This is a genomic window from Dyadobacter tibetensis Y620-1 (assembly GCF_000566685.1).
Lineage (GTDB): Bacteria > Bacteroidota > Bacteroidia > Cytophagales > Spirosomataceae > Dyadobacter > Dyadobacter tibetensis.
This window is the reverse complement of sequence record NZ_AZQN01000003.1, coordinates 1,095,756-1,153,426: the sequence shown is the minus strand read 5'-3', so window position 1 is coordinate 1,153,426 and position 57,671 is coordinate 1,095,756. Positions and strand designations below refer to the sequence as shown.

Below are 57,671 nucleotides of genomic sequence, written 5' to 3'. Positions count from 1 at the left end.
ATGTGAAGCCATGACCATGGTTGCGGCTCAGGTAATGGGTAATGATGTAGCAATCACCGTAGGCGGTTCCAATGGCCATTTTGAGTTAAACGTATTCAAGCCCATGATGGCCTATAATTTTCTGCATTCGGCACGACTGATAGGAGATGTATGCGTGGCCTTTAACGATAAATGTGCGGTAGGAATAGAACCCTTACACGACAATATCAAGAAACATGTTAACAACTCCCTGATGTTGGTAACAGCCCTTAATACGAAAATTGGATATTATAAAGCCGCCGAGATCGCTCAGACAGCTCATAAAAATGGTTCGACCTTAAAAGAAACAGCCGTAGCTTTAGGATACCTAACTCCCGAAGAGTTTGATGCATGGGTACGACCAGAAGATATGGTAGGGAAAAACGATTTCTAATATTTAATCGTCAAAACGGCCTCTGCGAGAACATCGCAGGGGCCGTTTATTTTTTTATACATAAAAATAATGGAAACCAGATTCTACTGAATGGATATCGAATCTACACTACTGTCCCAGCACCAACAATCTAAGCCTGTGGCCATAGCAGTAGCCCAATATGCCGTTGGGGATGAAGCGCATTTTGCAGAACTAATGAGTTGTTTTTTGTCTCCTGATTATCGACTCTGCCAGCGTGCCGCCTATAGCCTTGGATTTGCCTGTCAATTCGCTCCTACGCTGATCATCCCCTACCTTTCTCAAATGATAAAACAACTGGAACGCAGTGACAATCCTCCCTCTGCCATCGTCCGCAATACAGTAAAGATCTTCGCTGAAATAGATATCCCAGATCATCTCCACGGTTCGCTGATGACGCACTGTTTTCAATACATCTGCTCCGGTGAGGCACCTAAAGCCGTGAAAGCCTATTCCTTAACGATACTTCATAAACTCTCCAAGCTATATCCTGATATTCGCTCCGAACTCGAACTTACTATACGAGAGCGTATGGATTTTGAATCGGCCGCCTTTCGCTCTCGTGGCAAACGTATTCTTCAGTGGCTGGTCAAAAATAGAAATCCCTAACTGATTTTTATTTCGACAGGGAAAATGGAAAGGCACCAGGATCACTTGCCCAGGTCTTATTAGGCTTGTTTCCCATTTCGAGCTCCAATGTCCCCCCTCTCGTCATCTCTTCATGAGTCAGAAAACTGCGATTGAATTTTTTACCATTGAGCTTAGCAGATTGAATGTACAGGGCTTTGTCAGAAACAGCTTTCGCTTTTATCGTAAAATGTTTTCCATTTTCAAGCCTGATTTCTGTCTGCTCCAGTACCGGGCTACCCAGGACATATTCTCCCGTTCCCGGGGCTACAGGATAAAGTCCTGCCATACTGAATACCAGCCAAGCCGACATCTGCCCTCCATCTTCATTGCCACTGAGCCCTCCGGCACTTGTATCATACTCTTCCCGAATAATCTTGCGTATCCATTGCTGCGATTTCCACGACTGCCCGGCAAATGCATATAAATAGGCTATCTGATGATTAGGCTCATTGCCATGCCAGTAATGCCCCTGCTCAAAAAGGGTATCCAGCTTGCTTACAAAAGCCTGACGCCCCCCCATGATTTTTTGGAGCCCTGCCATATCTTGGGGAACATACCAAGTGTACTGAGCCGGTGAGCCTTCGGTGATAAAACTCACACGTTTAGCGAAGGGGTCGAACTTCGAAACCCAGCTGCCATTGGCATAACGTCCTCGGGCATACCCCGTTGAAGGATCAATAACATTTTGATAATTCATAGCTCTTTTCCGTAGAGCCGCAGCATCCTCCGCATGGCCCAATCCCTGAGCAAGCACTGATAAGCAATAGTCGTCGTAAGCATACTCCAGGGTACGCGACACCTGCTCGCGTTTATGAAAAGCTTGCCAGACGCTATCCTCAAGAGGCACATAACCGTATTGCAGATAGGATGCCAAGGCTCTTCGCCCCATCCCAGCTTCGTAACTTTTCGGATCTGTATTGATTTGAAATGCATTTTTGCGTAAATATTTATACGCACTGGATAAGTCGAAGTTTCGGATATTTTTAATATAAGCATCGGCCATAACCGACATGACATGGTCACCCACCATGGCAGCGGTATAATGATTCCAGCAAGGAAATATGGGCATCCAGGTTCCTTGTTCAGCCTTTTTTACCAATGACTGCATCATATCTCCGGCCATCTTGGGCTCCAGAAGAGTCTGAAGAGGGAGAGAGGCCCTGTAGGTATCCCACATGCTAAAATCGCAATAATAATCGAAGCCCTTCGCCGTTTCAGTAGGAGTTCCCCCGGCAAAAGCCGGATAGGAGCCATCTACATCCGAAAACAGTCTTGGTGATAGCTTTGTACGGTATAATGCACTATAAAATAACACTTTATCAGATTCGGTTCCCTTTATAGACATTTTACCTAACGACTGATCCCATGCAGCCTGAGCTGCCTTACGCACCTGATCAAAAGTCTTTTGTCCTAACTCCTGATCCATATTACGGCGTGCGGCGTCAAGGCTTGTAAAGGAAGTTCCGACCCGTACAGTTACAGTCTTTTTTCCCTCTCCAAAACCCAGATAGGCTCCCATACTTTCCCGGCGTCCCTTCCCTTGGGCCATTTTCCGGATAGGTGCGATGGCATCGTCGATCCAAGTGCCAAACTGGGTAATGGGCTGATCGAATTTTAGTACAAAATAACCGCTAAATCCTGCATGCTGCCCGGAACCTTGATAGATTCTATGTACGGGGTTATATCCTACTACCTCTCCTCTATCAGGAAAAATCTCCACAAATCCTTCCCCCTCATCACTATTTGGTTCGATTAGGATAAACGATTCATCGTCCTTTCCAAATTCGAAGGTCATAATGCCTGCCCTGGCAGTAGCTGTTACGGAGGCCTGAATCTGATACCTTTCCAGAAATACACTGTAGAAATCTGGAGCTGCTACCTCCCTGGCATGATCGTATTTTGACGCCCTTTTTTGAGGCTCGGTGATGAGCTCACCAGAAAGTGGCATTACGGTAAGCGTACCATAATCCTGTACGCAGGATCCGTTAAGCCAGTGCGTTCCCCTAAATCCCTGAAATATTTCATCATTATAATAATAGGGTACAATACATTTCGTTTCGGTCGCCCTACTTTGTGGAGTCCATTGCGTCATCCCGTTGGGCACACCCACGGCAGGCATGGTCTGCCCTTTTAGTTCACTGCCGGCCTCACTATGCGATTTGGCACTTTCTGTTTGAGAAGGGGCAGTTCCTATTAAGGTATTGACATATTGATATGGAGTCTTTTGAGCATTAAGCTCCAATTGAAAAAAAAATGAGACCAAAAATATTAAAATAGGTCGCAAGCGAATAATGAGCATATATTTTTTTGAATAATGATCTGGAAAAAACGTTTTAGTAATCAATTATCTGGAACCTAAGGTCCGAAAATAAAAAAAGTGTCAAAACTTACACAAAATAATCCTAAGTTAGAGGTTCATGAATAGTAAGACGAGCATTTTTTCGATATCCCCTTTATGAAAATCAATATAATCGATACCGGTTTCTTCAAATTAGACGGAGGAGCCATGTTTGGAGTAGTCCCCAAGGTTTTATGGAATAAACATAATCCTGCCGATGAGAAGAATCTATGTAGCTGGGCCATGCGGTGTTTACTTATTGAAGAAGGAGACAGGCTTGTTTTGATCGATACTGGGATGGGCGATAAGCAAGACAGCAAGTTCTTCGGATTTTATGATCTACACGGAGATGCTACCCTCCTTTCATCGATTCGGAAAGCAGGTTATGCGGCAGAAGACATCACTGATGTAGTGCTGACGCATCTCCACTTTGACCATGTAGGGGGGGCTATCAGCAAGTCAAAAAATGGAGAAAGGCTAGCACCGACCTTCTCCAATGCCACCTATTGGTCCAACGAGTCGCATTGGAACTGGGCTATCCATCCAAATCCCAGAGAGAAGGCCTCATTTTTAAAAGAGAATATACTCCCCATCCAGGAGTCCGGTCAACTTAAATTTATCGGCCCACAGCAGAGTCCTTTCCAGTTCATGGATTTTATCAATGTTAACGGACATACAGAACAGATGATGTTACCGGTTATACATTATAAAAATAAAAAGATTATCTATGCAGCCGATCTCATTCCCTCATCCTATCATATGGCCCTGCCCTGGGTGATGAGTTATGATGTCAGGCCGTTGATCACGATGAAGGAAAAGGAAGATCTTTTAACACTTGCCTTAAAAGAAAGTGCGATTTTACTTTTTGAACATGATCCCGTATATGAAGCCGCTACCGTGGAGCAAACAGAAAAAGGGATTAGAATCAAAGAGCGTGGTAACCTGAGTATTTTTCTATCATGACCAAAGTAGGCTTGGTATTATCGGGCGGGGGAGCCAGGGGTATAGCCCATATAGGGGTAATCAAAGCCTTATATGAGTCGGGTATAAAACCAGATCTGATCAGTGGCACCAGTGCGGGAGCCTTCGTGGGCGCATTTATGGCCGCTGGTTACTCACCAGACGATCTCCTTGAAATTCTCATTAAAACCCGCTTACTACGCTATCTTTCCCCTGCCTGGAATCTGAAAGGCCTATTTAAAATAGAGGGGGCCGAGAAATTAATGCTTCAATATTTACCTGAAAATAGATTTGAAAGTCTAAAAACCCCATTGATAGTAAGTGCTACCGACCTGTTTGCGGCTGAAGCAGTAGAATATTCAACTGGAAATCTTATTTCCCCGGTTCTGGGATCGTGCTGTCTTCCAGGGATTTTCGCTCCCCTGGAGTTTGAAGGCAGGCACTTGATGGATGGAGCCATATTCGACAATTTACCAGTGGGCCCTATTGCTCCGTCAGTCGATTGGCTCATTGGGGTTAATAGCAACCCGGTGGCCAAAGATCAGACTCCCAGGCATCTGCCACAGATCGTATACCGAAGTTTTCGATTGGCCATGCGGGGCAAAAACATGCCGAGCATGAACCGTTGCGATTTACTCCTAGAGCCCCCAGGCCTTGCCAAGACCCCACCCTTCGACTTTCGCCACCCGCAGGAATTATATAAGATAGGCTATGAGTATGCCCGTGGAGTCTTAAAAGAAAAAGTACTACCTCTATAAGGAGTAACCTTAAATATTAGCTTTCCGGAGTCTTTCTATGACCCACTGTCCGACTTTAGTGCCTTGGTCTACACCAACATCTATAGCATCCATATAATGAATTCCACCATAAAAACGTGAAATAGCGGCCTCCTGAGATGCTTGTCGGAAGGAGGTAAAATCTCTGGCAGGAAGTCCGAAACGCTCCTCGACCGTGTCGGTATAGGCAAAGTTATCGCCAAAAAAATGAGTAAGAATCACCGCTTCTGCCGCCGAAACGACCGAATGGCCACTCAGATACTCCGGAAATGGAGGAGTCTGCAAGAAAGGCGTCCAGGTAGGATCGATATATTTACGGATAGCTGTTTCCGGACGAATGCGATCGCTACGATATTTCTCGTCCCAACAGGCTACGAAAGCATCCATCATGCCCACTGATACCGTCATGGTAATCTGCATGGCCCGGAAAAAATCGACATTGGCTTGCTGACAAGCGATGTCAGTAATCCCTATCCAATGCGCTCCAGGGGATATTTTTTTCATCCCCACCATTAAATGCCCATTATTAGCTAAAGCAAAAGGGTTGCAATCCCAAAAGGCAGCGATCAACTTCTTCTCTTCGTTCAGCTTATCCTGGTAATTCACTAACATCATTTTATAAAAATCCGACTTTTTATCTTCCGAAAAAGCTACAGGAGGGATGGGCTTAAACTGAGCCGCCGAATCCAATACAAAGGTTCGAATGGTATTAAAGTACGGCTCCACGGGAGGGAAATAACCAGGAGGTGTAGGATACCAGCTCCCTTTCGCTCCCTTAGGGGCATATCGCGGGTAGTTACTGATCTGGTTGTACCGGTCGTCTTTGGCGTAGGCTAATATTTGCTTACTGATCGAAGCAGCATAGTCTACTGACCCATCGAGAATAGCCTGACTAAACCCTTCCGTTTTTAAGGAATCGAGTAAGGAATTCTGAAAGTCTAATAGCTTAGCCCCTGATGGTTGCATCTTGGCTGCGGTTTGTAACATGGCCAAGGCAGCTGAAAGGGACACCGAATAGTTAGCCTCGGGATGTGGCGGAACAATCTGGGGGAAATCGTTGAGCAATCCGTACATCGAGTGATAGGCGGTATCGTTGAGGGCCACCACTTCATAGCCCGCCAGAGCGGCATAGGCAAAAAAACGCCCTGCCAAAGGCGGATTAGTGACATCTTGAATCATCAGATCTGTCATCGCCCTTGTAACCTTTCCAATATCGCTAGCTGCTAATGTTTTGGAGTCAGTTTCCGATTGCTGACATCCATACAAAACCATCAACAACAGCAAGCTTATATATTTTTTGATGTTCATTCCTTTTCCATTTTATAGGCCATAAGAGCCTTCTGATTTCTGCCAATTAGCAAGAGGTTATCCCATTTGAGTACACTTCTGACATCGCCCCTGATCTGAAATCCAGATTTGGATTGGGGAACATAACGGTATCCCCCTTTTCCATCACCAGCTAACAATACTCCATAATTGGCATCATACTTGCCAAAACGTAGACGGGCCCTTTCAGAATTACCACAAAGCAGCAAATCTAGATGACCATCCTGATTGTAATCCAGACTCGTAAGGGTATAAACCGGAGAAGTCTGGGCTTGAATTGGCAGGTCCTGGATGGCAAACTTACCCTTTTCACGACCCAGGAACAGAGTGGTCTGAAGTCGGTTAGCTTCCAATGTCTTAGCTCCTTCTAATTCGTCCTCTGTAAATATATCGGAGATTCCTGCTTCGGCATACCCCTTATAGTCTTGAAAGCGCGTACGCATTATACTGAGCTGGTCTAGCAACTCGTCTCTGGTTACATATGGATAGGATTTATCCTGAATGTAAAAGCTTAAGATGGGATCTACAGAGCCGTTATCATCAAAATCTTTATATAACATACTGACAGGCTGCTCATTACTGGCCTTACATTGCGTGTTAAGCCCCATATTTCCAACCAGCAGATCGGCCTTTCCGTCTGCATTCACATCTTGGACCAAGAGTTTATTCCACCATCCCTTATAAGGAATATCAAAATATTCCTTTGTTTTATTCACGAGCTTCCCATTGTCAATGGACATTACTGTTACTGGCATCCATTCTCCTACCAGCACCAACTCTGCCGTATTGTCGCCATTAAGATCGGCCACTGCTGCGTCTGTAACCATACCGATACGCTCCAGCCCTGGGGCTAAACTTCTTGTCCGATCCGAAAACTTTCCATTTCCATCATTAATCAAGATAAAGCTCCTAGGAGATTCCGGATACCGGCCCGGCACTACTCGCCCACCCAAAAACAGATCTGATTTGCCGTCCAGGTTGACGTCCAATACCCGAACACAGCTGATACTGGTGCGCATGACAGGAAGACCATCAACTTTTTTAGTTAGATTTCCCTTGCCATCATTCAGATACAATCGACTTTGCAAAAGAGGATCCTCTGGTAAGAAGTTTCCATAACCTCCACTGGTGACCAATAGATCATTATGTCCATCTCCATTGGCATCGAAAAATACCGCATCCGTATCCTGACTTTTCTGGTCGGCCAAAAAAGCTGGTACTGACTTGGCTGCCAATCCCCCCTTAATACCCATAAAAAGCTGGGCGGCTGTTCCTGCAGCTCCACCGACGAAAAGGTCATCGATACCGTCCCCATTCAGATCTCCTTTAACCATACATGGCCCGGAGAATGAAATGGGGTTCACCATCAAAGGCTGACGTTTAAAGTCATTCCCAACTGGGGTAGCATCCTTGTATTGGATAGGGGCTTTCACCTCAGAAAAATAGCTAGGAGAAGCTAATTTTGGTAGGACGGAGTTCAAAGCGTCCTTTTCCATCAATTCGATTCTCTGATTGATTTTGGGTGACTTCACAATTTGTCGCTTTCCAGAAAGCCAGGTCACCACCACAGAATCTATCGTTGTGAATGTACCTAAGCCAAAATGTAATATAGGTGAAACGCTAGACTGGTATCCCCGGGTAGGCATTTGTTCCAGGTATTGCTGTTTATTTCCCTGAAACAGCTGGACCTTAGCACCTAAACCTGCCGTATTTTTCCCAGCCCCTATTAGTTTAACGCTTAAATAATTTGCCGTACCACTCCGATCTGAATCATTTCGAAACACAAAGGCCGGAGCATTGATATTATTCACCACCAAATCCAGATCACCATCATTATCTAAATCGGCATAGGCAGCCCCTCCACTGGTAGAAGCCTGTCCCATGCCCCATTGACCTACTACATTCTTAAATGTAAGGTCACCCTGATTTCGATACAGATAGTTGTTTATATTGGAGGAGGGCATTTGGTACACTAGCTTCAAAACATCTTCCCTGTTAACCTTACCGGCCTTTTGATTCAGATTATCCCCCATGTATTTTAAGAAATCCATATTGGTGTAATCGCGGAGATAGCCATTGGTAACGAATAGGTCTTTATAGCCATCGTTGTCATAATCGGCAAAAAGAGGAGCCCATGACCAATCGGTATTAGAGATCCCAGAAAGTTGACCTATTTCCGAAAATACAGGCAGACCTTTTTTGTCCCAGCCCTGATTCAGCTGCAGCATGTTTCGCATGGTCTGATGGCGAAAACCAATATTGACGTTGAAGTCATAGAGCTCATAATTATCCAGGCCTGACAAAAGTTTTTGGCGACGGTTATCTTCCGGAAGCATATCAAGCGTAAAGATATCGGCGAGGCCGTCATTATTTATATCGGCAATATCATTGCCCATCGATGAATGGGAGGTATGACCAATTGCTCTATCTGTCTGATCGGTAAAGGTTCCGTTTCCGTTATTGATGTATAGAAAATCGGGAACTGCATAATCGTTGGATATATACATATCCTGCCATCCATCCTGATTGATGTCTGCAATTCCAATTCCGAGGCCATAGGTAAGCGCTGAGCTGCTAATACCTGCCTTCTGAGTAATATCCAGGAATTGCGGTAGGCCATTAACCATATCCTGACGATAGAGACGGACTCCGGCAGAGGTGTCTTCATTCTTTAATAATTCTTCCGTACTTGCTTCATCAAGAATAGGCAAAGCCTTAGGATTATGGTTTAGGACCACCAAATCGAGGTCGCCATCCCGATCATAATCGAAAAATGCTGCCTGGGTTGTCGTGTTGGGTCGATCCAAACCATAAGCAGCCGCCTTGTCAATAAAGGTAGGTATGCCGTCAGGTGTATTACCTTGATTGATAAAAAGTTGATTTTTAAGACTTTCCTGAGAAACAGTACCCGAATAGCACACGAATATGTCGAGCTTGCCATCTCCGTTAACATCTGCCATGGTCACACCAGTTTTCCAAGGTTTGTCCCGACCGCTGGCACCAGATTGAGCTGTGATGTCTTCGAAGCGTAACTGCCCTTTATTGAGATATAATTTATTAGCAACCATATTGGCTGTGAAATAAATATCTTCCAGCCCGTCCCCATTTAGATCGCCAATTGCTACACCTCCGCCATTATAAAAATATTCGTACATCAATACATTTGTATTGACCCCTTCGGTAAGGGTATTGGCAAAATTGATGTTCGTTTCCTGAGCGCTTAGTAGATGAAAAATGGCAGGGCCATCCCCATGAGAGGTTTTATCATCTTCTGAAGGCCCTCCGCAGCCATATAGGAAGGCGAAACAACAAAGAAGGCAAATTTTGAAGTAAAGTGTTTTCATAGAGAATCCAAAAAAAGAAAAGGAACTATGCTTTCGGTTGAAAGCATAGTTCCTACAAACTTAATCAATAAGCTAATATCAATTATTGATCGTAGCCTGGGTTTTGTTTTAAGCTTGCATTGCGATTAATTTCATCCCGGCTAAAGGGGCGGAAATACATTTTATCGACCCACGTACGATTCTCATGAGCCTTTTCGGTTACCGGAACATAACTGTAGTCATAAACGGTCTTATCATAATGGTAAGGCTCTTTCATGGATTTCCCGGATTTGAATTTACCTGTAACAGATATATAGGTAAGGCTGCGTCCCAGGGTTGATGGAGCGATCATCCAGCGTCGTGCATCGTGGTAGCGCTGCTCCTCGTAAGCCATTTCAATACGCTTTTCCTGGCGATAGGCCTCACGAAGCGCCTGTCCCGTAGCTTTGATGGCAGGCATACCCGCTCTAAAGCGGATTTTATTCAGCCACGCCAAAGCCTCGGCATCTTGTCCTAACTCGATATAGGCCTCAATAGCATTGAATACTACCTCAGTATAGCGAATAAAGGGCCAAGGGATATCCTGACGATCCTTGTTCTCAACGATATCTGGATTAGGATCAATAAATTTGCGTTGATAATATCCAGTACGACTACCATTCCAATCTTCAATTGAGCTCTGACGTGTATCCAAACCTTTGCGGTTAATCAACTTTCCATCTCCATCCAGCAGATCATAGGCCCCGGTCTGAATCTGATTCGCAGGATCCACATTACCTGATATCTTATCCCTAGGCTTCCAATCGGCAGCATCGTACAAGATAGAAGCATAAAAACGTGGGTCACGGTTCACATAAGGGGCTGCTGCGTGTACCGGATTAGTCCAACTAAACTTGGTTCCGTCCATCATTTCGTAATCGTCCACCAAAAGTCCCAGCGGAGTATTACCTGCCCAGTTGTGATAACCGTTCGGTCCGTTATCGAGACCATGTCGGCGACCATTATCGCTGGTCAGGTTCGGAGAGAAGTATTTACCGAAAATTATTTCACTAGCTGCCGAAGCATCTACATCCTTATCTTTGCTACCTCCACCCATGGAAATAGAAATATAGTTTTTCTTCCCCTCGGCCGCAGACACAGGTGCTGTCAAGTTAAGCATATAACCCCCATTTCCAGCGGTAAGTGCCGCTTTAGAAGCATCCAATGCAGCCTGCCAGCGTGCCTTACGATCCCCTGAAAGATAGCCTAAAAACTCAGGATTTCCATAGCCTGAAATCAAAGCAGATTTTGTTTTTGCCGTAGGGATATCATGTAAATCACTGGCCGCATAAAGCAATACACGGGACTTGAGGGCTAGAGCAGCAACCTTGTTCGTTCTGCCTTTTGGAAGGGTTTTTCCCTCCAGAAGTGTAGCCGCCTCATCCAGATCCTTTATAATGAACTTAATACATTCATCATAGGTATTACGCGTTACCGAATAATCTTCGTTCAACTCGTATACTTTCGAGATCAGTGGAACAGCACCGTAATAGCGCACCAATTGCTGGTAATAGTATGCTCGGAGAAAAAGAGCTTCTCCCATCAGACGATCTTTCAAACCTTGATCGGTAAATGTTGCCTTAGGTAGGTTGTTAATGGCAATGTTAGTAGCACGGATATACTGATACATCTGGCTCCAGCCATAGGTGGCATCTACCCATCCTAAGTTGGAAGGGCTCAAGCTACCTTCATTTACCGTGTTGATGTTACGACCGGTATGGGTAAAAACGGCTTCGTCGGAAAGAGAAGCAAGCATTTGCTCACTAAATCCACCTTGTTGAAGTCCGGCGTAGATTCCGGTTACAAAGCCCTCAGACAACGCTCCATCACCCCAAACTTCCGAGCTCGGAATTTCTGTCGGCGGTGTTACGTCCAGAAAATCGGTACTACAGGCAGTAATTCCAATACTAGACACCACCACGACGGCCAGCATTTTACTTATTTTTTTATAATTCAATTTCATATGCTAATTCTTTAAAATGCGACACGTATACCTGCATTGATCACCCTGGATTGTGGGTAAAATACTCCGTTATTAGAGGTGGACTCTGGATCCCAAACCTTGATTTTATCAAAGGTTAGCAAGTTCAGCCCGTTCACATAAATACGGAAGTTGCTCATACCCATTTTGCTTCCTATATCCGTTGGCAGGTTGTAACCAAGCTCTATATTTTTCAAACGTAGATAATCGTTCTTCTTCAACCAGTAGTTGTTAATACCAGCCTGATTCATATTGGTATAGTAGGCGTTGCTTCGGTTTGTAAGACGTGGATCTACACTGCTTGGGTTGTCGATGGTCCAACGGTTGTCATAGGCATACTTCAGATAGTTACCGATGTCTCCCGACTCTGTCAAGCCAATGATCTGCAGACCACCCGCCGCTCCTTGGAACAATAACGACAAATCGAAGTTTTTATACGACATATAGGCAGTAATACCATAGGTGAACCATGGGCGTTGTACCTTTTCGGTACGGATGCGGTCATCGGCAGTGATTTTACCGTCTGGTACATTATTACCATTGGCATCCTTAGGACCACCTACATCCTTAAACTTCATGTCTCCAGGACGTAAGGTTTGTGTTATCCCACTATAGTCCAAGGTATTAGCATCGATTTCGGCCTGGTCTTTGAAAACACCGTCATATTGATATACCAGGAATGAATTGTAGGGCATACCCGTTGTTCTCTGGTAGCTTGGAGCACCAGGAGTTTCGTCCCAGAATTTGATTTCATTTTTGGCATATCCCCCATTCACCCCGACCGAATAGGTAAAGTCCTCAATGTTAGAGTCGTAGCTCAACTTAAACTCCCATCCTTTGTTCTGAAGTTTACCCAGGTTTTGAGGAGGTAACTTACCATCTATTCCAGCCGATGAAGGAGTAGATCCTGTTTTAGGGATCAAAATATTTGAACGATTATTGATGAAATAGTCGAATTCAAAGGCCATCTTATCATTCAAAAAGGTCCCTTCGATACCAAAGTTGGTATTATTAGCTACTTCCCAAGTAAAGCTGTTATTGGCCACTCGCGACTCCAAGAGTGTTTTAGCAACCTGATCGTTGATCACGTATGATCCAAAGCCCATAGTGGACAGATACTGATACTCTGCCAAAGTTTCTGTTCCCAGGAAATAAGGCTCAGCACCCATTTGCCCCCAGGAGCCTCTAAGCTTCACATTCTTGACAACATTGATGTTGTTCTTCCAGAAATCTTCTTCCGAAACTCTCCACCCAGCAGAAACACCGGGGAAGAAGCCGAAACGGCCTTCTTTAGGGAATACATATGAACCATCGACTCTCCATAAAAATTCAGCAAGATACTTTTCTTTAAAGTTATAGCCTGCACGACCAAAATAACTCAACCGAGCTCGATTATATAATGGATTGGTTCCTCCATTGGCATTTCCTAGGTTTTGCTCGGCAGTACCGCCAGCAAACAACTGATCTACCACCGGAGAGATAAAGTATCTTCTATAGGCAAAAAAGCCATCGGCATCGACTTTCTCACGCTGAATACCTCCCATAACATTGAAATTATGATTGCCCAATGTTTTTTCATAAGAAACCTGTCCAGTTAGCTGTATGGATAGTTCCTGAGAAAAAGTTTCAGTTAGCCGGGGATCACTAAAAGTAGACCGAACCGAACCAGTTAATATAGGAGTTACCTTATCAGCCTCATAACTTTTCTTATCCCAGTAATATAGTGTCCAAGGAGTCTCCCAGTTTTTCTGCTTACGAATCTGTTTATCAACGGCTGCCATCGCGTTCACCTTCAATCCTGGTACACCTGGGATTAATATCTCCAGTCCACCATTGGTTTGGATATAATCCCGCTTGTCGTTATTATACCCAGTAGTGTTAGTAGTTGTTAAAACCGGGTTCTGACCGTTCTCAATATCGGGTCCGGGCAGTCCATTGGGCCACTGAGCGATCTCATTGGGCTTACCCCGCATCAGCATACGGAAAATACTCCCTGCAGAGTTTCCGCCGCTGGGGAAATGACGGAATTCCTCCCGTAAAACAACACCCATATTGGCCTTTACATACTTGTTAATTTTAGTATCCAAGTTTAAGCGCATGTCATACTGGTTATAGCCAGTTGCACTATTATTATAAATACCGTCCTGCTTGATATAACCCAGGGAAGCCAAAAACTGGGTATTTTCTCCACCCCCTGTAACCTGAACATTATGGCGCTGCTGAGGGGCCCATTTGCGTAGAACTGTGTCATACCAATCCGTATTAGGGTGGGTAAGCGGGCTGCTCCCATCCTGGTATTTCTGCAGATCTTCCTGCTTATAATTGGCTACGAGCTGCGCATCCTTATCAGTACGCTGGTAAACCCCTGAACCCTGAAAGGCATCATATGCAGCTTTCCATTGATCCACCGGAAGGTTATCATAAATCTGCAATTCGTTACGGATGATCGAATACTCATAAGCATTCGCCATTTTAGGTGTTCTGGTGGGTTGTGAAAGTCCCATATTGATATCGTATGATATCTGTGGCTTACCCGCTTTACCTCGTTTAGTGGTAATCAGGATAACCCCGTTACCAGCCCGTGAACCATAAATCGCTGCAGCCGCATCTTTTAAGACCGATACACTTTCAATATCTGCTGGATTGATGCGATCCAAACCACCAGAACGGTTAGGAACACCATCTACAACAATTAAGGCGTCGCTGTTCCCTAGGGAGTTGGTACCACGTATACGAATTGCGGAGCCATCATAGCCAGGTTCACCACTGGCCTGTACTGCCGAGATGCCAGGTAAACGACCACCCAAAGAATTGGAAAGGTTAGTAGCAGGAGCTTTTGCCAGGTCAGCGCCTTTCACTGCCGTGACCGAACCAGTCAAAGTAGCTTTCTTGGCAGTGCCATAACCTACAACCACCACCTCTTCCAGTGCTTTGGTATCGTCTAATAGGGTAATATTGATATTACTTCTATTTCCTACGGTAACCTCCTGCGTCATGTATCCAATAAAGGAAAAAACCAACATGTTGCTTCCATCCGGCATGCTAACGGTGTACTTCCCGTCCATGTCGGTCACCGTACCAGAGGTTGTTCCTTGCACAACCACACTGACACCGGGCAGTGCCAGACCTTTGTTGTCCTTCACTGTTCCTGTTACGCTCTTCTGGGCCATCGCACCAAAAGCCGTCGTCAGGGCTAGTAAAAGAGAAAAAACGAACCGGGAGCGCTCTCGGCCCGACCATCGAGTAGTAATTCTCATAGAGTGTTTGTTAAATAATGATAAGAAATAGGTAAAATATTGGCATAATGCTACCGAGCAAAAAATTCAAAATGAAGCAGAAAAACAATCATGTCACATTGCCGGGAATACAGGAGAGCTCTATCATACTTTTTGATATTTAAGTAGGTTAATTATACCAATGATTGAAAAGATTTAAGGAGGCATATATATGATGTGTGAATCATACACATACCCCTTCCCAATTCCACAAAGTTATTAAAATTGTAATATTTAAGTCGTAAGAATATTGAATAATTTTAAAATATTATAGGTTTTAACCAAACTCATCCCTTCGCCAGCCCATTCTTGTGAATGCTCCGAATTGAGTTTAAGCACTATTAGATAGGAGACAATCTCCTTGAAATCTGCCCGTTAGGTACATGCCGAAATTGCTTTATTCCGGGAAAATAATATTTAATTTTACATAGGTAACATAGAACAATACCCTGCCAAAATGAGCCGGAATCTCTCGATAAAAATGTGTATATTTGCTAATCACTTAGATCGACGAATGACAATATAGTATCATGAAATTAACCCTACTCGGCCTTTCATTGGCTTTTATATTTATTTGGAGTTGTGCTCCAGAAACCGCTCCAGAAGAGTACAATGCAAAAGCTTCAGACCCGGCATACCTCCACCAAACGGTGACACACCTTACTGACGTTATTATTCACGATATATTTAAGCCTCCAGTAGCGAGTCGCATTTATGGATATGCCTCCTTGGCTGCTTATGAAGCCCTTGTACCCGGATATGACGGATTTCAGTCGTTAGGAGGACAGCTCATCGATTATAGTACCCCAGCCCCACCCGATCCCAATGAAATATATTGTTTTCCCCTAGCCAGTATCCAGGCGTTAATGTCCGTAGGTAAAACTTTAACCTTCTCTGAAGATATGTGGGAAGACTACCAAAAGGATATACTCGAGAAATACAAGCAAATGGGAATACCTTCCGATGTATATAAACGTTCGATAGAATATGGCGATCAGATAGCTGCACATGTATTGGCTTATGCCAATAAGGACAATTACAAGGAAATACGAGGGTACCGCTATACGGTTACCAACGAGCCTGGAACTTGGGTACCCACGCCCCCCGCCTATGCGGATGCTTGCGAACCGAAATGGAATACCGTTCGGACATTCACCTTGGACTCTGCACAGCAGTTTACCTGTCCACCCCCGGCCAAATATGACTTGAATAAGAATAGTAAATTCATGGAGCTATGTATGGAAGTTTACGAAATCAGCAATAACCTTACCGAAGAACAACGGGCCACCGCCTACTTCTGGGACGATAATGCTTTCGTGACCAATGTGGTAGGCCATGCTATGTTTGCTAATAAAAAAATGACCCCTCCCGGTCATTGGCTTGCCATTGCGAGAACGGTGGCTACTGACAAAAATTTAGATCTAATTCACGCTGCTGAGGTATACGCCTTGGGGTCCCTGGCCCTTTACGATGGATTTGTGTCCTGCTGGGATGAAAAGTACCGCAGTGTTCGTATCCGCCCTGAAACGGTTATTAATAATGGCTGGGATCCGGCATGGAGACCCTATTTGGAAACACCAGCTTTCCCTGAATATGTGAGTGGACACAGTGCCATTTCTGCAGCCTGCGGCGTGGTGTTGACCCAATTATTGGGTGATAATGTTGCCTTTACCGATACGACCGAAAAGAAATATGGCCATGGTGTAAAATCTTTCAAATCCTTTGAAGAAGCCTATTGGGACGCCTCTATGAGCAGAGTATATGGCGGGATCCACTTCCGCGATGGCGTGGAGGAAGGAACACGGTTAGGAGAGAAAATTGGGCATCACGTTCTAAAGACCGCTATTACTAGGAAATAGCTGGGGAGTACGGAGGTGATTTATATGGCAGATTAGACTTCCGTACTACCTCCAGAGAACTGTTCCAAAACAATGTAATTACTATGAACCCTAAGAGGTAATCAATATACAACACCCTAAGCAGTCGCCGACTTCACGTGGTCGCTGTTATAGTGCAGCCCAATATTTTCTCTGCGTGCCATGGCCATTTTTATCACTAAATAGGCCACATTAATCATATTACGCAATTCACAAATGGGTACAGAGACCTTGGACTCCTTATAAAGCTCTTCATGCTCTTTATGGAGCAATTCTAACCGGTCATAGGCACGTTTCATACGACGGTCGGTTCGGACAATACCCACATAATTGGACATAATGCTATTTAATTCCCTTGTCATTTCCGTAACGAGTACTTGCTCCTCAGGGTGGGTAGTGCCGGAGTCGTCCCATTCGGGTATTCCGGGAGGAATAATGGCCTTGTCAAAATTCGAGACGGCACTCTCATATGCCCGATGACCGAAGACTACAGCCTCGAGAAGAGAATTGGAGGCCAAACGATTGGCACCATGCAAACCCGTGCAGGCGCATTCGCCCACAGCATACAAGAAATTGATATTAGTTCTGCCAAATTCGTCGACCCGTATGCCCCCGCACATATAATGCTGAGCCGGCACCACGGGAATCATATCCTTTCGGACATCGATTCCCAGATCGAGACAGTACTGAGTAATATTAGGAAAATGCTCCAAGAATTTTTCATAATCGCAATGGCGAACATCCAGATAGACATGATCGACACCATTTATCTTCATTTCGGAATCAATTGCTCTGGCCACGATGTCTCGGGGTGCCAGCGACAGGCGGTCATCGTAATGTTCCATAAAAGTACTTCCATCCTCATGCTTGAGTATGCCTCCAAATCCCCGTACTGCCTCCGAGATCAGGAAAGAGGGCTTTTTACCCTGTTGATATAGACTAGTCGGATGGAACTGGATAAACTCCATATTGTCGCAGATACCTTTGGATCGATACGCCATAGCGATTCCATCCCCGGTTGCGATGGTAGGATTGGTCGTACTCTGATAAATATTGCCAATGCCCCCCGTAGCCAACATGGTAGTTTTTGCGAGGAATTTTTCGACCTGCCCTGTTTTTCTGTTCAGGACATAGGCACCAAAACATCTGATATCATCGTGATACCGATAGATAGTAGCCCCCAGCTGGTGCTGAGTGATGAGCTCTACCGCATAGTAATGAGTAAAAATTTCGATATTTTTGTGGCGCTCGACCTCTTCCAATAATGCCCGCTCTATCTCAGCGCCTGTTATATCCTTAAAATGCAGGATGCGGTGATCGGAGTGCCCCCCTTCTTTGGCCAGGTCATAGGCCCCGTCATGCTCCCTATCGAACCGGGTACCATATTCTATCAGCTCCATAATTCGTTCAGGAGCTTCTTTGACAACAATCTCTACGACTTCTTTTTTATTGATCCCGTCGCCGGCATCCATCGTATCATTAATATGTTTTTCAAAACTGTCGGATTCGTCCCATACCACGGCTATGCCACCTTGAGCATATTTTGTATTGGTTTCGTCGGCCTGGACCTTGGTAATAACAGCAATGGAAATGTCCTGCTCCGCCTGCTCAAAATGACGGGCTAGTTTGGCAGCGTAGCTAAGTCCGGCAATGCCGGACCCAATTACAAGGAAATCGAACTGAGGCATGAAAAAGTATTGATGTCAAAAATCTTATATATCGGAAACAGGCACCTAGATTCCTTTGCTTAGCTCGAGCATTCGCTCCAGGGAGCCATAGGCCTTGAGACGAATATCCTCTGGAACCTGAATTTCGGGTTGTTCAAAACGCAGTGCATTATACACTTTCTCCAAAGTATTCATTTTCATATAGGGACATTCAGAGCAGGCGCAAGTATTATTGTCCGATCCCGGGGCAGGAATAAGTTTCTTGCCTGGAACTGATTCTTTCATTTTATGTAGGATTCCAGCCTCAGTGGCTACAATAAACTTTTGATGCTCCGACTCCTTGACAAATTTCAGGAGTCCGGTGGTGGAACTTACAAAATCGGCTTGCAGCAAAATATCTTCCTTACACTCCGGGTGTGCAATTAAGACTGCATCCGGATTTTCCTCCCTTAATTTGGCCAGCTTTTCACGGGAAATATCGATATGTACAATACAGGCTCCATCCCATAGCACCATCTCACGACCCGTTTTTTGTGCAACATATCTACCCAAATTGGCATCTGGAGCAAAAATGATTTTCTGGTCCTTGGGTAAGCTGTTGACAATCTGTAGAGCATTAGATGAGGTGCAAACAATATCTGTCAGAGCCTTTATTTCGGCCGAACAGTTGATATAGCTGATTACCAGATGGTCGGGGTAGCGCGCTTTAAATTCGGCAAATTTATCGGCAGGGGCCGAGTCGGCCAGAGAACATCCTGCATTGAGATCTGGGATCACAACTTTTTTGTTGGGGCTTAAAATTTTTGCTGTTTCACCCATAAAATGCACCCCACAAAACAAAATCATATCGGCTTCTGTGGCGGCTGCTTGCTGAGAAAGCCCCAGGCTATCCCCTATATAATCCGCCAGATCCTGAATGGCTCCATCGACATAGTAATGCGCCAATATGACTGCATTTTTTTCTTTTTTCAGTCTGTTAATCTCCGCTATCAGATCGATATCCTCCCCAATTTTTTCTGTCACAAAGCCATAGCGGCTTACCTGTTCTTCGATGGTTGTCATTCTTAAAGGAATAAATGGCTTTAATTAAGATTTCAAAATCCGATTCTAATTACGATAATAACCCGGTTAAAAACAAAAACCTTGGTATTCGCCCCTAAATTCTGATCTATTTAATACAAAAATACATATAAATCGAGAACGTATAGAGCTGCCCGATCTAAGAAACCATAAAAAATGGCTGGCAAATTCCTTCTTAAGAAAGGAAGCGCCAGCCAGCGTTAATCTATTTTCTGGCCTATCAGGCCGTTTGTAACTTTATTATAAAATCCAACGGAAAAAAGCATATAGCGTTCCCGAAAGAAACATGGTAACGGGTAGGGTAAGAATCCATGCAATGGCAATATTACGGATGGTGCCGGCCTGAAGGTTTTTAACTCCCTTACTCGCAACCATCGAACCGGCTATACCAGAAGACAAAACATGGGTGGTGCTTACAGGTAGACCCAGGTAAGAAGAGACACCAATGGTACTGGCCGCAACAAGCTCTGCCGATGCACCCTGCGCATAAGTCAAGTGCTGCTTCCCTATTTTCTCCCCGATTGTAACTACGATACGTTTCCAACCTACCATGGTACCAAGGCCCAGAGAAAGCGATATCATCAAGATAACCCATCCCGGAGCATAATCGGTATAGCGGCGTATCCCACTTTCACTGACAGCCTGCTTCTTCAAAAACGCCTTATCGGCCACACTCAGATTTACATCACCATCTTCTAATAAGGTTTTAGATCCGCGGCTGATCAGTAAAAGTGCGCGGCGTGCTTCCATACGATCTCCTTCAGCCATTTTATGATCCACCATCGGTTTGGCAATCAGGTTTTCCAGATTGATAAACTCGGCATTCATGGTGTTGACCGTCTGACGATTCGTTGCAGAAATTAGGGTCGTATCGATACGTCCCACCACGGCTTCAATTTCGCGAAGCTCGGTCTTCATAGTTGCTGGGTCCTTGCTGTTGTCAAGGGCAAACTGAGCCGGCACAATACCGATCAGGATCAACATTACGAGTCCTACACCTTTTTGACCATCGTTGGAGCCATGGAAAAAACTTACCAAGGTGCAGGTGGCTATCAATATTCCCCGGATCCAGAAAGGAGGGGGTTGATTTTTCTTAGGCTCACTGAATACCACATCTCTCAGCGCCTTGGAAAGAAGCCGTCGCAAAAGAAACATAAGGATAATAGCTAAGGCGAAACCAAAAATTGGAGAAGTGAGCAGCGATATAAATAATTCTTTGGCCTTAGACCAGTTGACACCAACCCCACCGCCATTTTCGGGCATAAAAGTAAAGGCCAAGCCTACTCCTAAAATCGAACCAATTAAGGTGTGAGAGCTTGAACTAGGTAAGCCGAAATACCAGGTCCCGAGATTCCAGATAATGGCACTGAACAGCAGGGCAAATATCATGGCCACACTATGGTAAACATTCTGGTCGATAAGCAGTTCTACAGGAAGCAGATTAACGATCCCCATAGCCACCGCAATCCCCCCGAAGAAAACGCCTAAAAAGTTCATAAATCCCGACCATACAACGGCAACATTGGGCTTCAGGGAATTGGTGTAAATGACGGTGGCAACTGCATTGGCCGTATCATGAAATCCATTTACAAACTCGAAGGCACATGCGGCTAATATGCTAAAAGCAAGGAGAAGAAAGATGTCGGTTTCAAGACCAAACATAGAAATCTGTGATAAAGTGGTAAAAGTGATTAACGTGCATTACAAAATTGTATTATTTCTATGTGACGAACATCCTTTTCCGGGATGAGGCTACGGAGAATTAATATATAAGCTAGGGTCAAAATTACGGACAGTTTACGGCACCAATGTTAAGAAATTGTTAACTATACGGGTAGAAATCATTAAAATCTAGGCCACTAGGAAGCCAATTCCTTGTTAGCAAGCTGGCCGCAAGCGGCATCTATATCCTTCCCCCTACTCCGCCGTACATGGACTGATACGCCTCTATTCTCAAGGAAAGCGGCAAATTTATCCAGCTTATCTGCTTCTGTATTTTTAAAATCAGCCTCTGAAATAGGATTGTATTCGATGATATTCACTCGGGCTGGTACACGTTTGGTAAATTCCCACAGCTCTTGAGCGTCCTGCAGTGTGTCATTGAAATTATTAAAAACGATATATTCAAAAGTAATCCTATTGCCCGTTTTTTTATAAAAATGATTAAGGGCTACGGCCAGATTATCCAAGGAATTTGACTCATTGATGGGCATAATCTGATTTCTTTTTTCATCATTGGCGGCATGGAGTGACAGGGCAAGACGAAAGCGCACCTCATCATCACCCAGCTTAGTTATCATTTTTGCTATTCCCGCTGTCGATACGGTAATACGTTTGGGCGACATATTGAGCCCTTCCGGGGAAGTTATTAACTCTATAGACTTGAGCACATTGGCATAATTGAGCAAGGGCTCACCCATGCCCATATAAACGATATTGGTCAGCGGATGGGAGAAGCTACCTTCGGCCTGGCGGGCAATGGCCACTACCTGGTCGTATATCTCTGAGGCATCCAAGTTACGTTTGCGCTCCATATATCCTGTGGCGCAGAACTTACAGGTTAAGGAACAACCTACCTGACTACTCACACAGGCCGTCATACGGTCGCTTGCTGGAATAAGCACACCTTCTACCAGGTGGCTGTCGAATAACCGGAAAGCGGACTTAATGGTACCATCATTACTTTGCTGACATTTGGCAGTAGTAATCCCGTTGATTACAAAGTGTTCTTTGAGCAATGCTCTGGTAGCGAGAGAAAGGTTCGTCATTTCGTCGAAAGCGAGGGCCGATTTTTTCCAGAGCCATTCATAGACCTGTTTCGCCCTGAAAGCCTTTTCTCCATGCTCTGTCATCCAGCTTTTTAGTTGGTCGGGACCAAGCTTTCTGATATCCATTTTCTCCTTGTCGCTGCTCATCCTATTTTCTTTCCTTTTCCTATTGTATTTTGAAGGGACAAAGGTACTGAAATTCACCGTAAATAATGCTATTCTACCCGGGCATCGAGATCCCTGGCCGGGGTATTGTTTTCCTTTTCGTCCAGATATTCCGACTTCCATTCCTTAATCAACTCTGTACCCCTGGGCATCCATTCCATGGCTTTATCGATCAATTTGGGGGCTACCGGAACCACCAAAGGATAGAGGTAGGTTTCAGAGGTGCGATGTTCCGGGATGTCGATACCGATAAGATTGACCAGCCAAAAGAAAACACTAAGCCCAAAAACCCAGGTAAAAATTCCTACCAGCGCACCGGCAAAGCGATCGAACATTCCTAAAATAGAAAAGCGCAAGGACTTACGAATGGCATAACCAAATTGATTAAGAAGAAATATTGTAGGGAAAAATATAATGGAAAAACCGATATAAGGCAGTATCCGTCGGGCGAAAGTATCACCCAGGTAAGGGGAAAGCATCTCCATGCCTAAACCCAGAAATTTAAAACCCAGAACCATTGCCACCACCATTCCGGCGATGCCAATGATCTCGATTAATAATCCTTTGCGATAGCCATGCAAGGCTCCCCAAAGTAAAGGTAAAAGGATGACAACATCCACTAATTTCATGCCAGCAAACGCTTTACAGTCGCTGAAACCAGACGTCCCTCGGCAACACCCGCCAATGCCTTGGTGGCCACGCCCATTACTTTCCCCATATCTGCCGGACCGGTGGCACCAACTTGGGCAATTATTTCTTTCAGGCGCGCTTCTACCTCTTGCTCCGAAAGCTGCTTAGGCAAAAACTGCTCTATGATAGCAAGTTCCGCCTCTTCCTTTTCCAGCAGGTCCGCACGATTTTGTGTTTTATAAATTTCTGCAGATTCTCGTCTTTGTTTAGCGGCTTTGGTAAGGAGCTTAATTTCGTCGTCGGCCGACAGCTCTCCATTGCTTCCTCCTTTGGTTTCCTCCAATAGGATCAAGGACTTTATGGCCCGAAGTGCGCGAAGGGTATCTTGGTTTTTGGCACGCATGGCATCTTTGATACCTGCTTCTACCTGACTTTTTAATGACATGATCATCAATTAATGTGAATAAATCCGTAAATTTAGACTACTTGCGTACTAAATTTGTAATCTAAGTAACAAAGTTACACGAAACGATCTAAAACCCGACTCACGGTGGGATTTTAGTATTAAAATGCATCTTTACACTAACATCAAGGCCTCATGACCCGTCTTAGCGTCAACATCAACAAAATTGCTACCCTGCGCAATTCCCGCGGTGGAGATAACCCGAACGTAATCAAGGTTGCCCTGGATTGTGAACGATTTGGTGCTCAGGGCATCACGGTTCACCCCCGTCCCGATGAGCGCCATATCCGCTATCAGGACGTCTACGATCTGAAGGAAGTTTTAACAACCGAATTTAATATAGAAGGTAACCCTCAGGAAAAAAAGTTTGTGGATTTGGTATTAGCCAATCGACCCGACCAGGTCACCCTCGTTCCGGACACGCTACAGGCCGTCACCTCCAATGCCGGATGGAATACCATACGCCATCGCCCTGAACTAACCGAATTGATCAGTATATTTAAAGAAGCCAGTATTAGAGTCTCGGTATTTGTAGATGCCGATCCTCATATGGTAGAAGGGGCCAAATTATGCGGAGCTGACCGGGTGGAGCTATATACAGAGCCATATGCAGAAGGTTATTTCGAAAATCGCCAAAGGGCCATCCTCCCGTTTATAGAAGCGGCCGAAGTTGCCCGGGAAGTGGGCCTGGGCCTGAATGCTGGCCACGATCTTAGCCTTGACAATCTGAAATTTCTCTGCCAGTCGATCCCCTGGCTCGATGAAGTGTCGATAGGCCATGCATTGGTGGCCGATGCGCTTTATTTAGGTCTGGAAAATACCATTCAAATGTACCTTCGGGAAACGCAGGTATAGGCAAAAACAGGGAGCAGCTAAGTTATCCCCTTGGGGCTTACTGCTCCCTGAATACCTATTTTCCGCCAAACTTCTGGGCAATACCCATCGCTACACCCATATCACCTTCTATTTTCAGCTTACCCGACATCAGCGCCATCATGGGATTAAGATCACCATCCATGAGTTTCAGTGCATTTTTCACAGATACATCGAAGGTACAGTCCGCATCGCCATCGGCATTGCTTACTTCATGTGGCTGGGCCTTACCATTAATATACACACTGCCTTCGTCTGTCTTGAATTTAATAATGGCGTCAAGGTCGTTGCTATCTCCAAGTATCACTTTTATGCGATCGGTTAAGGTCTGTAGGCTCATATTTATATTGAAATAATTATTTTGAAATGATTCCTTAGTTTATGTTCACAAATGTAGTCTTGCGGGCAAGAATATTCAAATGCACTTGGTGTTTTCGAGTAAATACGCAAATTTTGCCTACTTAAAATTACAATTTCAATTCCTTATGTCTGAACCAAAACCAAGGCCCTTTTTCTTAACTGTTCTTTGTTATTTTACTTTTATGAGCGGCTTAACCGGGCTATGGACCCAATCTGAGCGCCTTTGGAGCCCCGGAGTCGTAGCCGAAACCACCAGAGAGACATTTGAAGCCGTTCGGGAAAAACTCGAAACCCAGGCGGAAGGGGAGCAATTGACCATGATGGAAAATATGTTCGATGGCATTCTGGCACAGACTACACGCCAAAACATGCAAACCAGTGCCATCATCCTGATAATATTCGAATCTATTTCGCTCTTTGCAGCCTATTTAATGTGGAATTTGCAAAAAAGAGGCTATTATCTGTACTGGGCTGGTATAGGAGTGGCATTTCTTGGGCCTATATTGCTCATCGGCAGCTGGATGGGAATCATCACCGCTGTGGCCGGAGTCATGATGAGTTTGATTATGGCCATCCTTTATTCTCTGAATCTGAAACATTTAGCCTGATAGCGACTACTTAATTTAACTATATACAACCTCCCTCCCGTCGAAATGGGTCTTAATGTTCGTCCAAAATCACATTACTCCTTGGATTCCACACAGAAAAGATTTTATTTTGCGGGTCTAATTTGAAAACAAGAAATGGCAATTATTAACAAAATTCGAGAAAAGTCTGGTGTTGCAGTCACAGTAGTAGCGATCAGTTTAATACTTTTCATGGTGGGTGGTGACCTGATGGGCCCCAATTCCTTCCTTGCAGGGAGTAATAATCAATCTGTAGGAGAAATCGCCGGAAAGGATATTAATATTAAGGATTTCCAAAGTCGGGTCGATGTATTCCGCCAAAATTATGAGGCTCAGACGGGCCGCAGCCTTGGAGAAAATGAGCTCGCCTCGCTACGCGATCAGGCATGGAATCAATTTATTGTTGATATCGCTTACAAAAAAGAATTTGATGACCTAGGACTAACTGTTACCGATCAGGAGCTGGTGGACATGGTGCAGGGAAATCATCTGAGCCCTTCTATTCAGCAGGCCTTCGCTGACCCGACAACCGGTCAGTTTGACAAAAATGCCGTCATCAATTATCTGAAAAATTTAAAAACCTTACCCATAGAGCAACAAAGAGCCTGGGCAAGTTTTGAAGATAATCTTAAAGAAGAGCGCCTGCGTACGAAATACGAGAATCTGATCCGACTGTCTACCTATACCCCCAAGGCACAGGCTGAAAGAGAATATATGGCACAGACTACCAAGGCTACCGTAAATTACCTTTACGTACCCTATTTCTCTGTAGTAGATACGACCATCAAAGTTACTGATGCCCAGCTTGAAAGTTACCTAAGCGAGCACCGCGACGAATATAAGGGCTCTGATACCCGTTCTATCGAATACATCACTTTCCCTGTTCAACCTGCCAAAGACGATAGTGCTGCTCTTTATAGCGAAATTAAGAATCTGGCGCGTGGATTGGCCACTGCCGAAAATGATTCTGCTTTCGCTAGCATGAATTCAGATATTAATCTGCCTACTTATATGTCGATGGCTAATATGTCGGACCAATTGAAAGAAGCGATTAAAACCTTCGTTCCGGGCGGCGTATTTGGTCCTTACCGCGAAGAGAACACCTATTTTATCTATAAATATGGAGGCACGAAAAAGGACAGTGTTTCCACTGCCCGTGCTAGCCACATCCTTATTAGAGCCGAAAATCAGTCGGACTCTGCCAAGGCAGCTGCCAAGACAAAAGCGGAAGGTATATTAGCACAAATCAGAGCAGGAGCCAACTTTGAAGCACTGGCAGCGACTACCAGTGCCGATCCTGGTTCGGCTCAGAGAGGTGGGGACCTGGGATACTTCCAGAATAATGGTGCTATGGTGAAGCCCTTTGAAGAAGCAGTGTTCTCAATGTCTTCTCCAGGTTTGGTTAACAGACTTGTAGAAAGCCAATTTGGATACCATATCATCAAGGTAACCGATCCTCGTTCCAATACCTTGTACCGATTGGCAACTATTGGAAAGACCATCGCTCCAAGTCAAAGCACACGTGACGAAGCCTACCGTAAGGCAGATGAGTTTGTCAATAATGTGAAAAATAAAGAGGAGTTTAATAAAGAAGTAGCGAAAAATAAGGAACTGGTTATGGCAACTGCTAACCGAATCCCTGAAACTGCTACTAACGTTAATGCCATACAAAATGGTCGTGAAATCGTTCGCTGGGCATTCAACGAAAATACAAAATTGAATAGCGTGTCTCCTGTATTCGAAACAGAAGATCAGTATGTCGTAGCGATCCTAACCGGAAAATCGGATGCGGACAAAGTGAAAGTAGATGACTTTAGAGATGAGCTTACGACTAAGGTTCGTAACCAGATTAAGGCCGAGCAAATCACCGCTAAGCTGAAGGGCGCCACGGGCGATCTAGAGGCCATCGCCAAAAAATATGGAGCTGGTGCACTGGTAGAGTCGGCAACCGACATCACCCTGGCCACAGGCTTCCTGACCAGCGCTGGTTTCGACCCCATTGCTCTGGGCAAAGCCTTTGGTCTGAAGCCAGGCAGCAAATCTGATGTCTTCACCGGAGAAAACGGCGTATTCATTATGGAGCTTGTCAGCAAAACTGAAGCACCCCAAATTGCCGACTATACTCAATATAAAACGCAGCTTACCCAGTCGCTTGAAGGTCGTACACCGTACCTAGTTAATGAGGCGATCCGTGACAACGCAAAAATTAAAGATAGAAGAGCCAAATTCTTCTAATCAACTCGCTAGTTTGAAAAAAGGGGATGAATCATTCATCCCCTTTTTTTCGTTTAAATTTGTTTTTTTTCAAAATAAAACATTCGTATTTCCGAAATTATTTATAGTATTGCAGTATAAACTGTCAATAATACACTTAATGTATCAGAGATTCATCGTTGCCATGAGTAATGATCAGGAAGGAATAATAAACCATATTCATTAAACTACCAAGTAATGAGCATTCTAATAGGAGAACAGGAGTATTTTAAGGGCATAGGAAAAATCGCCTATGAGGGTCCATCAAGTGACAATCCACTGGCTTACCGCTGGTATGACGAAAACCGCGTAATTGCAGGTAAGACCATGAAGGAGCATTTGCGTTTTGCGGTAGCCTATTGGCACAGCTTCTGTGGAAACGGAAGTGACCCTTTTGGAGGGCCCACCCAATTTTTCCCCTGGGATAAAAAAGCGGAAGCCGTAGACCGGGCCAAAGACAAAGCCGACGCTGCTTTCGAATTTATTACCAAGCTAGGCCTTCCCTATTACTGTTTCCATGATGTGGATGTGGTTGATTATGGTAGTGACGTAAAGGAGAATGAGAACAGACTTCAAACTCTGACAGCCTATTTGTCAGAAAAGCAAAAGGCTTCTGGAACCAAGTTACTATGGGGCACTGCAAATCTTTTCAGTCACCATCGTTATATGAATGGGGCGGCAACCAATCCGGATTTCAATGTGGTGGCACACGCAGGGGCGCAGATCAAAATGGCCTTAGATGCCACCATCGCTCTGGGCGGAGAAAATTATGTATTCTGGGGAGGAAGAGAGGGGTATATGTCTCTATTGAATACCAATATGAAACGTGAGCAGGAGCACTTTGCGCAAATGCTGAAGATGGCCGTGGCCTACGGCCGGGCCAACGGATTCAAGGGTAAATTCTTTATAGAGCCTAAACCCTGTGAGCCTACCAAGCATCAATACGATTACGACGCTGCAACGGTAATTGGCTTCCTTCGTCAGCACGATCTTCTGGCTGATTTCTCATTAAATTTGGAGGTAAATCATGCTACTCTTGCGGGCCATACATTCGAGCACGAGCTGCAGGTAGCAGCCGATGCTGGTCTGTTAGGCTCTATCGATGCCAATCGTGGAGATTACCAAAACGGATGGGATACGGATCAATTCCCAATCGATCTGACGGAATGGACCAAATCTATGTTAATCATTCTAGAAGCGAATGGGCTTCAGGGTGGAGGCATAAATTTTGATGCAAAAATCCGAAGAAATTCCACTGATGCAGAAGACCTCTTCCATGCTCATATCGGCGGTATAGACACCGTTGCCCGCGCCTTGGTGATCGCCGATTCCATCAGAACTAATGGAGAATATGATAAAATCCGTAAGGATCGCTATGCGAGCTTCGACGCAGGTCAGGGAGCCTCCTTCGAGAAAGGTGGTTTGAGTCTGGAGAATCTGTTCGACCATGCCGCTGCAAATGGCGAACCTGCCATGATCTCGGGTCGTCAGGAATATCTTGAAAATATGATCAATCGCTTTTTATAATAGCTCATAAGAGGTATTCAACAGGGGCTTCCACGAGGAGGCCCCTGTTTTTTTATCCCTGCATTTCATCTACATCTTCCACTCTTAAGGTAAGTGCTGCGGCCAGGCACATGGAGGCCCCTCCTATTACCAGGGCGAAGATAGGCTCTCCATTAAAAAATGTCTGAATCAGGAAGCCCAACAGGGCCGCGGCTACAATTTGAGGAAGCACAATAAAGAAGTTGAACAAGCCCATAAAATACCCCATTTTATGAGGAGGTAAGGCGCCAGCCAACATGGCATAGGGTACCGAAAGAATAGATGCCCAGGCAATCCCTATTCCTACCATGGTCAACATTAGTAAGTCGGGGTTAGGAAGCAGATAGATGGATAGTAAAGCCAGTCCTCCAGCTAGCAGGCAAAGCGCATGGGTAATTTTACGGCTGGTCCGGCTCGCAATTATGGGAATCAGAAAAGCCACCACCGCAGCCACGCCATTATAGACTCCCATGCACAGGCCCACCCAGTCGGCTCCATCATTATAGGCCTTACTAGTAGGATCGGCGCTGCCATACAAATGGCTGGTCACGGCGGGGGTCATATAGATCCACATAGAAAAAAGGGAGAACCAGGAAAAAAACTGCACCCATGAAAGATGTTTCATCGTAATAGGCATACGTTGAATGTCTAACATTATGGTTACAAAGGCAGAAGGAGTTTTAACAGTTTTTGCATAATAGGTAGCTACAAAGTACAGGATGCCAAGCACAAGCAATCCAAGGGAGAATATATAAAGTTCCTTATGGAGATCCTTGAAAGCCAGAAAAGTGGTAAATAATACTCCAGATAAAGAAAGAATGAGTCCTCTTTTTTGAAAAATGGAGCGATCGACCGCGCTTATAGTAACTACTTCCTCTTCGACCTGCCGACCTTCCTGAATGGCAAAATTGGCCAGCTCATCTGGGCTGTATTCCTTAGAACGAAGAATGGTCCAGATCACTGCTAGTAAAAAAACTACTCCCCCGATGTAAAAGGACCATTTTACTGAGTCAGGAATAATGCCTGGAGCGGCCTGATTGGAAATGTCGAGCCAATTGCTGAAAATATAAGGCAAGGAAGAGGCTATGATGGCTCCTGTACCTATAAAAAAGCTCTGCATGGCAAAGCCCGCTGTACGCTGGCGGGAAGGGAGGTTATCACCCACAAAGGCCCGGAATGGTTCCATTGAAATATTGATAGAGGCATCGAGGAGCCAAAGCGTGCCGGCAGCGAACCAGAGTGCTGGAGAATTGGGCATCATCAAAAGGGAAATAGAGGCCAAAAGAGCACCCGCCAAAAAATAGGGACGTCTACGGCCCAGCCGGGTCCAGGTGCGATCGCTAAAATATCCAATAATGGGCTGAATAATAAGACCTGTTAATGGCGCCGCTACCCAGAGAATGGGGATATCGTCTACTTCTGCCCCAAGTGTTTCGAATATACGACTTACATTGGCGTTCTGAAGGGCAAAACCGAATTGTATACCCAGGAAGCCGAAACTCATGTTCCAAATTTGCCAAAAGCTTAGGCGAGGCTTCAGGTCCATTTCAACTTTGGATGCAGATGATGTTGTTGCCATGGAAAAATATGTTGATGAAGGAAATTAGATATTCCCAAAAATAACATTGTTTTATTCAAAAAAACAATTTGCATTAATGTCAGCTCTCCGAAGAAATTTCATCTGCAATATACTTCTACATTTAATCGAAAACGGTTAGCTATTTCAATAAATTTCTTACCGTTTAATAAGTTTAATAAAGTTTCTTTATAGAAACTTTACGGTTTGTCCTTAGAATGTTTAATATTGATGTATAGGAAGGCCTGATCAGTTCTCATCAAATGCTACGAAATAGGACAGCCTATTTTATAGTCGTTTGATTCAGAACCGAAATTACGCATACTCACTCAACGTTTCTTCAGATAAACCCTGGATTAGTAAGCCGGCAAAGGACTTGTAATCAAAGACCTAGGCATGGGCCAGCTCATCACCTCTACTCAACGTAAGGGCAGTTTCGAACCGGACTGCATCGTATCTGTATATCCCATAACAGTAACAGAACCCTTATGAAAAAAAGAATACATCAGCCAGTACTAGGGATTCATTCCCAAGTACTCATTTTAAAGATTACGACGCCCTGTCACCGCTTGAACTTCAGGCAGCTACTACATACACTAGTACACAGGTCTATCTCCTATTTTACTGGGGCCTCAGCCGGACATACATGCTCACATGTGTATCTGGCTGGGCCTGCATTTTAGGCAGGCGTCGTTTAGGTGAATGACTCTTTTTATACCCGGGATCTGATCTTTCAAAGAGTATCCCTATGGCGACGGGATATCCCAGCATATCGCTCGCCACATCCGCCGGCTCGTCAAATGTTTTAATAAAAAACTGTTTATTCATTAAGAACAGGACCGCTATCTATCGGGCAAGAGCTAGCAATTTGACTATAGACACCGTTTCGGTGATCAACAGTGGTATTGATCCAATCTATGCTTCGAATAATGGATTAGTCTTGAACCTGAAAACTTTCTGTTTCAAGAACATTAGCTTTCAAAATTCAATAATAATAGGAAGTGGTATTAAAGGTACGTCGACCGATTCTGAGACGCCAGCCGCACTCACAATCAAAGCCAGAAATTATCCCCTATCTTTTAATTCATCACCGGCCTCTTTGAGCAATGTATTCTTGAAATGGAATGAGATCGGCGGTCCACATAATGGCATCAGGATAGGTGAAAATGGTATAACGGAAGATGAGGACGGGAGTGGTTCTAGAAGAAAATGACCTAAGCGCCTCTTACGCTGGCAAGGCACTCATTAACAGAACGACAGCCGATATTATCCTGACCCGTAACTGGTATGGACTTGCCGATCAATTGGGCGATCTGGCTAAGCTAACGGCCGCTAGTACTGGCACCAATACGGTAAGAACCTTTATGGGAAATGCCAGTTTCAGCAAGATCAAATTCTGTTAGTCAGCACTATAGTTTGCAACATAATCATCCGGCAAAAGGCAATAATTTGTATCGCTTAAAGATGTTTGATCTCGATGAAAGCTACAGCCTTAGTCGGATAATCTGCTTGTGGGTCAACTGATTACCCGTTGCTAGATAAGGTTGTTCTCTTTGAAGTAACAGACCTCGTTATGCTATCCATTCCCATAATGGGATGGGAAAGCAGGGTGCTTTGCATACAGGAAGAGAATTAGCCCTTTTATGATCAAACATCTTTTATGGGAATGATGAGGAAAAGCATGAATTAACCCTTTTCTTAAGTCGTATTAGTTAAAAGCCACCTCTAATGAGAGGGCTTTTCAATTAAATATTAATATCCTCCATCCTGAAACCAAACATACACGGTTAGAATTACACCAAATGTTATTGGCAAATCAAAAATATACTTCAGTTGACTATTTTTTACAGATAATCTACATCATCTTCTAATTAGCTTCCCAAAAAGTTATTAATAAAGATCTGATCAAAGTTTAGAACGAATAAATTGGTTAATTTAAATTCATTTTTTTGTAGTAATATTTCTGTACCATATCGGCTATATATTTAACGTATATGATGCTCCGCCTATCTATATTTGAAATGTTAATTGGCCACATGAAGGTAAAGCTACACTTAATAGAAACTTTAATTCTATTTAACGGCTATTTTAAAACCTTGATTATAACTGATTATCAAATATTCTTTCATAGGGGATTTAACATTCCAGGTAGCAACTTACTTTAAAAACGAATCAAAATACTTACATAGCATAATTCTATTACTCAAATTAATTTCAGCTACGCTAATTCTATTTAACTATTTGCAATAAAAATGGATTTAAAATACGTACAAATTCTTTTGCTAAACCTTAAAGATGATGAAAAATAGTATTTGCTATAAAGGCTTTATAAATACTATAGGCGAAGATGCCCATTCCATCATCTGAAGAATTCCGACACTCTAGAAATGGTGTTCCTAACAGCCAACCAATTTTTTTAATATTCCAGACTTTGGTTTATCACCCATCTAGGCCGACCTATTTAAAATCTAAACATTCCAATATCTACCCCTATACCATAATCGGATAACCAGCAAAACAGAACTACAAAAAAACGGAAAACATGTACTATTTAATTACTGGAATACAAAAGTATTCAAAAGCCCAGCGCTCTAACTTTGCTTCCATAAGGAAGAAGATAATATTGTCACTTACCATACTGCTAACACCCACAATTCTCTGGGCACAGGCCCCAGGAGGAGTAGCTGGCTCTTCTGTATGGCTTCGGTCCGACCAAGGACTAACCTTAACGGGCTCGAATGCTACGGCATGGACCAACCAAAGTAATCCTTCAAATGGCTTTTCAGCTACCGGCACCATCACCAAAACTGAAGGGGCAGCAAACTACAACCCTCATTTAATATTTGGCTCTTCCTTTTTTAAGAGTGTTACATCCGTTCCGGCTGTCAATGGTTCCGATTATACAAAGTTTGTAGTATACCAGCCCTCCCCCAATCCGCAGTCGACAGTAAGAAATAATATCATTGGAAGTACCACCGACGCAGGTCATACATTCTGGGGAGCAGGCACCACAACAAGACTGGCTATATGGCATAATGGAACCACCATATTACAGGCCTTAAATGTTGTATCCAGCGACAGACCCTACCTTGCGGTCGGTAAATATCAAAGTGGAGGTACCGACGGAACCGAAATTAGAGTAGATGGCCAGACAAAAGCTACGGCCACCAGTTCCCGTGCTTATGTATCGACGGCCCTTCAGATTGGAGCCCACGGATCGGCCAACTATATGGATGGTAGAGTGGCGGAGGTTATTATGTTCCCGTCAGCTCTAGACAAATTGAGTATTAGAAAGGTAGAGTCCTATCTCGCTCTAAAATATGGCCAAACCCTATCCAATGATGATGATAATGACGGTCTAGTCGGTGAAAGCATATCTGGAAGTGTCAACGAAGGTGATTATATACTTTCCGACGGAACGATAGTCTGGAATTCAGCTAATAACAGCGAATACCATCATACTATTGCAGGCATTGGCAGGGACGATGGCTCGTTGCTACACCAAAAGCAAAGTACGAGTGTCTTATCAACAACATCTCCCGTTACAATGGCCTTAGGCGCATTGCTGTCGTCCAATGATGCCAATGCCAATATGGTTACCTCTGATAAACAATTTTTGGTATGGGGGCATGATGGCAGTGATGTTATGGCAAAAAAAACCGTCACGGGTTCTGCACAAATCAACTACCGTATCAAACGGACTTGGAAACTGCAAAATAATAGCGCCTTTAATCAAATGGTAACTGTATATCTTCCTTCGCAAGGAGTAGCATCTCCTTACCTTCTTTATAGTGCTACCGAAGCAGGGCTCAACGATGGAACAGCCGTCGAGATTCCTTCCTCAGGCAACTTAATGATTGACGGAACCTTAAATGACGCTTATTCGGTAACATTTCCCATCGATACCAATCTATATTTTAGCTTTGGTGCCTATTGCGCAACGCCAGACTTAACTGGTCCTAACACCATAACGGGTGCCACCACGATTCAACTGGCAAGTGCGGATCCCCCGGCGGCCATGAATGCCTGGGTTTCTTCTGATCCCTCTATTGCCACTGTTAATTATAATGGCGTGGTTACGGCGAAAAAAGCTGGATTCGTAGACATAACCTTTACCAATGCAACAGGATGTATCAAACAAACGAGCATCACCATCATCAGCTCATCAGAAATTTGCGGTAATGGAATTGATGACGATTTTGACGGATATATAGACCAGGCTGATTCAGATTGCAATGCAGTGCCTTCCTGTATTGCGCCAACAGCAGATATTAGCAGCTTCGACATTGCAAAAAAATGGTCAAGCTCTACCGGAAACGTGTTTGGCTGCGCAGCCTCTTCGACCATAGCAGATTTAAATGGAGATGGAATCCCCGAAATCTTGGCCATTAGAGCCGGCGGAGCGGGACTAACTTACTTCAGTGGCGATGGTTCAGATGCTGGCAAAACAACCACAGACTACGATATCCAATTGAATGTGGAAGTGGGCCAGTCCACCAATCAAACTGCAGTGGCTGATATCGATCGGGATGGTTCTCCAGAGGTCATAGCCATAGATGAAAACGGTTATGTATATGTGTTCAATCATATTTCGGGTAATGCCAGCTCCTACGAATATAAATCGGATGCACCCATAAATACCACCTTTAAGGGAGGTTCTCCAAGAGTAGTTGATATAGATGAAAATGGAATTCCAGAAATTATTATTGGTACGGATATCTTTCAGTTCAACCTATCAACCAGAACCCTTAAAAAGGTTGCATCGGGAAATAGTGCCCCTAGTGGTAGAGATAACCGTGGCTGGGGACAGGATATCGTTGTGATCGATATTATGCCAAACAACCCTGGAAAAGAAATCGTAGCGGGCTCAAAGGTCTTTGGTGTTAATCTGAATACTGGTGAATTCACTACCCTAGCTGATCTCAGCACAATTGCCGGATCCGATATTTCAGCGAATAATGACGGTCCTACTGCAGTAGCCGACCTGGATTTAGATGGAAATTTAGACATTGCCTATACCAACGGAACAGCGATCGTCGTATGGGATCCAGTGGCAGCCATTCTCAAAATGAAAACCGACTATCCCCTCAGGAGTGGTAGCGTTTACAAGGCCATGCCCACCATTGCCAACGTATACGATGATGTCACCTTGGACGGAAAAACTAAAAATTTACCAGAAATAATTTTCACAAACTCGATTACCCTTTCCGCTTATAACCTAAATTACCCAAGTGGACCAATTTGGGATATTCCTGTCGTGGATGCCTCTGGACAAACAGGAGTTACAGCCTTTGATTTAAATGGAAACGGAAATCAAGAACTTATCTACAACGACGAACGATACATTCAAGTCATCAATGGCAACTCAGCAAACCCTACTGACCTCTTTAAAATAGCCTCAGGTACGGCTACCTGGATGGAAAACCCCGTCGTTGCCGACGTAGACAATGATGGCCAGGCCGAATTTGTTGTGGTGGCGGGCGGAAACTCTGCCTTTGTTGGCGCCCTTACAGTCTTCGGTGCTAAAGCCGGTACTTCTGCCTGGGCTCCAGCCAGAAAAGTCTGGAACGGAAGAGGCTACCGCAGCACCAATATCAACGATGACTTAACTGTCCCCCGACTGGAACAAGATATGCGAAAAGAATATCCCGTTGGTTCAGGGCTATACCCCTTTAACAACTATAATGTTCAGAATTACCTATCTCCCGTCCCCAATGGTTTTATGGCCGCTCCCGACGCAGTGCTCTCTGAAGTGACCCTCGGTACCGATTGTTCTTACCCGGCCAATGCCGTCGCGCTAAGCTATAGGATCACGAATAGTGGTTCAGCCATGGCGCCAGCAAAAACACCAGTACGTTTTTATGTCGGTAACCCTACACTGCCAGGTGCCATCCGGCTCACCGCCACGGACTCCCTGTTCGCTCCTTTGGCTACTGGTGCAAGCACCATACAATCGGTAATATTGGATATATCCGGATTTACGGCACCATTGGATCTATATGTAGTACTGAATGATAAGGGAACCTCAAACCTCCCCTTGACATTCCCCATTGCAGGGTCTCCGATTGGAGAATGTGACTATGACAATAATATCGCCTTCGTAAATATTAAGGTAGCTAATCTTCAGGCTCCTCCACAACTGGTGGCAAACGCAGAGACCAAACTCGCATTCATGCTGAACTGTGCCGATGAAAATGGATACCTACCTTTCATTAACGATATCGCAAACCCTACCATTAAGTATATGGCCATCCACCCCAATGCCGTGACGGGTTATAACTTCAACACAGCTGCAGTGGCTCTCAATAATAACAACCTGCTTGAGAGCGACATAGCCAACCAGCGCAAAACAGATGGTAGCAATAATACCACAGCCCTGTCCAACCGTATGTATACCGTTGTTAATACGGGTACGCCAGTACTCAATGGAAGCAGCTTTACGGTACGTTTGTACTATAACCCTGCCGACCTGACGGCCGCTCAAGGCAATCTGGATCCTGCTGTAGGCGGTGTAGCTGATGGAAAATGGTTTAAATTAGAAGGTACATCCAGCGATGTATTGGCCGACCAAATCCCAACAGGATTTAGTGGCACCCATGCCTATCAATACCTAGAAAGCCCCGTATATGGCGTAGAGAATGGTGTAGACTATGTAGAGTTTACAGGTATCACCAGCTTTAGTACCTTCGGCTATTTGGCCAACAAAACCGAAAATCCATTGCCTGTTACCTTGATTTCGTTTATAGCTACTTCAACGGAAACCGGGGGAGCCGAGCTTAGTTGGCAAACGACTTCAGAAGAATACAGCAGCCATTATGAGTTACAATTCAGTGCGGACGGAAAACAGTTCTTTAACATTGGTAGAGTCGACAGCCAAAACAACTCTAACGGGGGAAGCTATCTATTCGATTACAGCCCAGCTCCGGAAGGCGTAAGCTACTACAGACTCAAATCCGTAGACATTGATGGAAGCTATAGCCTCTCCAAGATTGTAAGTCTCCGACTGGAAGGCAACGGTTCGACCATCAGCATTGCCCCTAACCCTGTCAGCAGCACGCTTACAGTTAAAGGATTATCAGATAATGCTCTCATTAGCATCCTCGACCTCTCAGGCAGATTAGTATTGACTAATTCCCCCTCTGGCGATTCGAACACGATGGCAGTTGGCGAGCTGTCACCAGGAATGTATTTGCTGAAAATTAGAACCATAAATGGCGCCACCTATTATAGAAAGTTTGTAAAGGAATAAACCCTTTTATTAATTGATTTAAGTTTAAAGAGGCCGTCTCATTTGAGACGGCTTTTTTTGTTCTCCAAACTTCTATTTAGACTCCATGATAACCTACAAGGATAACCTACAAGCCTCTAACAGTCTATTACAGAATACGGTTTATTTCGTTTTTCGACAAGCATATCCTAAAACTACCATTTGCAACCCTTTCTATTATGCTGCATATACAATTACTGATACAGCCAGGATGCTAAGGCTTTGTTTTAGCTCAGATCCAAAACCCGTCCGATATAGCGAATTTAGCTAGTATCTATACTACTAGTATCTATACTATAAGACCGTCCCCATTTTTCACCTTACTCCCCAACCATTGATTTCCAAAAACTGAAAGCATTAAAGTATGTATTAGACTAAATTGCCAGCTAATATAACTCCAGATTCGATTTAAAATTAAGCTAGAACTTATTCAATCACTCTTCAGATCCTAGACCTGCTTTTCAAATAACTCCTTTCCCCAACTTAACTGGAGGAAACATTCGTGTTCTAAATATCAATATAAAAATAAATATAATACCAAAAAGCACAGATCTAAAAACAAATCCTTGCAGCAACTCAAAGAAAATATAAAACCTATAAATTAGAAATATTTCTACACCCGAATTGACTTCAGCCATTTTCTAAACTTTACCTTTACTTGATTGAGAGCAGCCATTTATTACCGAGTCTAACATGCATGTGAATTTAATTGATAACCAATAATCAATAAACTACAGATGGAAATCAAATACTATCCAGTGTTAAGTGAAAAATCCAATTATCATTACTGTTCGACCACCGAGCATAAAGGACGAGAAAATACCGACAAGATAGAGCTTACCCGAAGCTGGAAAACAGATGAATTCAGTATTAGTCGAAACGAGCTCATTACGGACAATCTAACGCTTACTACGACAAATATTCAGTCCAAAACACCAATTTTAATACATCGCAATGCCCTTCCCTTAAATGACCTTTACATAATCGACCTCATTAGCTGTAGACAGGACTGTTACCAAATATACAGTAGAGAAAACTTTATTTGCTGTAAGGAAAATCAGTACTGGGGTCTTTCAACCGGCACGGTTCAATCGATCTTTGGATGTCAAAGCGAAATGTCTGGTACTCGTATTGAAATCAAGGTTGGACGGTACTACCTGCTAGAAATGATATCTAAAATGGGCCTTGGCTGTCCCTCGAAAGGTTATGAGGATATTCTTCAAAATGCTGATTTTTATTCACTAAAGCCGATGGGCAGTCACATTCTCTATTTGTTTCAGAAATTACTTAAAATCCAGAGGACCGACCAGCATAAAGAATTTAGTCAACAACAGATCAGCACCCATCTGGTCCTGGAACTAATAGAGGAAGTTCTTCAAGCATTTTTCTCAGCCTCAGCACCGGCTTTTGGATTACGATCGGAGGATCAGCTGAAAATTAGAGAAATATGTGAATTGATAAAAAATCGTCTCGACCAAAAATTCACCATCATGGAAGCTTCTAGTCATTGTAACATGAGTACGACAAAGTTTAAAAATATCTTCAAAAGTGTTACCGGCCATTCCTTTACAGATTACTACACCAAAATCAGGATGGAAGAGGCACTCTCTGCCTTAAATCATCAGAGACCTCATAATCTAACCCAACTTTCCTTGCAACTGGGCTACAAAAACCTATCTCAATTTACCAGAGCATTCAAGGAGTATTACCACAAATCCCCAAGTGCCATCCTTAAGGACCGCACTACGAATTAGCCTAATCCCTTTTCGAATTCATAAAGAATGGCACTAGAGGCTTTGAATTAGCAATAGTAAGGACATTGAGTCATAGGCTGGCTTCTAAATATGTTAGGTAGTATTCAGACCATTATTGAAGCGGAGATCCATAAGTTTGTTTTTCGGCGAAACATGCCATCCTCCTAAATTTATAATATTAATATAGGAACCAAAATTTAGTAACCAAATTTAAATCTGTGTAATATTATTTTGACATAATATCTAATTTGTTAAGAATTATGTCCATTTTGTAAAGCAGCATCTTGATAGAATCTCGAGATTTGGACGATTAAGAAATATCAATTAATGGACTTCAATAATCCATTGTTCCGTTTTCTTATTCACCAAACCTTACCCACTTATAAACGTAACCTATTTATGCTATTACAAAACAAAATTGCCCTAGTAACTGGTGCTACTTCTGGGATTGGAGAGTCCATTGCAATATTATTTGCAGCACAAGGCGCCAAAGTGGTCGTATCGGGCCGAAATCATGAAAAAGGAAATAGCGTCGTAAAAAAAATAAAAGAGGCTGGAGGTACCGCTACTTTTCTGGCCGCAGAAATGTCAGATTCACTACAATGTAAACAGCTGATAGAAGAGACAGTAAAAATATATGGACGACTGGATATTGCCTGCAATAACGCCGGATTAGTTGAACCCCTGGCACCAGTGGCCGATTATCCGGAAGAAAACTGGGAGAAGGTTATTAGCGCTAATTTGAACGGGGTATTTTATTGTTTAAAATATCAGTTAAAGGTTATGCTCCAACACGGAGGACCTTGCTCGATCATTAACATGTCATCAGTATTAGGCCAAACAGGAGAAAAAGGACTATCAAGCTATATAGCCTCCAAACATGGCGTTAACGGGCTGACCAAGAGTGCAGCCTTGGAAAATGCCACAAATGGTATCCGTATCAATGCAGTAGGACCTGCTTATGTAGAAACGCCCATACTTGCTGTACTTCCAGAAGAAACGCGTAAAGTTTTGGGCAGCGCCCAACCCATGGAACGGCTGGGGCAGCCGGAAGAGATTGCGGAGTTAGTACTCTGGTTGGCATCCGATAAATCCTCATTTGTGACAGGTTCCTACTATGCAATCGACGGAGGATATCTGGCAAGATAATCGAAACCTTTATAAAGAAATGTCAGCCTGCAATTACTAAAAGTTGAATGCCTTGATATTAATATTATACACACACTTTCACTCTTACTTAGGAAAGTATAGCCTCTTTCAAAAACTTTTGCGGAAAATCCCTGAAAATCTGCATGTAAGGATTCTTCATTACCATAAAGAAGAAGATCGCTGGGCTTCTTTATTAGGTAAAGTGTTGCTTCAGGAAGGGTTAAAAGGTTTTGAAATAACCAAAAATTATAAATTAACAGGGCTACGATATACCTTGTTCCGACGTCCATATCTAGATTTTGCAGATCTGGATTTTGATTTCAATATTTCTCATTCAAGAACCTGTGTATGCTGTGCCCTAAACCTGAATAGTCGGATTGGACTAGACATTGAATATATGCAGTCCATCTCATTAGAACGATTTCTAAACCAAATGACAGAGCAAGAAAGGAGAAAAATTGATCAAGCTAATAATCAATTGCAGGCATTCTATAATTATTGGACTGAAAAAGAAGCCATTATTAAAGCCAATGGCAAGGGGCTTTACATCAACATGAATGAGATAGAAGTCAATAATCGTCGATCTATACTAGAGAACCAGATTTGGCAGACATTTCCCATTAATATAGGCGAAGGGTACACAGGGCATATTGCCACCCTGTTTCCTGTGGAATTCCAGAACCTTAAAATCTTGAATATGGAATGGGATAAATAACAAAATTTTCTAAATGGAAAATAAATGACCTTTTCAAAATACATTCACGTAAAGCAATAAGGTATGAAGTCACAAATAATCAATGATCGATACGACCCAATTGCGATCATAGGTATGGCTTGCCGGGTGCCATCTGCCAAAAATTATAATGAATTCTGGAAAAACCTTTCTGATGCTAAGGCTAGTATTACCGAAGTTCCTGCGGACCGATGGAATTGGGAAGAGCATAGCCATAGCATACAGGGCGGCCCAAATACGCTAACTAAATGGGGAGGGTTTATTGAAGACATCAGCCATTTTGATGCTTCCTTTTTCAACATTTCAGGCAAAGAAGCGGAATTAATGGATCCGCAGCAGCGGATAATGCTAGAACTGGCCTGGCACTGTATGGAAGATGCCGCCTATCGTCCCTCTCAATTAGCTGGGACCGACACTGCTGTTTTCTTGGGAGTATTTAACCATGATTATAAAGAACTTGTGGAGCGCTTTGGAAGCATTGAAGCTCATCACGGAACAGGCACTTCTGCTGCGATAATCCCCAATAGGATCTCCTATTTTTATAATCTCAACGGACCCAGCGTACCGGTAGATACTGCCTGTTCTAGTTCAGCTCAGGCCATACATATGGCCGCCCAGGCCATCCATCTGGGCGACTGTAGCATGGCCTTGGCAGGGGGAGTAGGGTTATTATTATCCCCCTCCAGGTATACAGCTCTGGCAAAGGCAGGCATGTTATCACCAACTGGAACCAGTAAGACTTTCGATGACGAAGCCAATGGGTTTGTAAGGGGAGAAGGAGCAGGATTAGTTTTATTAAAATCCCTTCAACAAGCAGAGAAAGATGGTGATAGAATCTACGGAATAATAAGGGGCAGTGCCGTAAACCATTGTGGGAAAACCTATACGATTACCTATCCTAATCCCGATTCCCAGGCGGAGGTAATCAAAAAAGCCCTCGATCGTGCTGCCATCCAGCCGCAAACCATTGGTTATATAGAAGCGCACGGTACCGGTACCCCTAAAGGAGATCCCATCGAGTTCGAGGGACTCCTGAAGGCCTTTGATGCCTATAGCAACCCTCCTCTAGCTTCTTCGGCTTACTGTGGTTTAGGTTCCGTAAAAGCGAATATCGGGCATCTGGAGCCTGCCGCGGCGGTGGCTGGCTTAATAAAGGTTCTCCTAGCCATGAAGCACCAGACTTTGCCGAAACTCGTTCATTTCACCCAACCCAATAAAAAAATCTCCTTAAACGGAAGCCCATTTTATATAGTGGACCATTTGAAAACATGGAAAAGGCTTAAAGACCAGGATGGCACGGAGATACCCCGTAGGGCGGGAATAAGTTCATTCGGATTTGGTGGCACCAATGCGCACTTGGTGATAGAAGAGTACGTCCAACCTACTCGTGAAAAATCACCCGACTTACCGAGTTATATTATTTGCCTATCCGCTAAAACTTGGCCTTCTCTTCATCAAAGAATATCAGATTTATTGGCCTATCTAAAACGCCCTGAAGAACCTATTAATCTGCTCGATTTGAGTTATACATTATTAATGGGAAGAGACCATTTTAATAAACGTATATCACTTGTCGTTAGAAACCTTAATGACTTATTAAAACAACTGCAGTCGACACTCGATGAATTAAATCAAAGGCAAGAAAATAGAGATTCCACAAAAAACCACCTCATGGAAGACCCACTGATTGGTATCGAAACTCCTGAGGCGCTTGTTAAGAATTATTTACCGATTATCAACAAGCTTTCCCACCTTTATTCAAATGGCTTTAACTGGGATTGGGACCGAATATTTGAGGGCATTCACCCAAAAAAACTAGGCTTACCCCACTACCCCTTTACCCCCACTTCCTATTGGTTTAGCAGGGTATCAGAAGAGGAAAAACAACTAGTCCATCCATTTATACAAAAAACAAAGGATGATACCGGAAAGATAGTCCTAGAGGGAACTCCCCCCCTAAATCCCCCCTATTGTTCCAACCTTGATTCGTTCATAACCTGTAGCAGTGATATCCCTCATGGCTACCTTCTTGAAATGGTACGGGAATCCTTATTATTAGAATCTGTAAGACCAGGCGGGCCACGGATTTCCTTAACATTTGACCACTTCGAATATCCCAACTCACTAAAAGATTTACCTAAGAGCAAACCTCACACCCTTCGATGCATCTCTGATGTAGGGGTTACTGATAGAATGACTGTGGTGGATCAAGTACATGGATTGCCAGTATTTTCCTGTAGGGCTAGAGAAGATAGAAAAACCAAAAGGGCAAGACAAAACCTTGACTCAGTACAAATTCTGCAGGCACAGGCAGGCTATTCACATGAACAAACTTATCAACTATTAGAAAAAGCTGGCTTTGCTTACGGGCCTCATTATCGGAGCATTCAAGAGATTTCCATTCTCAATAACCAATTCATTGCCGGCGTTCAAACGCTAGAAGCCGCATACCAAGGCTTTAAGATATATCCAGATATTTTGGAGACAGCATTTCAACTAGGGATGCTCTGGCAGCATTATAAAATCAGTACCATACAGCTGAATACCCGGATAACCTATCCTACCCTAAAATCCATCACATTTTTCAGCGCTTTTAAATCGAAAATGTGGGCAATTATGGCGGTTCAAAAGAACAGTTCGGGGGTAAATAACGTCTTAGAAATTGATCTTTGTAATGATTCCGGGCTGGTATGTGCACATCTCATTCTTGTCATAAAAAACATTGCTGATGACCATGAAACTTTAAATTCATCCTCTCAGGCCGACACTTTATACTTGGGTTCTTATTGGAAAACTGCCCCCCCTGTAAGACATGTATATGCTGCAGCTAGCTCCAAAATAGTACTTTGCCCTGGGGGGACATGGAAGGGGTATAATCTGAAGGAAGAAATTAGAGATCATGAGGTGATAATTATCCAACATTCTTCAATTGCACCTGAAGATCAAATATTTGAGATAGGAATTAAATGTATCGCTTATATACAAGAATGGGTATTGCAGCTAAAAGATACCCTACTAATACAAGTTGTGGTTCCAAACTCTGGAATTGAACGTCTGGCCTCGTCCCTTGCTGGAATGTTGAAAGCAGTCCAGACAGAGTACAATAAAATCAACTTTCAGGTAATAGAATGGTCCCCAGCCGAAGAAAAATCATTAAAAAGGGTGCTGGATGAAAATCAACAGGCAGATTACGATCGGCATATAAGTTATAGACAACACCATCGATGGATCAAAAATTGGGCACAGTGGAAACCCACCTTACCTGTACGCAATCCATGGCAGGAGAATGGGGTATACCTTATTACTGGAGGAATGGGAGGAATAGGTCAGCTTTTCTGCAGGGAGGCAATCCGTCAAACTGAGAGGGTTACCCTAATTTTGACCGGGCGATCTGAACTGGAAACAAATAAAAGAGATGTGTTGTCTACATTAACATCCTCCGGAGCCCGGGTACTTTACCATCCCACGGATATATCGGACCCAGATGCGGTTCAAAAACTTATAGATGAAATTTATTTGAATTATGGAAAGCTTACCGGGGTAATCCATTCTGCAGCAGTTATTCAGGATAGTCTTTTAATAAAAAAAACCAAGGGCCAGATTGAGCAGGTACTAGCACCAAAGCTAAAGGGCCTCGTAAATCTGGATCAGGCCATAGGGAATCGCCCTCTGGACTTTCTTTCCTTATTTTCCTCCACTACATCGGTAATTGGAAATATTGGTCAGACCGACTATGCCTGGGCCAATTCCTTTATGGATGAATTCGCTTTTTACCGGAATAGATTAGCGAAAGCGGGGGCCCGTCAGGGTAACACCATCTCCATTAACTGGCCATTTTGGAAGGAAGGAGGATTAACCTTAAGTCCTGGGGGAATTAAAAATCTAAAACATATGTCAGGCATGGTTCCCATGCCAAATGATATTGGAATTAGGGCCTTCAGCCATATGTTGTCAGGTCCCTCCGCGCAGTGCCTCGTAATGTACGGTCAGACTGAAAACTTAAAACGCCGAATAAACTGGGAGGTGGAGCTCTCCAATTCCGATCTTTTTTTGGATCCCTTCTCCATTCCCACAGAAACGACCTATTCTCAGGACATAAATGCTACCCCTATGGAAAATATTAACAAAACCCTGCTGACCCTTGCCGCTGACGTACTCAAAGTCCCTGCTGAACATATCGATTTGGACACTTCTTTTGAAGAATATGGCTTTGACTCTATTCTTTATGCCGAGTTTGCCATGATTTTGAATGAACAGTTCGAGTTAAGCTTAAGTCCCACAATATTTTTCCAATTTGCAACTCTGAGTAGCTTGGCTTCGCATATTTTTGATGAAACAAACTCCACTTCGGAAACTACAGCTCCAAAGATAATCCAGAATCGCAGTGAAATTCTCGGAGACTATGAAGATTTCCTCCCTACTATTCCAAAGCCCGCATCTGCTCCTGAGCAGTCCAGCCATGCCGACGCCACAGTGCAACCCGAAGCCTTGACGCCTATTGGTGAAAATTCTCCCCGCACTCATGAGGCTATACTCTTTCGACTCCAACAGTTCGCGTCCGATCTTCTGGAAATCCCGATCGACTTTATTGACCCTGAAGCAGGAATCGATGAATATAGTTTCGATAGCATTCGTTATACAGAGTTTGCCGTCCGGATTAATGAAGCTTTCGGAGTAGATCTGACCCCAATCATTTTCTTTGAATATAGCACTCTTACGGCATTGGCGTCCTATCTTCAAGACAGCGTGGTACTGCCGGAAAAAGATAGCACTATCGCTCATTCAGACCATGATCAGGAGGCCACTGAAAGTCCGCAAATTTCTGAACTCCTTGGTTCAAAAAGTGACCGTGCTAACAGCATTAATCTCGCTCCACGCACAGGTTATAATAACGTATTAAAACCCGATACACCACATGCATTAGAAGAGCATATTTTCGAAATCCTTATTCAAACCGCATCCACTTTACTAGAAATACCCACCGAACATATCCGGCTCGATGCCGGTATGGACGAGTATGGATATGACTCGATTCGATATACCGAATTTGCCATACAATTAAACGAAATATGGGATCTCGATCTGGCTCCTACCATTTTTTTTGAATGTGAATCATTATTCAAATTAGCTGGCTACCTGCAGCGTGAGCATTTGGAAGCCTTAATAAAGGAGTGGAACGAGAACAAAAAGTCTGCTCCAAACTCTTGCCCGCTCACCCCAGAAAAAGAACTTGTTCAGATTCATTCTGCGAAAAATTATTTGCCAGAGGATTCACGCCCCGTGGCGATTATTGGAATGAGTGGAAAATTCCCAAAAGCCGATACGCTGGAGGAGTTTTGGGAGAATTTACTAGAAGGTAAAGATTGCATTGTCCCTCTCCCTGAAGATCAATGGATACGTCAAGATATGAACCCGGAGAATGATAGCAAAGCAAGCCAATGGGCCGGATTGATTCGGAATCTTTACGATTTTGATCCAGAGTTCTTTAACATCAGCGAACAGGAGGCTATCGACATGGATCCTCAACACAGACTCCTTATGCTATATGCATGGAAAGTCATAGAAGATGCCGGCTACGCCCCGCAGGATTTAAAAGGTAGCGATACGGCCATTTTTGTAGGAATGGCAAGCCACGAATTCAGCGAGTTAATTGGTAGGCAGAAACATGCGAACCCTTCATTCAATCAGACCAATATTATTTCCTGTATGGGTCCCAATCGCTTTAGCTACTTTCTGGACCTTACCGGTAGCAGCGAACCTGTGGACACAGCATGTTCTAGTTCATTAATCGCAATACATCGGGCAGTCCGGTCCATTCAGTCCGGCGACTCAACAATGGCCATAGCAGGTGGCGTAAATGCCCTTCAATCGAAATCTTCTTTTATCCGCATGGGCCACGCTGGTATGCTCAGTAAGGAAGGCAGATGTAAAACATTTTCAGATACTGCGGATGGGTTTGTACGCGCTGAAGGAGTGGGCATGGTCCTATTAAAAGATTTAAAACAAGCAGAAGCGGATGGAGATCATATATATGGAATCATTCGTTCTACTGCCGATAATCATGGCGGGCGTGCTAATGCGTTGACGGCCCCCAGTATGCGGGCTCAAATCAATCTCATTAAAAAAGCCTATAAAAAAGCTGGAATTGATCCTTCTACTGTCAATTTTATCGAAACACATGGTACTGGGACTAAGTTAGGAGATCCTATAGAAGTAGATGCCCTTAAAACAGCATTTACCGAATTGAGTACGCTACACAGTACTAAACAAAACTATTGTGGACTAGGAAGTATCAAAAGTCATATTGGACATACTGAATATGCCTCTGGTGTGGCTGGGGTTATAAAGGTGTTATTACAATTGAAACATAAGACCCTTATCAAGAATCTACATTGTAACACTATTAGTCCTTATATTAAGACAGAAGGAACCCCCTTTTATTTAGTACGGAAAAATCAAGAATGGAAGGCCGTGACCACCGAAACTGGAGGAGCTAGCCCCCGACGGGCCGGGGTGAGTGCCTTTGGGTTTGGAGGAGTGAACGCCCATGTCATCATAGAGGAATACATCCCAAAAAATCAGACACCTGATGAATACTACAGCAGAGAAGCGCAACCCAAAATATTTGTATTCTCAGCACAAAGCCCTGAACAACTTCAACAGCAAACTGACCTGTTATTGAACTTTATTGACTCCGGGCAGGCAGGACAAGAGCAGTTGGCCGATATGGCCTATACCTTACAGACCGGAAGGAATGCCATGCCCTACCGCCTCGGATTTTTGGCCTCGAATATATCGGAACTGCATGAGAAATTGCAATATTTTAAAACACATGCTAAGGGTAACCCTGATTTTATACTGGGGGCGGCCGACCTCAGTAAGTCAAAACAGCCATATACACCGCCTATAGCCCAAACAGGCAGTCAGGTTGAACTCCTTAGCCTTATCCAAGATTGGGTACAGGGATACCGGGTAAACTGGAAATTACTTTCGATCAATGCCAACAGAAAGAAAATTAGCCTTCCAACCTACCCATTTCGTTTGAAGGTGTACCGATTAGGCATTGAAATTAAGGACTCACCCAACACAGTCCAAAAGGTAACCGAGCAGCAAGAGGCTAGGGAAAGCTCCCGGCAAAAGAAAAAAGTCGAGGCCACAATTGGTACACTGCCATCTGATTCAATTTGTAATATCCATTCCAGCTCCATGGAACTGGGAAGTCTTCATAGAAATGGCAGCGAAGCTGCAATATCAATACGGCAAACTGGTGGAATATTAGAATTTGACCAAAACTGCCTTTCCCACCAGACAGAAAAAAGGAGTGAAAGTAGTCAGTTAACCGATGTCGAGCAGGGAATAACATCTGACTCGGCAAAATCCAAGTACTCCAAGGTTCATCTATTAAGACAGGAATCAGCATATAAAAATAGCCGTAACGTTTCGGATAACCTCAAAACCCTAGAACCTATTGCCGTTATCGGAGTAAGTGCCGAGCTCCCAATGGCCAAGGATATACATGAATTTTGGGAAAATCTGGTCAGTGAAAGGCATTGTGTTACAGAAATACCTAAAGAGCGGTGGGATTTCCGCGACTATCCGGCAGTGAAGGCCAGATTAGGCGGATTCATAGAAAACATGAGCACCTTCGACCCACTCTTCTTTAATATTTCTCCGGCCGAAGCCCTACAAATGGATCCTCAACAGCGGCTTATGATGATGCATATCTGGAAGGCCATAGAAGATGCTGGGTACAATCCTAATAACTTAGCCGGAAGCAATACAGGAATATTTGCTGCCATCTCCTGCTACGAATACAACAGGGTGTTGGCACAGTCTCAAACACCAATTGAAGGACATTCTCTAATGGGCATGGTATCATCGATGGGTCCTAATCGCATTAGCTACTTCTTAGACTTTAAAGGGCCAAGTCAAGCCATAGAAACCGCATGTTCCAGTTCATTGGTAGCCATTCACCGAGCTGTTGAATCTATTAGAAGTGGCCGATGCGACATCGCATTAGCCGCAGGAGTCAATACTTTATTAACCCCTGAAATTTACGAAAGCCTCTATCACTTCGGTGCATTAAGTGATGATGGTTGCAGCCGAGCTTTTTCTGATCGTGCCAGCGGGTATGTTAGAGGTGAAGGAGTGGGAGTTATCATGCTCAAAAGCTTAAAAGCGGCGGAGGAAGCCGGGGACCATGTTTATGGGCTGATCAGAAATACCAATGAAAACCATGGTGGGCGGGCCAATTCGCTCACTTCTCCTAATCCTCGTGCTCAAGCCGACCTAATTTACGATACATATTTACCCCTAGATATTGACCCCCGATCAGTTAGCTATGTTGAAACACATGGACCAGGAACCTTGATAGGAGATCCTGTGGAGGTGACAGCCTTAAAAAACGCATTTAACAGGCTTTATCAAAACCATGATAAGCCCGTCATGGAAGCAGGCACCTGTGCGATCGGATCTGTCAAAACAAATATTGGTCACCTGGAGTTTGGAGCGGGTATGGCTGGAGTGCTCAAGGTTTTGATGCAATTAAAACATAAAAAACTCCCTAAAAGTCTTTTTAGTGAGTCTATAAACCCTCATCTCAAATTAGAGAATAGCCCCTTTTATGTTGTCCAACATACACAAGACTGGAAAGTCAGAAAGAACGATAAGGGTCAGGAGTGGCCAAGGCGAGCAGGGGTCAGTGCCTTCGGGTTCGGCGGAGTAAATGGTCACGTTTTATTAGAAGAATATAAAAGCTATAAGCCTCAAAACCTCTCCTACACCACAGCTCAGCCAGTACTAATGTTGCTCTCAGGGCAGAGTAAGGCAAGCTTGATACAATATGCGAAGAATTTTATAGAAAGCATCAGTAAAGGTCAGATCTCTGCGAATGATTTGTACTCAATGAGCTATACTCTACAGGTCGGGAGGGCACATATGAAAGAAAGAGTAGCACTTTTGGTTCGGAATATATCAGAGTTAGCCCAACTTCTTAAACAGTTTATCAATGGACATATTGAGTCTCAGGTCTGGTATAATCAGTTTGACACCTCATACAAAAAGTCCCCTCAAAATTACCGACAAATAGACTATCCGGAGTTATATGCATCATCTCAATTACCAAATTTGGCCCAATTATGGGTAAATGGTGCCGAAATAGAATGGAGTGCATTATACTCTAATGATATACCGCGTAGAATAAGTCTTCCGACTTACCCCTTTGAGCGAAAGCCCTACTGGGCAAGTCCACTTCCTAAAAAAGGAAGCTCTTCTCCTTCGTCAGATTCGACTAATGGGAGAGTTGATGAGGCAATTGATTCCAGTGTCATTCCACCCAAAACAACAAATTATCCTGAAAGGGAAAAGATGGTTTCAACACTTAAGGAGATTGTGGCAGAAATTATCCATATGCCTGCCTCAGATATAGCGGAGAGCAAACCTCTCTATCAGTATGGTCTCGATTCTATCTCTACGAGTAGATTTATTCAGCAGGTAAAAAAAATCATCCCGGATGTAGATAACCGACTATTATTCGATTACCCAACCGTCGGAGAGGCAGCCGATGCCTTGCTCTCCCTTCACCCGCAATCATTGGCCAATATTCAAACTACTCTTTCTTCCCCGCCCTCAAAAAAGCTTCCGAAGGATATCATAAAGCTTAATGCCCAAACTGAAGGTAGGCCCATATTTTGGTTACATCCAGTCGGGGGAGGTATAGAAGGATACCATTCCATTGCCGAATGCAGCCGACGACCCTTTTACGCGGTTGTTGCCGATACCTGGACCAAACACGGAAAACACTTCAAGGGAATTGCAGATATGGCTCAGTATTATACCGAGCTTGTACTTCAGACCCAGCCAGATGGACCCTATGACCTTGGAGGATTCTCCCTTGGAGGGGCCTTGGCTTATGAAATGGCAAAGCACCTTCAGAAACTCGGAAAGCAAGTAAGCTCAATCGTAATGATCGACTCCATATTTATTGCTGGCTCCATGAATCGTTTCGTTATAGACTACAGGTCCATGGTACTGCAAACGGTTAATTTGCTTCTCGGAGCCTCTAACTTACAGCATACTGAGCAGCTTGCCGACAAGCTAATCCATAGAGACACAATTCCCGATTTTCCTTCCGATCAATCCTTTTTAGAGTATGTCACAGCCTTAGCCAAAGCCCGAGGATTGAGCAGTGCCCCAGAGCAAATTAACGCCATAATTGAAAGAGGTCGCTCTGTAAGAGAGTCAGCCCAATTTGTGGATTACCGGGTGCTACCCATGGAACAGCCTGAGGCAATCGATGTTTACTATTTTTCTAATAAAGACAAACAATTCTACGGCAAGCTAGCCCCTTATTGCATCTTGCATGAGTCGGAAAATCTTCATTTAGATAATCAGCAATACTGGTTAGCGTGGAAAAATGTGCTACCTCAATTTCATCATATTGAATTATCTGCACCAAATCATATCACCTTAATGAATGATAAGAGCGTGATCCAGCAAATCAATAAAGTATGCCATACATTATATGAATTATCATAAGATCAATCCTTAAACGATACTGCTTATATGAACACTCCCCTTACCCCTACGCCTCCTATTTATGCACTCGCCTCTAGCTATAGAGGAGAGGATCAATATTTACCCCATATGCCTGCCGAAGAGATTATTGCTGATTTCTTCCCTGAAAGCTTTTCTGAAGTAGTTTTTAAGTTATCAAATGCCACCTCTTCCTTCTATGGATTAATGCTTAAAGCCGCAGGAGAAAAGTTTGGCTATGAATGCATGGAAGAACTCTCTAAGGCTACTACCTATGCTTTAGGCCAGAAGACTGCAAAGCAAATGCTAATTCTTAAGCCTTCCATCGAACGAAATGCGAAGGGTATAGCGAAAATTTCCATTGCATCTATTTTTCGTAGTAGCCCCGAATACATCTTTCAATTTTTGAAGTATGAAGAGCATCTGGTTGAAATACGATTTACAGGAATTGACCGCTATCATCGTATCTGCAGAGAGTTGGGGATCGAACAATATATCAGCCCTCCCATAGATGCGTATATCCAGGGCATCAACGATGCACTTCATCTTCCATATCAAATTTGTATGGAAATAGAGTCAATATCTGAAAACAGCATTTGTTCCTATAAACTAAGCTTCAAATTATGAAAGTCTGTATGTTCCCTGGACAAGGGTCTCAATTCAGAGGTATGGGACAGGATTTGTTCCCCTTATTTCCCGAACTCATGGAAACTGCCAACCACATCATGGGTTACGATCTACAAGATTTATGCATACATGACCCCCATCGGCTCCTCAACAATACGCAGTATACCCAACCGGCATTATACGTGGTAAGTGTTATGGACTATTTAAAACATATAGAACAAGCCAGCATGCCGGACTGTTTGCTAGGCCATAGTTTCGGAGAATATGTAGCCTTATTTGCAGCAGGAGGATTTTCGTTCGAAACGGGACTCCAATTAGTAAAGAAGCGGGCAGAGCTTATGTCGGAAAAGGCCAGTGGAGGCATGGCTGCCCTATTGGGCATGCGGATGAATGAGGTGCGTAAAATCCTCGAGAAAAATCATTTTACAGAGATTGACATTGCCAATTATAATTCTTCACATCAAATCGTAATTACCGGTCCCAGCGACCAGATACAGGCGGCCCAGCAGGTATTTGAAGATCAGGGTCTGAAACTATATTTCCCGTTAAATGTTAGCGGAGCATTTCACTCCCGGTATATGGTAGAAGCCGCAAAAGAATTTGGGGACTTTGCCAAAAGCTTCTCATATAATTCCTTAAAAATTCAGGTGATTTCTAATGTTACAGCAAGACCATACGGTATGCAATATATTCCAGATCTATTGGAAAAGCAGATAAGCCAACCCGTTCGATGGTATGAAAGTATAAGCTACTTACTATCATATAAGGGGACAGAATTTATAGAATTAGGCCCAGGAGACGTACTTAAAAAAATGCTCATTCACATTCAAAAAGAACCTATCCCGATGTCTGAGAATAGTTTTAAAGATCTTTGCAACCATGTACTCATTCGAACTAATTCAGGCACCTCAGCAACCACATCGAGCGATCGGTGCATACGGCCCCAGGACTTAGGATCTGCCGAGTATCTAGCCGATTACCGGGTAAAGTATGCCTATGCCTGTGGAGCAATGGTACATGGCATTGCATCTAAGGAATTAGTTGTAAAGATGGCCCGGGCAAAATTGATGGCCTATTTTGGCACAGGCGGATTAAAATTGCCAGCCATAGCGGCTGCCATAACCTATATCCAGGATCAATTGGACCAGGGAGAAAGTTTTGGAATGAACCTGTTGAATGGGTCTATGGAAGAGGAACTGGTTGACTTATTTTTAGATCGTCAAATCCGTAATATTGAAGCCTCAGCTTATATGCAAATTAGCATCTCATTGGTCAGATTACGCCTTTCTGGTATTAAAAAAAATACCCAAGGGCAGGTTGTTATTCCAACCCGGATAATGGCGAAAGTTTCCAGACCAGAGGTAGCTGCAGCATTTATGAAACCAGCCCCTGAAAAACTCATTAAAAAGCTACTCCAGAACCAACAAATCACAGCTGAACAAGCTTCTCTGGCCACTAATATACCCATGGCCGATGATATTTGTGTAGAGGCAGACTCTGGAGGTCATACAGACCGGGGCGTAGCCTTTGCTCTGGTTCCTACCATAATGCGGTTGCGCGATGAAATCATGGAACAATACTGCTACCAAAAAAAAATCCGGGTAGGCGCAGCCGGTGGAATTGGAACACCGGAAGCTGCGGCCGCAGCCTTTGTACTGGGTGCCGACTTTATTCTCACGGGATCCATTAACCAATGTACGGTTGAGTCGGGTATAAGTCCTGCTGTAAAGGATCTTTTACAACAGGTTAATATCCAAGATACCGACTATGCTCCCGCTGGGGATATGTTCGAAATCGGGGCTAAAGTTCAGGTACTTAAGAAAGGAACTCTTTTCTCGGGACGAGCAAACAAATTATATGACCTTTATAAACGATTTAATGCCCTCGAAGAAATTGACGAACAAACCCGTATACAGTTAGAAGATCGGTATTTCAAACGGAGTTTCGAACAAGTCTATGATGATGTAAAAGATTACTATTCAGCGGAACAAATTGCGGTGGCAGAAAAAAATCCTAAGCAGAAGTTAGCTTATCTTTTTCGCTGGTATTTTGGACATAGCAATGCACTGGCACTCGAAGGAAACCCCCAGCAGCTGGTAGACTATCAAGTTCATTGTGGACCTGCCATGGGGGCCTTTAACCAATGGGTTAAGGGCAGTAAACTTCAAGATTGGCCCAATCGACATGTCGATATCATTGCTGAAGAACTCATGACCGAAACAGCCCTCCTATTAAAAAGACGCTTCGAAAGTTTTTGTCGTTAACTTATACAAATATATCTCTTGAAAATGAATACCTACAGCTCGGAAAGTACTACCATACCGTATTCGACCTTTCTCGAAGAGCAACAACAGCAGATAAAAAATTGGCTGCAAAAAGAATACCGGGATCGTCCCCACGGAGTTAGCCCAGAGGTGATCAAAAAAATCCTCTCCAAAAAACCACTATCCGTAAGTATCCCAAAACAGTATGGTGGCAGAGGGGGCTGTATCAGAGAATCGATGGGCTTGCTATCTACAACCGCTTACGAGTCGCTGCCTCTTTCCCTGCTGTTAGGGATCAATATGTTTCTTTTCCTACAACCTGTCGCAAAGTATGCCGATAAGGATATACAAAAAAGTGTATTCAAAAATTTTTTGGAAAGTAGCCATATGGGTGGCCTTATGTTGACAGAACCCGATTATGGAAGTGACGCCTTAAACCTGAAAACCAGTCACAGCTATGGGAATAATGGCTACCATATTAAGGGGATGAAACATTGGCAAGGCCCCACCGGCTTGGCTGACTATTGGCTGGTTGCTTCTCGAAAACGACTACCCTCGGGCGAGCTCGCAGCGGATATTGACTTCTTTATCAGTGATGGTAATCAAGCGGAACAAGGTATAGAGGTTCAGGAATATTACGACAATCTGGGACTTTTTATGATCCCCTATGGTCTTAATAAAATTGATATTGTCGTGCCTGAAAGGCAGAAACTAACTTCCAAAGGTACCGGCATTAAAATGATGCTGGATATTTTGCATAATAGCCGGCTCCAGTTTCCTGGAATGGCTATGGGCTTTTTAAAAAGAATTTTAGACGAAGCCATTCAGCATTGTACCCAACGCAAAGTTGGGGGCAAGTCACTACACCTTTACGATAATATTCAATACCAACTAGCAAAATTACAATATGCTTATACCCTGTGTTCGGCCATGTGTACCAGGAGCTGCAAAATTAGTGGAATGGATAAAAATGCTTCTCCTCATGGACTGGAAGCCAATAGTATGAAAGCGTTGATAACCGACCTGATGCAGGAGTCCGCACAAATATTACTTCAGCTTAACGGTTCAAAAGGTTTCCGATTCAGCAGCAAAGCAGGCATGAGTATTTTGGATAGTAGGCCCTTCCAGATATTTGAAGGCCCAAATGAGTTGCTTTATAACCAAATTGCAGAAACAGCATTAAGAGAAATGAAGTTTAGAAAAATCCTTAACGTCTTCGAATATTTAAGCCAGGCTCCCCGAACTGGCAAGGCGTCCGGCTTTTTCAAGAATGAGCTCGATTTTACACTCTACGCCGAAGTACCACAAAGAAAGATGATTCTTCTCGGGAAAATGATAGCGAAGGTGGTAGCTTCAGAATATCTGATGGAATTAAACAATCTTGGCTATAATAGCCAACTCATCGAGTCGGCTCAATCTCTACTTCATGTAGAGCTCGCAAAAGTTGCCTGCGCCTATCACCCTCCTAAGCTAGGCCAATTCACGGTCGATTATCAGGAAAATAGTAATTGGCTATCTTTTCCGTAAGGGTATTTTAAGTCCTCCTCTTCAAAATTAAATTAGCCCATATTTAAGGGGAAGTTGTTGGATTGAAGCGTAATAAAGCTTCTGTCTACCACCTTCCCCCTCTTTATTAGGTTTCCAAAAACCCTTAACACTCATCGGATTTTAACCCCTGAAGAATATCTGCTTTTTATACGGTAGGTCTTCAATTTATGCCCCCCGTCCAGAGTTTAAACATGCCTGTTCGTAAATAGGCTCTCCTTAACCTTAAAGCACAGCTGCACGACCGGATTAAGATGTTCGGGACAATCGGTTACTGTAAATCAGGGTGATCGGTTTCTTTCTCGTTAGCAACAGATAATTAATCTCGGATATTATTTCATTTCTAGACACAACTGGTTACTATTGTAATCCAATAAATTCTATTCAACCCGACATCACACTGCCCCGTTAAGAGTGTATAACTTTTTATTTAATTTTCGTCCGCACCTGCTCTATATATTGTTATGGACAATGGTTATTCAGCTGCTTAGCATACGATTAACAGCCCAGGTCTTGCCATATACCAGAGATGCTGGAAAATTTATGGTTACTAACTATACGGAAGAACATGGCCTTCCACAAAATAGTGTACGTAGCATGGTAATGGATCATTCAGGGTATTTATGGATCATTACAGATGGGGGAATATCCAGGTTTGATGGCCATCAGTTCTCGGAATATAATCAGTTCAAGTTTTTACGGAGTGTTATTAATATTCAGCCCAATCCTAAGGATGAAAGGGCCATTTATGCCACTACCTCCAGCAATGAATTTTTCAACATTAAGGATGGCGTATTAACCCGGGGTATATCACCTGTTGATACCAATATTTACAATC

General features: G+C 43.7%; 32 protein-coding genes (2 of these 32 cut by a window edge). 19 read left to right on the top strand and 13 right to left on the bottom strand.

Annotation, left to right across the window (positions count from 1 at the left end):
• A protein-coding gene (gene fumC / locus X939_RS0111615) for a class II fumarate hydratase (RefSeq protein WP_025763442.1) crosses the window boundary here: on the top strand, window positions 1-412 show its 3' end. The gene continues 992 nt to the left of window position 1, outside the view; only the last 412 of its 1,404 coding nucleotides appear in the window; its start codon lies beyond the left edge, outside the window; it ends in the stop codon at window positions 410-412.
• A 90-nt stretch (window positions 413-502) separates the two neighbouring features.
• The gene (locus X939_RS0111610; protein ID WP_025763441.1) at window positions 503-1,039 is read left to right on the top strand and encodes a HEAT-like fold family protein; all 537 of its coding nucleotides are present in this window, start codon (window positions 503-505) and stop codon (window positions 1,037-1,039) included.
• Window positions 1,040-1,046: 7 nt separating this feature from the next.
• Here X939_RS0111610 and X939_RS0111605 read toward each other — a convergent pair whose 3' ends face one another.
• Entirely contained in the window at window positions 1,047-3,359 is a 2,313-nt protein-coding gene (locus tag X939_RS0111605) for a GH92 family glycosyl hydrolase (protein WP_025763440.1), read from the bottom strand.
• A 156-nt stretch (window positions 3,360-3,515) separates the two neighbouring features.
• Between X939_RS0111605 and X939_RS0111600 the strand changes: the two genes are divergently transcribed.
• Complete coding sequence (locus X939_RS0111600; protein ID WP_025763439.1) at window positions 3,516-4,361, top strand: MBL fold metallo-hydrolase; 846 nt, start codon at window positions 3,516-3,518, stop codon at window positions 4,359-4,361.
• Window positions 4,358-5,116 carry a patatin-like phospholipase family protein gene (locus X939_RS0111595; protein ID WP_025763438.1) on the top strand — a complete coding sequence of 253 codons (759 nt, stop codon included), beginning with the start codon at window positions 4,358-4,360 and terminating at the stop codon, window positions 5,114-5,116. The genes X939_RS0111600 and X939_RS0111595 overlap by 4 nt, the downstream gene beginning before the upstream one ends.
• Window positions 5,117-5,125: 9 nt before the next feature.
• Here the strand turns inward: X939_RS0111595 and X939_RS0111590 are convergent, their stop codons facing one another.
• From X939_RS0111590 to X939_RS0111575, 4 genes are all read right to left on the bottom strand, one after another.
• Entirely contained in the window at window positions 5,126-6,442 is a 1,317-nt protein-coding gene (locus tag X939_RS0111590) for a vanadium-dependent haloperoxidase (RefSeq protein WP_044198943.1), read from the bottom strand.
• Complete coding sequence (locus tag X939_RS0111585) at window positions 6,439-9,804, bottom strand: VCBS repeat-containing protein (RefSeq protein ID WP_025763436.1); 3,366 nt, start codon at window positions 9,802-9,804, stop codon at window positions 6,439-6,441. Before X939_RS0111585 ends, X939_RS0111590 begins: the two co-directional genes overlap by 4 nt.
• A gap of 82 nt (window positions 9,805-9,886) precedes the next feature.
• Complete coding sequence (locus tag X939_RS0111580) at window positions 9,887-11,785, bottom strand: RagB/SusD family nutrient uptake outer membrane protein (RefSeq protein WP_025763435.1); 1,899 nt, start codon at window positions 11,783-11,785, stop codon at window positions 9,887-9,889.
• An 11-nt stretch (window positions 11,786-11,796) separates the two neighbouring features.
• Window positions 11,797-15,060, bottom strand: coding sequence for a SusC/RagA family TonB-linked outer membrane protein (locus X939_RS0111575; RefSeq protein ID WP_025763434.1), 3,264 nt, complete (start codon window positions 15,058-15,060; stop codon window positions 11,797-11,799).
• A 548-nt stretch (window positions 15,061-15,608) separates the two neighbouring features.
• Here X939_RS0111575 and X939_RS22370 point away from each other — a divergent pair.
• On the top strand, window positions 15,609-16,937 hold the full coding sequence (locus tag X939_RS22370) for a vanadium-dependent haloperoxidase (RefSeq protein ID WP_044198942.1): 1,329 nt from the start codon (window positions 15,609-15,611) through the stop codon (window positions 16,935-16,937).
• A gap of 116 nt (window positions 16,938-17,053) precedes the next feature.
• Here the strand turns inward: X939_RS22370 and nadB are convergent, their stop codons facing one another.
• The 6 genes from nadB to X939_RS0111540 form a co-directional block, all read right to left on the bottom strand.
• On the bottom strand, window positions 17,054-18,643 hold the full coding sequence (nadB, locus tag X939_RS0111565) for an L-aspartate oxidase (RefSeq protein WP_025763433.1): 1,590 nt from the start codon (window positions 18,641-18,643) through the stop codon (window positions 17,054-17,056).
• Between the two features lie 45 nt (window positions 18,644-18,688).
• Window positions 18,689-19,684 carry a quinolinate synthase NadA gene (nadA, locus tag X939_RS0111560; protein WP_025763432.1) on the bottom strand — a complete coding sequence of 332 codons (996 nt, stop codon included), beginning with the start codon at window positions 19,682-19,684 and terminating at the stop codon, window positions 18,689-18,691.
• Between the two features lie 258 nt (window positions 19,685-19,942).
• Entirely contained in the window at window positions 19,943-21,364 is a 1,422-nt protein-coding gene (locus X939_RS0111555; RefSeq protein ID WP_025763431.1) for an inorganic phosphate transporter, read from the bottom strand.
• A 197-nt stretch (window positions 21,365-21,561) separates the two neighbouring features.
• Window positions 21,562-22,617 carry a dual-specificity RNA methyltransferase RlmN gene (gene rlmN / locus X939_RS0111550; protein ID WP_025763430.1) on the bottom strand — a complete coding sequence of 352 codons (1,056 nt, stop codon included), beginning with the start codon at window positions 22,615-22,617 and terminating at the stop codon, window positions 21,562-21,564.
• Window positions 22,618-22,685: 68 nt separating this feature from the next.
• Window positions 22,686-23,264: a CvpA family protein gene (locus X939_RS0111545; protein ID WP_025763429.1), complete on the bottom strand. Its 579-nt coding sequence runs from the start codon at window positions 23,262-23,264 to the stop codon at window positions 22,686-22,688.
• Complete coding sequence (locus X939_RS0111540) at window positions 23,261-23,710, bottom strand: GatB/YqeY domain-containing protein (protein WP_025763428.1); 450 nt, start codon at window positions 23,708-23,710, stop codon at window positions 23,261-23,263. Before X939_RS0111540 ends, X939_RS0111545 begins: the two co-directional genes overlap by 4 nt.
• 153 nt (window positions 23,711-23,863) lie before the next feature.
• Between X939_RS0111540 and X939_RS0111535 the strand changes: the two genes are divergently transcribed.
• The gene (locus tag X939_RS0111535; protein ID WP_025763427.1) at window positions 23,864-24,583 is read left to right on the top strand and encodes a pyridoxine 5'-phosphate synthase; all 720 of its coding nucleotides are present in this window, start codon (window positions 23,864-23,866) and stop codon (window positions 24,581-24,583) included.
• 55 nt (window positions 24,584-24,638) lie between these two features.
• Here X939_RS0111535 and X939_RS0111530 read toward each other — a convergent pair whose 3' ends face one another.
• Complete coding sequence (locus X939_RS0111530) at window positions 24,639-24,941, bottom strand: SCP2 sterol-binding domain-containing protein (RefSeq protein ID WP_025763426.1); 303 nt, start codon at window positions 24,939-24,941, stop codon at window positions 24,639-24,641.
• A 202-nt stretch (window positions 24,942-25,143) separates the two neighbouring features.
• Between X939_RS0111530 and X939_RS0111525 the strand changes: the two genes are divergently transcribed.
• From X939_RS0111525 to xylA, 3 genes are all read left to right on the top strand, one after another.
• Window positions 25,144-25,569 (top strand): hypothetical protein, encoded by a 426-nt coding sequence (locus X939_RS0111525; protein WP_025763425.1) that lies wholly within the window; start codon window positions 25,144-25,146, stop codon window positions 25,567-25,569.
• A gap of 135 nt (window positions 25,570-25,704) precedes the next feature.
• Window positions 25,705-27,822: a peptidylprolyl isomerase gene (locus X939_RS0111520; RefSeq protein WP_025763424.1), complete on the top strand. Its 2,118-nt coding sequence runs from the start codon at window positions 25,705-25,707 to the stop codon at window positions 27,820-27,822.
• A gap of 216 nt (window positions 27,823-28,038) precedes the next feature.
• Window positions 28,039-29,367, top strand: coding sequence for a xylose isomerase (xylA, locus tag X939_RS0111515; RefSeq protein WP_025763423.1), 1,329 nt, complete (start codon window positions 28,039-28,041; stop codon window positions 29,365-29,367).
• Between the two features lie 52 nt (window positions 29,368-29,419).
• Here xylA and X939_RS0111510 read toward each other — a convergent pair whose 3' ends face one another.
• Window positions 29,420-30,964, bottom strand: coding sequence for an MFS transporter (locus X939_RS0111510; RefSeq protein ID WP_198034394.1), 1,545 nt, complete (start codon window positions 30,962-30,964; stop codon window positions 29,420-29,422).
• A gap of 1,178 nt (window positions 30,965-32,142) precedes the next feature.
• Between X939_RS0111510 and X939_RS0111500 the strand changes: the two genes are divergently transcribed.
• The 10 genes from X939_RS0111500 to X939_RS0111455 all read left to right on the top strand — a co-directional run.
• Window positions 32,143-32,364, top strand: coding sequence for a hypothetical protein (locus X939_RS0111500; RefSeq protein WP_025763420.1), 222 nt, complete (start codon window positions 32,143-32,145; stop codon window positions 32,362-32,364).
• Between the two features lie 1,139 nt (window positions 32,365-33,503).
• Window positions 33,504-38,210, top strand: a complete 4,707-nt coding sequence (locus X939_RS0111495) for a DUF8202 domain-containing protein (protein WP_084299436.1) — start codon at window positions 33,504-33,506, stop codon at window positions 38,208-38,210.
• Window positions 38,211-38,965: 755 nt separating this feature from the next.
• On the top strand, window positions 38,966-39,982 hold the full coding sequence (locus tag X939_RS0111490; RefSeq protein ID WP_025763418.1) for a helix-turn-helix domain-containing protein: 1,017 nt from the start codon (window positions 38,966-38,968) through the stop codon (window positions 39,980-39,982).
• 399 nt (window positions 39,983-40,381) lie between these two features.
• Window positions 40,382-41,131 carry an SDR family NAD(P)-dependent oxidoreductase gene (locus X939_RS0111485; protein WP_044199233.1) on the top strand — a complete coding sequence of 250 codons (750 nt, stop codon included), beginning with the start codon at window positions 40,382-40,384 and terminating at the stop codon, window positions 41,129-41,131.
• Between the two features lie 118 nt (window positions 41,132-41,249).
• Entirely contained in the window at window positions 41,250-41,846 is a 597-nt protein-coding gene (locus X939_RS22365; protein WP_131694824.1) for a 4'-phosphopantetheinyl transferase family protein, read from the top strand.
• A 63-nt stretch (window positions 41,847-41,909) separates the two neighbouring features.
• A complete protein-coding gene (locus X939_RS0111475) occupies window positions 41,910-52,400 on the top strand; it encodes an SDR family NAD(P)-dependent oxidoreductase (protein WP_025763415.1) in 10,491 nt (3,496 codons plus the stop codon).
• 27 nt (window positions 52,401-52,427) lie between these two features.
• Window positions 52,428-53,024, top strand: coding sequence for a hypothetical protein (locus X939_RS0111470; protein WP_025763414.1), 597 nt, complete (start codon window positions 52,428-52,430; stop codon window positions 53,022-53,024).
• Entirely contained in the window at window positions 53,021-55,288 is a 2,268-nt protein-coding gene (gene fabD, locus X939_RS0111465) for an ACP S-malonyltransferase (RefSeq protein WP_025763413.1), read from the top strand. Before X939_RS0111470 ends, fabD begins: the two co-directional genes overlap by 4 nt.
• A 24-nt stretch (window positions 55,289-55,312) precedes the next feature.
• Window positions 55,313-56,815 carry an acyl-CoA dehydrogenase family protein gene (locus X939_RS0111460; RefSeq protein ID WP_025763412.1) on the top strand — a complete coding sequence of 501 codons (1,503 nt, stop codon included), beginning with the start codon at window positions 55,313-55,315 and terminating at the stop codon, window positions 56,813-56,815.
• Between the two features lie 531 nt (window positions 56,816-57,346).
• Window positions 57,347-57,671 carry the beginning of a sensor histidine kinase gene (locus X939_RS0111455; RefSeq protein ID WP_198034393.1) on the top strand. 2,675 nt of this gene lie beyond the right edge of the window, so only the first 325 of its 3,000 coding nucleotides appear in the window; it begins with the start codon at window positions 57,347-57,349; its stop codon lies off the right edge, out of view.

What these genes read in the sequence shown, in the direction of transcription:
- X939_RS22370 (WP_044198942.1), top strand. Translation starts at nt 15,609, where the DNA reads ATGAAATTAACCCTACTCGGCCTTTCATTGGCTTTTATATTTATTTGG.
- X939_RS0111500 (WP_025763420.1), top strand. Translation starts at nt 32,143, where the DNA reads ATGAGGACGGGAGTGGTTCTAGAAGAAAATGACCTAAGCGCCTCTTAC.
- X939_RS0111490 (WP_025763418.1), top strand. Translation starts at nt 38,966, where the DNA reads ATGGAAATCAAATACTATCCAGTGTTAAGTGAAAAATCCAATTATCAT.
- X939_RS0111495 (WP_084299436.1), top strand. Translation starts at nt 33,504, where the DNA reads ATGTACTATTTAATTACTGGAATACAAAAGTATTCAAAAGCCCAGCGC.
- X939_RS0111510 (WP_198034394.1), bottom strand. Translation starts at nt 30,964, where the DNA reads ATGGCAACAACATCATCTGCATCCAAAGTTGAAATGGACCTGAAGCCT.
- X939_RS0111600 (WP_025763439.1), top strand. Translation starts at nt 3,516, where the DNA reads ATGAAAATCAATATAATCGATACCGGTTTCTTCAAATTAGACGGAGGA.
- X939_RS0111460 (WP_025763412.1), top strand. Translation starts at nt 55,313, where the DNA reads ATGAATACCTACAGCTCGGAAAGTACTACCATACCGTATTCGACCTTT.
- fabD (WP_025763413.1), top strand. Translation starts at nt 53,021, where the DNA reads ATGAAAGTCTGTATGTTCCCTGGACAAGGGTCTCAATTCAGAGGTATG.
- X939_RS0111530 (WP_025763426.1), bottom strand. Translation starts at nt 24,941, where the DNA reads ATGAGCCTACAGACCTTAACCGATCGCATAAAAGTGATACTTGGAGAT.
- X939_RS0111525 (WP_025763425.1), top strand. Translation starts at nt 25,144, where the DNA reads ATGAGCGGCTTAACCGGGCTATGGACCCAATCTGAGCGCCTTTGGAGC.
- X939_RS0111520 (WP_025763424.1), top strand. Translation starts at nt 25,705, where the DNA reads ATGGCAATTATTAACAAAATTCGAGAAAAGTCTGGTGTTGCAGTCACA.
- X939_RS0111595 (WP_025763438.1), top strand. Translation starts at nt 4,358, where the DNA reads ATGACCAAAGTAGGCTTGGTATTATCGGGCGGGGGAGCCAGGGGTATA.
- X939_RS0111575 (WP_025763434.1), bottom strand. Translation starts at nt 15,060, where the DNA reads ATGAGAATTACTACTCGATGGTCGGGCCGAGAGCGCTCCCGGTTCGTT.
- X939_RS0111590 (WP_044198943.1), bottom strand. Translation starts at nt 6,442, where the DNA reads ATGAACATCAAAAAATATATAAGCTTGCTGTTGTTGATGGTTTTGTAT.
- X939_RS0111555 (WP_025763431.1), bottom strand. Translation starts at nt 21,364, where the DNA reads ATGTTTGGTCTTGAAACCGACATCTTTCTTCTCCTTGCTTTTAGCATA.
- X939_RS0111610 (WP_025763441.1), top strand. Translation starts at nt 503, where the DNA reads ATGGATATCGAATCTACACTACTGTCCCAGCACCAACAATCTAAGCCT.
- X939_RS0111485 (WP_044199233.1), top strand. Translation starts at nt 40,382, where the DNA reads ATGCTATTACAAAACAAAATTGCCCTAGTAACTGGTGCTACTTCTGGG.
- X939_RS0111580 (WP_025763435.1), bottom strand. Translation starts at nt 11,785, where the DNA reads ATGAAATTGAATTATAAAAAAATAAGTAAAATGCTGGCCGTCGTGGTG.
- X939_RS0111545 (WP_025763429.1), bottom strand. Translation starts at nt 23,264, where the DNA reads ATGAAATTAGTGGATGTTGTCATCCTTTTACCTTTACTTTGGGGAGCC.
- X939_RS0111535 (WP_025763427.1), top strand. Translation starts at nt 23,864, where the DNA reads ATGACCCGTCTTAGCGTCAACATCAACAAAATTGCTACCCTGCGCAAT.
- X939_RS0111605 (WP_025763440.1), bottom strand. Translation starts at nt 3,359, where the DNA reads ATGCTCATTATTCGCTTGCGACCTATTTTAATATTTTTGGTCTCATTT.
- X939_RS0111470 (WP_025763414.1), top strand. Translation starts at nt 52,428, where the DNA reads ATGAACACTCCCCTTACCCCTACGCCTCCTATTTATGCACTCGCCTCT.
- X939_RS0111585 (WP_025763436.1), bottom strand. Translation starts at nt 9,804, where the DNA reads ATGAAAACACTTTACTTCAAAATTTGCCTTCTTTGTTGTTTCGCCTTC.
- X939_RS0111475 (WP_025763415.1), top strand. Translation starts at nt 41,910, where the DNA reads ATGAAGTCACAAATAATCAATGATCGATACGACCCAATTGCGATCATA.
- nadA (WP_025763432.1), bottom strand. Translation starts at nt 19,684, where the DNA reads ATGACAACCATCGAAGAACAGGTAAGCCGCTATGGCTTTGTGACAGAA.
- X939_RS0111540 (WP_025763428.1), bottom strand. Translation starts at nt 23,710, where the DNA reads ATGTCATTAAAAAGTCAGGTAGAAGCAGGTATCAAAGATGCCATGCGT.
- xylA (WP_025763423.1), top strand. Translation starts at nt 28,039, where the DNA reads ATGAGCATTCTAATAGGAGAACAGGAGTATTTTAAGGGCATAGGAAAA.
- nadB (WP_025763433.1), bottom strand. Translation starts at nt 18,643, where the DNA reads ATGCCTCAGTTCGATTTCCTTGTAATTGGGTCCGGCATTGCCGGACTT.
- rlmN (WP_025763430.1), bottom strand. Translation starts at nt 22,617, where the DNA reads ATGAGCAGCGACAAGGAGAAAATGGATATCAGAAAGCTTGGTCCCGAC.